The organism is uncultured Granulicatella sp., assembly GCF_963515095.1.
In the GTDB taxonomy this organism is placed as follows: domain Bacteria; phylum Bacillota; class Bacilli; order Lactobacillales; family Aerococcaceae; genus Granulicatella.
Genome location: NZ_CAUPXD010000012.1, coordinates 1 through 44,138, shown reverse-complemented (window position 1 = coordinate 44,138; position 44,138 = coordinate 1). Strand labels below are relative to the sequence as shown.

Sequence of the window (44,138 nt, the reverse complement as noted above, 5' to 3'; positions counted from 1 at the left end):
TTTCTCTTGAATCATCTTTTTCATAAACAACTTTTGGTTCAATATCTTCAGTAACTACTTTGTCTTTAGCACCATTAGGTTGTGTAACTTCATCAGTAGAAACTTCAGTGATGTTACCATTCTCAGGATTTACAGTATAAACTGTAGTAGTTTTAACTACGTTATCACCTTGTTTTTTATAAGTAACTTTATCTTTTGCAGCTACTTTAACAACAGTGTTAGTCGCTGGAGTAATAACAGGTTCTTGTGGATGTTCTTCTACTGCTCCTGTATTTTCATTTACAGTATATGTTGTTGTTGTAACCTTGCTACCTTTTTGACCAGGAGTAGTGATATTCTCTGAATCTTTTTCTCTTGAATCATCTTTTTCATAAACAACTTTTGGTTCAATATCTTCAGTAACGACCTTATCTTTAGCACCATCTTCAGAAATAGTTTCTTTTGCTGAAGCTTCAGTTACATTTCCATTAGTCGGATCAACTACGTAAGTAGTTGTAGTTTTAACTACTTTATTACCTTCTTTACCGTAAAGAACTTTTGGTTTTGTACCAACTTCATAGACATTCTGAGTCATTGGTGTAGATGTTTCTGAAGTAATCGGATCTGAAAGATTTCCAGTCGTCTCATTAACAGTGTATGTTGTAGTTATTGTACGTAAACCATCTTGACCTTGAGTTATCAGATTGCTATAACCGCGATCTTTTTCTTCATTAGCAACATATTTATTAGTTGCTCGAATAGGTTCTGTGGTAACTTTCTTATTGCCTACTTTAATCACTTTTGGTTGCATTTCAGTTGTAACTCTTTCAGACTCAACAGGATCTGTTAATTCACCTGTATACGGAGCTACAGTATAAGTAGTTGTGATAGTTTTCACACCTTCTTGACCAGCCACTTCTTGTCTAGACTCAAAAGGAATTGTCTCATCAGCACGATAAATTGTCGCTATAGGTATTCTTTCAGTTCTTGTCGTAGTATTATTCACTGGTTGCCATAATGGTTGTAAAGTAATCGTTTCACCTGGTTGAACAGCATCGCGCGTCAATAGGTTTGTTCCGTCTTTTGACCACCCTAGGAATTTATGATTTTGTTTTGGTTGACTCGGTCTTGATAATGTTGGTAATGCGGTATCACTTGGAGTCACCTTAACTGGAGTAAAGTTCTCACCTTGGAATGTCAAAGTTGCATTTGATACTTCACGTACCCACGTTCCAGCAGTTGCAGTTGAGTTACCAGCGTATGCATCCGCCCAATCTGAAACCGTATATAAGCGTTCTTTATCCTCAACCTTGTGCCATTTATCGGTATATTGGTTGCCGTAGGAGTGAGTTGTCTGTATCGTTCTAATCCCATCAGCTTTAAATTTATCTCCGAGTTTAAGTTCTTTAAGTTTGCCTGTACCATCGAACATAAGATCCATTCTTGTTACTTTACTTGTGTCAAAATTCGTCACATCTAAGTTAGTTAATTTAGACATACTTCTGAACATAGAATCCATTCTTGTTACTTTACTTGTGTTAAAATTCGTCACATCTAAGTTAGTTAAGTTAGACATACCAGCGAACATAACACCCATATTCGTTACTTTACTTGTGTCAAAATGAGTCACATCTAAGTTAGTTAATTTAGACAAACCACTGAACATAGCACCCATATTCTCTACTTTACTTGTGTCAAAATGCGTCACATCTAAGTTAGTTAAGTTAGACATACCATAGAACATAGCACCCATATTCTCTACTTTACTTGTGTCAAAATGCGTCACATCTAAGTTAGTTAAGTTAGACATACCATAAAACATAAAACTCAGAATCGTTACATTACTTGTGTTAAAATTCGTCACATCTAAGTTAGTTAAGTTAGACATACCATAGAACATAGAACCCATATTTGTTGCATTACTTGTGTCAAAATTCGTCACATCTAAGTTAGTTAATTTAGACAAACCATAGAACATATAACTCATATTCTTTACTTTACTTGTGTCAAAATTCATAGTATCAAAAGTTAACGGGTTGAATTTTTTATCTGTGTATTTAATATTATCATAACTATGTCTAGAAAATATAAACCTACTATTTTCAGGCGCATAAACCTTACCCGCAAAACCAACATGCTTAATTTGTTCACCATAATTATCTTTCCAAGTAGATTCACCAGAATTATTCGTCAACGTATTCTTACCAACTTCTGGCTTAAACAATAGATACCCGTTTCCATATAATTCCCAAGGCACACCGTCTTCACCATGAGCAATCACGTTACCTTCTGGTTGAGGTACTTCCGGTGAACGAACTTCTCTCTTTCTACGTCTAGAACGTGTTACAGAAGTAGACTCTCTAAAAGAACTAGGCGTGGCTTCATTGGTTGCAGTTTTTGGCTTACTAGTTGCATCTTCAACATCTGCTGATATTCCATTAGGTGTTGAAGGTGTTGATTCAGTCGTTCCTTCGCCCATTCTAAAACCAGTTCCTTCTTGCATCTTTTTATCATTACGGGTGTCTTGGTTTTTCTTTGGTTCTACAGTTTCTTTCGCTTTCATTGATTTTAAGATAAAAGTTAGTAATTTAATTTCTTTAACTTTTGCGTCTACTTCTTTTTGAGTAGCTGTTTTTGAAGCTTGTAAGTCATTTGCTTCCTCGATTAATTTTTCAGCTTGTTCAATTTGTGCTTTATGTTTTTCGTTTGCACGAATACGATTCACTTCTGATTGTAACGCACTCACTTTTTCTTGTAATTCAGCCGTTTGTACGTTTAATTCTACTGGAGCTTCTACATTCGCTTTCTTTTCAGCAACTAGAGCTTCTTGAGGTTTTGGAGTTTCAACAACTTCAGTTTTAGATATTGAAATAACTTCAGTTTTTGGAGTTGCTGTTGTTCCATTATTTGTTGTAGGTACAACTTCTGGTTGCACTGTAGTATCGGTAACTTCCGATACTTTTTTCTCCTTATCTTCAGTTCCATTTTCTTGAGTTGTTACAACTGTTGTACCACTTACTACTTCACTTGCTTCAACATGATGTCCCAAAAAGAAGCCTGCTCCGATTAGCACACTTGCTGCTCCAACTTTTAACTTCTTTATGGAATATTTTTCAAATTTATGTCCAGCTTTTTTCTGGTTTACATATTCATTATTTTTTCCTACCATTTTTCACCTCAAAATAAAATAATTTTAACAAACCTAATTCTACCCCCCCCCCGAAAATTTCTGTCAAGTATTTTCACTCGAAATCATTTACACTGTGACCTTTTTTAGAGGAAATAGCGATATCATGAATTTTGAAAATAAAAATCTGTTTCAGAAACCAAAAAATTATCTCATAAAGTAAATTTCTTTTTCATTTTTAGGTGTAATGATTCAAAGATAGTCTCAGTTTCTGAAAAAGGGCAGACTATCCCCCCCTTAAATTTTCGCAATTTTTTAAAAAGTTATACAACTATAAATGCTACAATAAGAATGCACAATTTCGGGAATTTAAAAATGTACAAAATAGATTCACCAACAGGATTTGTCGATGAGGCAAAATAAAGAGCCCTCCGAATCATTCAGAAAGCTCTTTTCGCATTTCAATTTATAGATAAGTTTCTTTTTCAATGACTTCCACTAAAAAGTCACTTCTCCTTACGACAACTCTCGCTTAAGAGGTTGACTTTCAAAGTTCTTCACGTATGGTGCAATATTTTGGACATATTCTAACACGCCCATATACTCTCCTTGAGCATTTCGTACCGCATGATACGTAACATGAATCATTTTATCTTCTTTTTTAAACCACATTTCTTCTTTTTCTTTTTGACCAGAACGTAATTGTTCAAATAATTGTGTCACAATAGCATGACTTTTTGGTGGATGACAATTAATAACATCTCGACCAATCGCACTCTTTGTGCGTTGGAAGATTTTTTCTTCTCCGTTGCCTTCGTTGTAATATTTAACAATATTATCCTTATCCACAAATGATAATTCCATTGGAAGTAAGTTTAATAATAAGTCTAATTGTTCTAAGGATAAGGATCCAGTTGATAATGGAATATCTCCTGTTTCTTGAATTTCTTCTTTAGATTGAATTGGAGATGGTTTCTTTTCTACTTTCCATTCTGCTTCAGGAGTGACAATGCAATAGCCGTATTGTGGGGTATCTTGCGCCATCTTCTCCCAATCATCTACATGAAAAGCTTGTGCAATCATTGGAATTAAAATATTTTCCTCTTTAAAAATCATTTCTAGCAATTCTTCTTTAGCTACTAGAAACTGTTCCATGACATCATCCGTTTGGTTATGAAATGCTTGTTTGAAATTTTTATAAATTTCTCTAATTTCATCATGAACTCCCCACATCACTTTCGGAGGAGCTGTAATTCCTTTTGATTCCATAATCGGAAATAGGGCATATTCTTTTCTTAAATAATGATTTTCAAACTGATCGAGTAAGCCGATTTGTCGTTTTAGTCCTTTTAACAGTTCTTCATCTTTTGAAGATAGATAAACCTGTAACAATCGTTCAATACGGTCAATCGCTCCTCTAAGTGCTAAATTTTCTTTTTTCAAAACCATTACTGGATGCCCTTCTTTTTCAAAATCAGGCATTCCTTCTCCAGCTTCTACTTTTGCACTTATTAACGAAGCATGAATCTTACAAAGACGCATAATTTCTTCATAAGTAATTCCTTCTTGCATTAAGTTCCGTTCCATCACTTGAATTTCATAAGGAGAAACAGAATCAAAATGTTTGTTAAATTCTTCCTGAATAATTTCTTCTTTTTCCCCTTGATGTAATCGGAGCATTAATTCTTTTAATTTTTCTTGCCGTTCTAATGGTGACATTGCATCATTACCCATTGCTCTACCTGCTTTCTTTTACAATATATCCATTCAATTCTAATTGACGAATAATTGAATCCAGTGGGATTTTAACAATTTTAGATCCTTTTTTTAAGCTTGTAATTCTTCCAACTGTTTGAACCATCTGCGGCTGAGATAAAGGTGTAAATCCTAACTCAATGAGTAAATCTTTTACCTCAGGATGGTTTTGTAATGTTGTATATACTGAATCGTCTAAATATATCGTATTCATCGAATCTCTCCCATCTTATAATCGTTGCAACCCTAATAACCCAACTAATAAACAAATTACAATATAAATCCATACAACCATTGTTGTAAACACAACACCATAGGTTCCTTTTGGAGTTCTGTTCGCTTTGATATATGAACTGATTTCTTTACGGTAAAGGAATAAGAAAATCACCGATACACAACTAGTAATGATTAACAGCATATTTGTTACAGTATCTGCTAATTCTGCTCCTAAAAGTGCAGGTAAACCATTTTCTACTAATAAACTAAATCCAAAATTATTTAGTATATGGAAAAATACTGCCCATAAAAAACTATATTCCAGAGCAATATACGCAAACAATATCCCAACAAAGAAAGCAAAAACTCCTTGAATTAAATTCATATGGAATAACCCAAAAGCCATTGCTGAAATAAGAATACTAAAAATTTTCCCATAATGTTTTAAACGATAAACAACTCCACCACGAATCAATAATTCTTCAACAAATGGACCCACAAACGCTGCATAAATCACTAACATAAAGGAATCATCAGCACTTGTGGCTGATTCAATCGCACCTTTAGTACTTAAACCAATTTGATTTAAGAAAAATTCGAATAATTGAGCGCTTTGAGTAAAAATAAATTGGCAGCCAAACAGTATAATCGCAAACACTGCAAAATATTCCAATGTCATCTTCTTTTGACGATAAAAAATCGTTTCTTTCATATTGATCTGTTGTTTTTTATAAAAAATAGTAATGCCAACAATCACTGCAACAATATAACCAAAGTCAGATAAATTCTGCAGATAAGTCTCTGTTACCATTGGTAAAAAGTCTGGTCTCACAGTTTTCACCATTTTAATTAGTTCACTACTAAGGACAAATAGAGAAAGAATTCCCATAAAAATAGCTGTATACACTAATAAATGTTTAAACAGTTGTTTCATTAACTGTTTTAAAGGTGACTCCGTTTTTTTCACTACAATTTCTTCCTGAACTTCGACTACTTCAATTGATTCATTTTCCATTTACTGCTCCCCTTTTATCATATTTTTTTTGGACACTTCTTAATCGCAACATTAATAAGAAACAGTTTGACATTAAACCTGCAATTAATGCAATCCAATAAGCATACGGTCCTAAATCGGTCATCCAATCTAAAATAATACCAACCGGAAGACCAATGACCCAAAATCCTAATAAGCATAAAATAAATGGCATTTTTGCATCTTTATAACCACGTAATATCCCTTGAATCGGAGCCGCAACGGCATCAAACATTTGGAATAATAAACTATAGGATAAAAACACCATTGTTAATTGAATAAAACTTTCTGAACTTCCATATAATCCAGCAATCATTGGGCGGTTAAAATATAACCACACTAATGTTAGAAAAGCAATGATAACAGAAGTAGAAATCCCTAATCGAATATATTCTTTTGCGGACTTTTGATTTTTTTGTCCAATCTCATACGAAACAATAATCGTCAATGCATTAGAAATACTCATTGGGAAGGCATACGCCAAATATGAAAAATTCATAGCAGCTTGGTGTGACGCAATGACTTGTGATCCGAATTTAGCCATTAATAAACCAACCAGTGCAAAAATCGCTACTTCCCCAAAAACATTAAATCCAATGGGTAACCCTAATGCAAACGGCTCTTTCCACAATGGTAAATGCGGTCTTTCAAAACTTAATACATGATAAGGTTTCAATTTTGGATGTTTTTTAAGAACAACAATCGCCACGATTAATAACACCCAATAAGCCATCGCCGTTCCAAGACCTGCCCCTGGACCACCTAATTCGGGTAGTCCAAATTTTCCATAAATTAATGAATAATTAAAGAACATATTTAATGGAACAAGTAAAATCATTAGAAACATGGAAACTCTTGTTAACCCTAATGCATCAATGAAGGATCGAATGACACTAAAGAGTAAAAATGGAATAAATCCAATCGATAAGAGTAGTAAATATTCTCTAGCAATCGTGGATACTTCTGTTTCTAAATGCATTTGATTTAATGCGGGATTTAATCCAATTAAGCCAATACAAAATAAAAGAATCGCTAATAAAATTCCAATATACATAAATTGGAATACAATTTTTTGAATGCCATTTTTATCGTTCTTTCCAAGTAATTGCCCTACAATTGGAATCAGTGCTGCTACAATCCCATTTAGCAATGTAAAAAATGGATTATATAAACTTCCTGCAATGGAAACTCCTGCTAAGTGCATTTCATGATATTGTCCTGTCATAACCGTATCAATAAATTGCGCTGAAAAATTCGCTAATTGATATATTAGGACTGGAATTAAAATTTTAAATAATAATTTCAAACGTTCACTTGTATGATTTGTTTCGTACATAGTCACTCTCCTATTACAAAATCTAGTAATTGTTCTACAGAATCTAATACTAATACAGATTGTTCTTTCATTTTATGGACATCACTCCCGCTCGTTAAAACAGCAATTCCTCCACCACAATGTTTGGCATATGCCATATCTAAATAGGAATCACCTACATAAAAGATTTCATTCAATGGTACTCCTAATTGCTGACTCGCACCAATAAGTGAATCTGCGACCGGTTTAGCAGCATAATCATCAGGTGTTGCAACAAAATCAAATAAATGCCAAACTTTTAATATTTCAAAAATCGTTTTTGTTGGAATATAACTATCGTTTGTCACAACTCCTACTTTAATTCCCTTATGTTTTAATTCAGAAATTAAAAAAGCTACATCGCCAATTGGAACAATCATATCTGGATGTGCTAATAAATAATTTCTAAAATCTTGCAATACTTCATCATATAAAGCCATTTTATCAATTGAAAAATATTTTTCAATCTCGTCTAACATATCTTCAACTGTTCCTGAAGCAATCACACTATTTGGAACAATTTCACCTCGAACAATGCCTAATAACTCTAGCATTTGCTCAATCGTTATGGGTGAATCTTCTTTGATATGCTGTTTTAAAATTTTGCGGATGACCATTTCTGTTGGCTCGACCCACAGATTGTCTATATTAGTTAAAGTGCCATCCTTATCAAAAAGAATGGCCTTTACTTCGAGATTTCCTTTATTCGTTTGTAATTTCATTTGAATTCCTACTCTACATTTTGTAATTCAACACCGATAATATTATCCATCGCTTCAATTTGCTTTAAAATCACGGATAAATCAGTCGTTGATTCGGAAATATCTAACATTAATTGAACAATCGCTACACTATGGATTGCTAATCCTTGGAATATCGTTAATACATTCATATTATAACTGGCAAATAAATCTAATGTTTTAGACAATGTTCCTTTTTCATTTTTCATATGAATATTCAACGAAGCTTTTCTTCCATAAGTCACTGACGAAAATCCTTGAACTTTTCGATAATACTTATAATACACACTACGTGAAATTCCTACTAATTTTACTGCTTCTGTAACGTCCTTTGCTTGGTTAGTTGCTAATAATTCTTTTGCTTTTAGTACTTTAGAAAACACAGGAGGCACAGCATCTGCTGACACTAAAAAATGTTTTTGGTTTTCCATAACTTTCACCTCGGTCTTATTGTATACGATACGAGGACAAAATACTATAATTTTTTATATAAAATCATAAGGAGTTAACCCTTCCATCCCAATCATTGGATCAATTTCACAAGAATCGATTAATGCCATTGTTAAAATAAAGGATTTCTTATCTGCCACAACAACTTTTTCTGAAGTTACAGAGTACGTTTCGATTTCTTCTGCGACGGTACTCTTTTCAATAACCCTTTGTTGTTTAGGTTGTAGATCCGTAATCAATTCTGTCGTATTTTCTAACGATTCTACTGTATGAATCTCATGACTCTCTTCCTCAATCGTAAAACTTTCAAAACTATTTCCTACTAATAAATCTTTTAAGCACGTTTGACGACTTGCACTTTGGCGATTTGCTGCTTCTTGGAATGCTTCGTATTGCCCACACATAATTAAGAATTTCTTACTTCTTGTCACTGCGGTATACAGCAAATTCCGTTGCAACATCCGTTGATATTGACCTACCATTGGTAAAATCACCATTTGGAATTCACTACCTTGTGCTTTATGAATCGAACAACAATAAGCATGCGTCAATTGAATAAAGTCATTGCGTTTATATTCTACTTCTACATGATCAAAAGAGACATAGATTTTATCGACTTGATCTTCATTTTCTTTGGCAAATATAATCGCAGTAATTTCTCCAATATCCCCATTATAAATATTTTCTTCAGCAACATTAACTAACTGCAATACTTTATCCCCTACACGGAACACTCGGTCAAATGATTCAATTTCACGAACAGAATTTCCGATTTTTGGATTTAAAATATTTTGCATCATTTTATTAATTTCATGAATACCAGCTTCTCCTTTATACATTGGGGCAAGCACTTGAATATCTTTTTTCTGATAACCTTTTTTAATAGCTTTCACCACAATTTGTTCAATCACATCTAAAACCTGAGTCGAACGGCATGGAATAAAGGTACGGTCTGGTTGATTTTGAGTAAAGTCCATTGGTAAATGCCCATCTTTAATGGAGTGCGCTAATGTTACTATACTTGAAGAATCTTTTTGTCGGTGAATATGCGTTAATTCAATCGAAGGAATTTTATTCGATAATAGAAAATCCGTTAACACTTGTCCCGGTCCTACAGAAGGCAATTGATTTTTATCTCCTACAAATAAAATCTTCGTTTTAGCAGGAGTCGCACGAAGCAAGCGATTCATTAGCCAAGTATCGACCATCGACATCTCATCAATAATTAAAAAGTCGCAACTTAACGAACGAGAATCATCGGAATCCTCACTTTCTAATTCAGAATTTTCTTCTGCAGAAATTCCTAACATCCGATGAATGGTTGAAGCAGAAATTCCCGTTAACTCATTCATACGCTTCGCTGCTCTTCCAGTTGGAGCCGCCAGTTGAATGGCATCAGAATCAAAAGTTATCTCTTCTAAATAGCGATACATTTCTACAACACCATTAATAATCGTTGTTTTCCCTGTACCTGGTCCTCCAGTTAAAATAAACAAGGATTCTTGCATAATTTTAATGAGTGCTTGTTTTTGAGACTCATCATAAATGATACCAAATTTCTTTTGAACATGCTGAATGGCCTCTTCTATCTGTTCCTCAGTATACTGAGATTTTTTTGACAATTCCATACGATGATGAATTGCATTCACAATACCAATTTCCGCATAATATAAAGAAGCTAATGATAAATGATTTTCTTCAGAAATAATAATCCCTTCACGAATTAATTCATTTAATGCATTCACGATTTGATCTGGTTCAATTAAAAATGAACGAGTTTGTTCTAATAATTTTTGAGCTGCAAGGACAACTTCTTTATCGATTAAATACGTATGCCCTTCTTGATAAGACAAATCCCTTACCACTACATAAACAGCACCTTTTATACGATATAAACTATCTGCTGCAATCTCTAATTGTTGCGCAATGGCATCAATTCGTCTAAAGCCAAGTCCTTCAATGGACTGTAATAACACATATGGATCTTCTTTAATAATATCCATCGTTTTCTCTTTATAGAGCATCATAATTTTCTGCGCAAATACTGGAGTAAATCCCATATTCGTCAATTCAAATAAAATACGTTCTGTACCTTGATTTTCGATAATAATACTACGAATACTCTCACATTTTTTAGCTGATAATCCTGGTACATTTTTTAAGCAATCCTCGTCTTGAATGATTTGCTCAATCGCATTTTCACCTAAACAGTCCACAATCTTCTCAGCTGTTTTTTCTCCAATACCAGGAAATCGTCCACTAGAAAAATAAGCAATAAGTCCTTTTTTTCCAGTAGGTTGATGTTGTTGATAACTCAAGACGGAAAACTGTTGCCCATATTTTGGATGCGAAACGACTTTTCCATTAAAACGATAAGGGGAATGATCATGAATCGTGCCAATAATTCCCGTCACAACTATCTCATCTGAGTCTAGTTGCATACTACTTTCTTGTACTCGAATTAATAATACTTTGTAAAAATTTTGCGGATTTTCAAAAAATGTCGCTAAAACTTCTCCTACAATGTATTCTTCACTCATGACTTCCCTCTTTTCTATCTATTTTAAACGTATTGACGTTCGTTTCCTTCCATATAAGCTTTATCAATAATGCCTCCACCTAAGCAGATGTCTCCATCATAAAATACAACTGCTTGTCCAGGTGTAATCGCACGTACTGGCTCTTCAAAGTATACCATAGCTTTTGTCTTGTCGTTTTCTTGGAATACGACACGCACTTTTGTATCTTGTTGACGATATCTGAATTTGGCAGTACATTCAAATTCATTTGGTTTTTCTTCATCTGTATTAAATTGCAAATCTGTCGCAAATAATGAGTCAGAATAAAGATTAGGATGATGGAATCCTTGTCCAACATAAAGTGTATTGGTGCTTAAATCTTTTCCTACAACAAACCATGGATCATTGGTTTTACCACCACCACCGATTCCTAATCCTTGACGTTGACCAATCGTATAATACATTAAACCAGCATGGTCTCCTTTAACCTCGCCATCTAATGTTACCATTTTACCAGGTTTAGCTGGTAAATAATGAGACAAGAATTCATTGAAGTTTCTCTCTCCAATAAAACATACACCTGTTGAATCTTTTTTCTTAGCAGTTGCTAAATCGAATTCTTCTGCAATTTTACGGACTTCTTTTTTCTCTAAATGCCCAATTGGGAACATTGCTTTTGATAATTGCTGTTGATTTAATTGACTTAAGAAATACGTTTGATCTTTATTATTATCCACTCCACGTAATAAACGAACTACTCCATTCTCGTCTTTTTCCACACGAGCATAATGTCCCATTGCTACATAGTCTGCTCCTAATTGAAGGGCATAATCTAAGAAAGCTTGGAATTTTACTTCTTTATTACACATTACATCCGGATTAGGAGTTCTTCCTAATCGATATTCTTTTAAGAAATATTCAAATACACGATCCCAATATTCCTTTTCAAAATTAACAGAATAATATGGAATTCCAATTTGTTCAGCTACTGCTGCCACATCTTTATAATCTTCTGTTGCTGTACATACACCATTTTCATCTGTATCATCCCAGTTTTTCATGAAGATACCAATCACATCGTATCCAGCTTGTTTTAATAAAAGAGCAGTTACTGAAGAATCAACTCCACCACTCATTCCGACTATTACACGGATATTTTCCTTATTCATTCATTCACCATCATTTCTAATTTTTCTCTGTTTTAACGATTTGAAGGTCGCTGTATCATTTTTATAACACTTTCTAAAAATTTTTTCAAAAAATTTTTCTCAAAATCTTCTTAAAGGCGATAACGATAGGAATTATAGCCTTACATACATTTGACAAATAAATTTATTTTCACTACAATTATTATTGGTAAAAGGGGGGCATAAGTGTATGATAATATCTTTACGAGCAGCGCGGGTTAATCGTAATTTGACACTCTTAGAAGCCGCCAAATACCTAAAAATTAATAAAGATACTTTAACGAAGTATGAAAAAGATTCTACGAATCTTCCATATTCTTTAAGTAAACGCATGCAGGAACTCTATGAGATCCCAGGCGAAAATCTTTATTTTGGCGATACTTTAAGCTTCGTGGCGCAGTTTAAGCCACTCCCTCACGAAGAAGATCAACACTAGTGATCGGAATACCTTCCCGTGCTATGTATAGAAACGAGACAGAGTAAACTCTGCCTCGTTTTTTATATTTCTTCTAATACACCACGTTCTACTAAACCTTCAAGAATAAATTCTAATTTCTCAATCGCATATGCATTTTTTTCATTTCCATATAATTGAACAGTTTGTAGTCCATCTTTTGTTGTTGTTGAAATTTTTAATAATTTCATTGCTTTATCAACGGAAACTTTTAATTTTAATCCACGATGTCCGACTACTAAGTCATCTAAACTGCGAATTAATTGAAAATTACCAGATTTTGTTTCGACAAATCCGTTATCTCTTAATGTATATCCTTTTACCGTTGGAGATACTTGATAAACATGATTTGAGTTTTTTAATGTTGCTGTTTGAGTAAATGCCATATGAACACTTCCTTTCATCACTTTCTTCTAGTTTAGCATACTATGGACGTTTAATCGAGGATATTGAGGAAATAAATGCATCAATATCTTCCGTAGTCGTTTCTCCTCCAAAGGACAAACGAACAGATTCTACAACTCTATTTTTATTCTGAGGATACATGAGTGATAATACAGGACTAGGCTCTAAACTTCCAGCAGAACAAGCAGAACCCGCTGAAACAGCTACTTGATGTAGATCACACATGATTAATGTTTGACTGGCAGGAATACCTTTTAACCATACATTACAAATATGAGGGCTCTTTTTTGATGTATCCCCATTGATTTCAAAAGGAATGTTACGAGTTATTAATTGTTCTTGTAAATACTCTGATAATTTAATATATCTATTCTTCTTCTCATTTCTAGTTTGAATCGCTAGTGCAAGAGCTTTTTGAAAACCAACAATATATGGAACATTTTCAGTTCCTGCTCTCCACCCTTGTTCTTGGCCTCCACCTTTAATCAGTGCATGAATCGGTGCAGATTTTTTCTTATATAAAAATCCAATTCCTTTTGGCGCATGAATTTTATGCCCTGAAGCAGATAAATAATCAATATGAGAAGTCGCTACATCCATTTCTTCTTGGGCAAATGCCTGAACTGCATCTGTATGGAAATAAGCAGGATGTTCCACTAATAACTCACCAATTTCATGAATCGGTTGATACGCTCCAGTTTCGTTATTAACGGTCATAATCGATACTAAACGTGTCTTCTCCGTTAAAGCTTCTTCCACTTGTTTAACAGAAATACAACCTGACTCATCAGGAACTAACGCAATAATCGTGAATCCTAATTTTTCAGCATATGCTGCAGCTTTTTTAACCGATGGATGCTCGATTCCTGAAATAATGATTTCTCCTTTTTCTTTTGCAAAATGCTGGCAAATGGATTCAAACACTAAATTATTCGCTTCTGAACCTGAACCTGTAAAAATAATGGAATCATTCGTAGCAGCATGTAATTCTTGTAATATATCTTTTTTAGCAGCTTGAATCTTTTGTTTTTGAGTACGACCAATTTGGTAAACACTAGAAGGATTGCCAAAATATGCCATTTCTTCAAAAATTGCCTTTTTTACTTCCTCTACAACCGGTGTAGTGGCAGCATAATCTAAATAATGCAACGATATCGTCCTTTCTTTTGGATAAAATTTTACATCTATCATTTTCTACTCTTACTAGTATAGTATATTTTTCAAAATAAGGTAAATATTTTTGACTCACGTCAGTATTTAAACTATGCTAGAATAGAACAGATAGAAAGTGAGGAGAATTATGAAAAATCAACCATTAGCATACCGAATGAGACCCACTTGCTTAGAAGAAGTTGTTGGACAACAACATTTAGTAGCACCTGGAAAAATTATTGCTCGAATGATTGCCGCTAAACAACTCTCTTCGATGATTTTATATGGCCCTCCTGGAATTGGAAAAACAAGTATTGCCAGTGCCATTGCAGGAACAACAAAGTATGCCTTTCGAACATTAAATGCCGCCACTGATACAAAAAAAGAATTACAAATTGTCATTGAAGAAGCAAAGATGAGCGGAACAGTCATTTTATTACTGGATGAAATTCATCGCTTAGATAAACCAAAACAAGATTTCCTTCTTCCACATTTAGAAAATGGACGTGTCATTTTAATAGGAGCCACCACAGAAAATCCCTATATTGCCATTAACCCAGCCATTCGCAGTCGAACACAAATTTTCGAACTCATCCCACTGACACCAGAAGAAATTCATCAAGCGCTCAAACGTGCATTAACAGATGAAACAAAAGGATTAGGAAACTATGATGTGGAAATCACAGACGGAGCGATACATACATTGACGCATTTTTCAAATGGAGATGTTAGAAGTTCACTAAATGCTTTAGAATTAGCAGTGAAATCTACTCTGGAAAATGAAGATGGAAAAATTATTATTACAGAAGAAATCGCAGGAAACTGTCTACAAAGAAAAGTCTTCGCACATGATAAAAACGGAGATCAACATTATGATGTCATCTCCGCTTTTCAAAAATCGATTCGAGGAAGTGACGTAGATGCAGCACTTCACTATATGGCAAGGCTCATTGAAGCAGGCGAACTCATTACCTTAATTAGACGATTATTAGTCATTGCTTATGAAGATATCGGATTAGCAAACCCAGCAGGAGCCAGTCGAGCCGTATTAGCTGTACAAGCTGCCGAAAAACTAGGTTTACCCGAAGCAAGAATCCCACTTGCCAATGCAGTGATTGAATTAGCCCTTTCCCCTAAATCAAACACAGCAATTCTCTCCATTGATGCAGCACTCTCAGATGTTAGACAAGGGAAATCAGGAAACATCCCTTCCCACTTACAAGATGCACACTATCAAGGAGCTCAAAAATTAGGACGAGGAACGAATTACCAATACCCACATAACTATCCAAATCACTGGGTAAAACAACAATACTTACCAGATACACTCAAACATACACAATACTTCCACCCAGACCCAACTTCGAAATTCGAAGAAGCGTTGAAGGAACAGTATAAGAAGTTTCAATAATACGGAAATATCCCCCGATAAGAAATTCTTGCGGGGGATGTTTTCATAAGTCGAAACATACTTGGATTCATATAAAATCAAATCTTCTTTATTTAATAAATAGTTCATATATCTCCCTTTGAAATTAATTTATCGGTATATACTCTAAAACAATATCACAAAGATTACCCTTTTCATCATACCCAAAATATACAGGATACTGTCCATCTCCAAAACCAGACTGAATCATAGGAATTGATAAATCTGTATTAGGAATTTTAAAGTTTATCCAGTCTCCATCTTCTCTTTGAAATTTTGGATTTTTCATGGCATTTTCTTTAAATTCCTTTGCAAAAAAATCATTATAAATATTTTTTTCAGTATTTTCTTTATACCACTTCTCTACAAAATCACAATATTTATCTCTTGTTTCTACATCAACTATAGTTGCCAATCCTGCATCAACCATAAATCCAAAAATACTTTCATTATCTACACCTTCTAGGTTTTCATCACCTTTTAAAGCTTCGTAATAAATCACAGGCTTATTTTCATTAAATTTTACTCTTGTAAGTACATAACGATAGTGTTCTTCTTCGATTTCTGCTACCAAAGTTTCAATGCTATACTTTCCTCTTGGCACTTTGGTTAAGTAAGGTTTTTCTTCTCTACTCAGCCAAACCAAAGGATCTCTTACCAAAAGTTCTCCCGTAGGAAATATGATTTCTCCCATTTCTAAAACAAATAATTTTTTTCCATGAATTTCATTTTTTTCAAAAACTTCTGCATAGTTCATAGGGGCAACTAATAAATGTTTTACTGTTTCATATTTTTTAATCCATTCTTTTGTTGTATTCATATATACTCCTTTAAAAATTTATCATTCTACGCTATTCCTAATCTTTCACCACGTATTTTAAAAATAGTATCGACATCCATATCAAACATCTTGCTTTTGAAATTTATTTCTTCAAAATAATAGCTCACTTTTTCTTTGTCGAATTCATTTTCTAATTGTTTCCATAAATCTTTAGTTAATACCACAAATGCCAAAGTATCATTCCCAAGACTTTCAATACAAAAACGAATTTCATACTTGGGTTGAATAAACTCATTTATAGATTTAATGGTTGTATCTCTATCCATTTTTTCCTTATAGGGTATCATAAATGACTTATCTTTATGTTTTAAATAAATATCTTCTCCATAAGGTTTCCCATTATCTTTTAATACTATTTCTATCTTATCTTCTAGTTTTTCATTTACATAAGAGATGATATCTTCATCATATTCTCTATGATCGACCCATATAAGAGTATCGGATTCTAAAAGTTCTTCAAAATTGTTCGTATCTTCTAAAAAAGATTTTAATCTTATAAATGTATTATCCATAAATTTTCTCCTTATTTACTTTCAAAATAAGATTGTAGAATATAAATTCATAGTTACTTTTCTATATTAATTATACCATTTTGCATATACCCTTATAAAGCGAAATAATTCACGAATAAAAAACAAGTTGATGTAAAAACACCAACTTGCACTTTTAGAATTACTTAAAAGTCAGATAAAAATTCGAGAGTGTAGACTCTCTTGGGCTATTCTCCTGAAGTAAGTTTCATAATATTATAGTTTCATGCAAAGTGTAGCAATATAGTCATTTCCATAACGGGTTAATCTATTTCTTTTATCACATGATTCATAAAAATCGATCATAGCAAGACCATTTTTAAGTTGTCCTCTAATCTGACTTTCTAATGTATGGCTAAATTCATATCCATATTCTGGATTTATAGTTATCTTGCCTTCTTGTTCAAGTTCTTTTGAATTAAAAGGAAGTGGAAACTTCAAAAGTAATTCCTCATCGGGTTGATCCCAAACAATATCAGCATCATACATATATATCCAAGGATTCATAAATCCGACCATTAATAGTCCGCCCTTTTTCAATACTCGAGAGGCTTCTTTATACATGTTCTCTAGATCTTCGATATATACATTAGAAACCGGATTGAAAATAATATCAAAAGTTTCATCATCAAATGGAAATGGTTTTGTCATATCTCCTTGAACTGTACTGATTTTTAAGCCTTCTCTTTTAGCAACCATCTCATCTCTTTCTAATTGTGATGTCGAAAAATCCATTATTGTTACATCATAGCCTTTTAGAGCAAAAACTGGACCCTGCTGTCCACCACCACAAGCTAAGCCTAATAGCTTTTTTCCATTGGCTTTTTCAAACCATTCTTCCGGAACTTTTTTCCCGACCGTTAATGCAACAGAAATTGGATTATTTCTAAGTTCTTCTAATTGTTCATGTGTCAATGGAGCAGTATAGTCATTGTTTACATTATTCCATCTATTTTCATTAAACTTTATATAATTGTTCATCTTATAATTTCCTCGTAATTTATACTATTTTGATTTAAGTTGGATATGTTGCCATTATATTTTTAACAGCTCTACAATTTTTAGAGCTTCATTTTGAGCCTCATAATCGATCCTATCATTTCAATTAAACAACGTTACAATCACACCACTATCAGAAAATGTTTATTTGATTTTCTTCGTTTCTTGTTTTTCTTTTGACTGACTTAAATACCAAAATGAAATATACGTTATCAGTGCAATGAAAATATTATGGAACAACCCTAATTGCATTTGATTGAAAACAAAATAATATATCGTAAAAACTAACGCAATCACAATATTACTTTTAATAATTTTTTTCAGACCAAACTGTTCTTTTCCAATCAGTATAATGAATAAATGACCTAATAGTATCATTATAATTGACAGTATTATAGAAAACTCTGTTGACCTTAACAAAAGCGTATTCCCTAAGAAGAGTAGAATAAATCCGTAAAACCATTTTTTATTGTGTACCATAATACTCATCTCCTTTACATTTTATATTGTAAACGTTTTTATTTTTTTGTCAATTTTGACTTAAAATGTAAGTCTAGGAACCGTACCTGTTTTTATTTAATTTCATTTTCAGTTGGCTACAAATTGTATCCAACTCATTATCTTTTTTCATCCTCCTCCAATATTTTCTATGCTCCTCACTTTCAAAAAGGATTTGTTTATTTAAGTTAATTGGACTTTTGTCTAAAATTACTTATTGACAAAATGTAAACAACTCACTAAAAAAGGAATACAACTCCCCAATAGTAAGATCAGTGACAAAACATACTGTCATCCTCTCCTACATCGAAAAGTCATATTCCTATTTTCTTACGCTTCAATTACTCGAATACTGTCATCTAACTTCGCCCAGTGATTTGTTGGGCCGTGTCCATTTCCTACATAGATTGGTTGAGCAATTGCTCCTTGAATAAATTTGCGAGCTGTAATGATACTCTCTTTCAAAGGTTGTCCTTTTGCTAATTCAGCTGTAATACAAGCGGAGAATGTATCACCTGTTCCATGGGTAGAAGCTGTTTGAATTCGTTTAGCTTCTGTCCAAAATGATGTTCCGTCTTCTAATAAGACAAAGTCTTTTACAATATCCAGTGTTCCATGTCCACCTTTAATAATGACATTTTTTACGCCAAGATTTTGTATAATAGCTGCAGATTGCATCATATCTTTTTCTGTTAAGATTTTCTTGCCAATTAATTCTTCCGCTTCTGGTAAATTTGGTGTACAAACTGTGGCAATTGGTAATAATTCTTTTTTAATCGTTTCAATCGCTTCTGGTTGTAATAATGGATGTCCTCCTTTAGCAATCATAACTGGATCCACAATTAATGGACCAAAATTTACTTTTTTATAATTTTCTACTACAGTGCGAACAACTCGACTATCTGCTAACATTCCTGTTTTTGCTGCACGAATATGAAAATCACTTGCTAATGATTGAAACTGCGCATCAATAAATGCACTAGGTACTTCATGAACTGCTTGTACTCCTAAAGTATTTTGCGCTGTTAAAGCTACAAAAATACTCATTCCAAAAACTTGTCGAGCTTGAAACGTTTTTAAATCTGCTTGAGCTCCTGCTCCGCCTCCTGAATCAGATCCAGCAATGGTCACTACTTGAATGGTTTCATTACTCATTTGCTTCACCTCCTAAAATTTCCGTTACTTTCTTTCTTAAACAGTAACATTTTTGTTTGATATCTTTAGCTTTCATTATCTCACTGACAATAGCAACACCTGCAATCCCTGTTCCTTTTAGCGGTTCCATATTGTCTTCTTTAATACCCCCAATGGCTACGATAGGAATCGATACGGTTGTAGCAATTTCCCTTAGAGTTTCAATAGAGGTTGGTTGAGTAATGACTTTTGTCGTCGTTGGATAGATAGCTCCTACACCTAAATAATCTGCTCCATGTTGTTCTGCTTCTACTGCACGTTCAACTGTTTTAGCTGTAACTCCTAGAATTTTGTCTTTTCCAATGAGTTTACGAACTACTTCAACAGGTAACTCATCTGCTCCAATATGCACACCACTAGCATCAACGGCTAAACAAATATCCACTCGATCATCAATTATAAGAGGAATGTGATACTTGTCTGTTATATCCTTAACTTTTGTTGCTAATTCATAATATTCTCTTGTAGTACATTCTTTTTCTCTTAATTGCACAAGAGTCACACCCGACCTACAAGCTTCTTCTACTTTTTTCAAAAAGTCTTCCTCTTTCCAATCATAACGTGCCGTTACTAAATAAAGGGCTAGTGTTTTATCTAATTTCTTCATTTGTCCAGTCCTCCATTTTTAACATTTCTTGCCAATTTTCTTGGTACAATTTTGATAGTTGATTACAAGTTTCTATACGAAAACTTTCCATCCCTTGCTGGAGTACCTTGCTTGCTTTTTCTCCACATACATTAAAGTAACTAATCGCACCAATCGTCGCTTCTAGTGGTTCAATTCCACTTCCTAAAACGCCTGTAATGAGAGCTCCTACTACATCTCCAGTACCAGTAAATAATTCTAAAGAATCTACTCCATTTTTTAGGCAAATACAGTTTGAATCAGTAATGACTAAGTCTTGTTCACCTGTTGCTAGAAAAACAGTTTGAGGATAAATTTTAGCCAATTTTCTTAATTCCTGAGCCAATTCTTGTAATTCCATCAAACTTTGGTCTTCCTTAGCACTATCGACTCCTTTGGCACTACTCTTTAGTCCAGCTAATCGTCTCATTTCTGAAATGTTCCCCTTCACGACGGTAACACCAATGTCTAATAAACTTTGTACTAAAGCAAGACGATTGGATAATCCCACTATTCCAACAGCATCTACAACAAGAAGTTTTTGATAAGCATTCGCCAGTTTTGCTGCTTTGATGATGCAAACTTCTTTTTGCTCTGTTAAATGTCCAATATTTAGTAATACGGCAGATGAAACTTGGATAACCGATTCAATCTCTCGTTTATCTTCAGCCATAATTGGTTTTGCCCCAACATATAATAATGCATTCGCCACTAATTCCTTTGTAATCCCATTCGTAATGCAATGAATCAGAGGTCGCTTTAATGGGAAAATTTTTTCTAAAACTTTTTGCATAATGGACATTCCTTAGTTGGTGCAAATAATTTTTGAATACGTTGGATCGTTGATACATTTTTTAATTTTGCCCAAACTAACCAAGCAATAGCTGAACCGATAATCGCTCCACCACAAAAACGTGGTGTATAAACAAACCAGAATAAACCTGTTGTTGTACCAGTAAACCAAACCATTACAGGATAAGATAATAGAGAACCAATTAAACCTGTTCCAATAAATTCACCAATCATAGCTCCATAGATATTTTTAGTCATTCTTGCTCCAATCCCTGCTAATAAAGCTCCAAATACTGCACCAGTTAATGCTAAAGGTGGAATTGCTAATAAAGTCATACGAAGAATCGCTGTTAAAAATGCCATCGCCACTCCATATACTGGTCCCATCAACATTGCCGCCATGACATTAATCGTACTAGACATTGGTGCCATACCTTCAATTCGCATTAATGGGGATAAAACCACATCTAACGCTACCATCATTGCTAAAAACATAATTTTTTTATTTCTACTCATTTTTCTAACCTTCCTAACCTTCTAATTTCCATGTTTCGTGTGTATAAGCCATTTCCCAAAATAGATACTCAAATTGGCAACTACGATAAAATGCTTCTATCATTTCTTCTTTTGTTTCATCTGTTGCTTCTTGATATAATCGTTCGATAACACCACATTCATATTGAACAGCTTCTTTACTGTCTTCTCCCGCATAGGTCATAATCCATCGTTGATACATTTCATGAGGGGAACCTTGTTTGATTAATTGTTCTCCAATGGCTTGATATAACCACGGACAAGGTAACATTCCTGCACAAGCTACAACGACATTTTTTTCTGCTAGTTGTCGATATAAATGTGATACATAATTATAAGCAGTTGGAGCAATCGGTGTATTTTTGATTTCTTCTTCATCAATGCCTAATTCTTGAAAAAATTCTTCTCGGATTAATTGTTCCCCTTCTGCTAAATGTTGCGAATTTCTACGCATTAATTCTTTCACTTCTCCATCATCTGAAGCATCAGAAATAATTTGATATAATTTACTAAAATGTTCTAAATAATAACGATCTTGTAATAAATAATAACGAAATATTGAATCCCCCAATGTCCCATCTTGTAATCCCGTTACAAATGGATGTTCAAAACTTCCTTGCCAATAACGTTTAGAAACTTCCATGGCTTTTTCTGTAAATGTCATTTTCCTACCTCCATAACCATCCAATACTATTTCCTACTACAAATAATAAAATCATCCATCCCAAAGCTTTACCATCATTTTTCCAAATAATCGATGGTGTTCGTTTTCCTTTTTCATCAAATCCATGACTTATCATCGCTTGTTCATATTGCTCTTGTAAGTGATAAGCTGTAAAAATGACTTTGATATAATATAAGCTTGACCAAAAATGTAAGGGACGACCTCTTAATTGACTCGCTTCCTTCATTTGAACAACTTCCCTACGAATATATGGAAAAGCATGAATAATGACTAATAAGCCATAGACAAAATGAGGAGGCAGTCCTTTTTGTTCCAGAACTAATAATAATTCTTCCAAATCCACACTAAATGCCAATAAAAATCCTAATAGAGCAAATGCAAATGTTCTTGTAAACATCACGGAAGCAAGCTCTAGATGAATTCCTTGAACACGAATCGACCAATAACTACCAATCGCTGGAAATAATGGAACAATCATTGTAGCACCAATAACACCCCACTGCTTCTTCCAAAGCAGATACAAGAATCCAACAACTAATACAAAACTATTCAAGACATTTGAAGGAACAAACGATAATTCAATCGTTATTATGATTAGAAAAAGAGAAAAAGCTAAACTTTTAGACTGTTTTTCCATGTTGCATGCCCCCTTTTTGTAATGTCTGCTCACTGATTTGAATATAATGTTGACTCACACCTTCTAATGGGGCTAATCGATGAGAAACGACTAATAATTGTTGATCATATGTTTGTTGATTCCACTTCATCCATTCTCCTATCAATTGGCAACTTCTTTTATCTAATCCGGTAAAAGGTTCATCCAATAATAAAAAAGAAATATCCAAACTTAGCATACAGATGAGCTGAATCAATTTTTGTTCTCCTCCACTTAAATACATAAGACTTGTATCCAGTTTTGAACCTAATGGTGTTTCTGAAAGGATTCGTTCTTGCCATTCTTGAGCATGAGCAAATTTATTCATTCCAAAATTCAATTCATCCCTTGGCATTAAAGTAACAAATTGATGCATCGCTTCTTGAACAGTTAATGTTAACAATTTGGAACGATTTCTCTTTGTTATTTTTTGCCCTTCATACAAAAAATTTCCTTTTACTTTTGACAATTGAACCATTGCTCTTAGTAAAGTTGATTTTCCGACACCATTATCTCCTGTTAATGTCGTAATCCCTTTTTCTAAAGAAAAGTCTGGAATCGACCATAAGCCTTCTTTTATAACATTTTGAAAGGTGAAAAACTTCTCTGATGATGCGCCTTCTTGTTCTAATGGAATAACCGAATGATTCGACAATGTACTAATCGGAACCGTCTGCAAACAACCTTGCTGAATATGTAATACACGGCTAACATATTCGCTGTAACCATTCGTATCATGATCACTAATAATGACTAATTTTCCTTTTTGAGAAAGTTCAAATAATAAATTCATTAAGGAGCGTCTACTTTTCTCGTCAACACTTGCAAATGGCTCATCTAATAATAAAATTGGAACATCCATTGCTAATAAGACTGCAATCGCAGAACGTTGTTGCTCCCCTCCAGATAATTGAACAAAAGGACGATCTAATAAATGTTGCGTTACTGTGTCGGTCGTAACATGATGGATTCTTTCTTGAATTTGTTCATAATTAAACCCTAAATTTTCAAGAGTAAATGTTAATTCGCTCCTTAAATTTTTCATCGTAAATTGACAATATGCTTTTTGGAATACAGTTCCCGCAATCGTTGCTCTTTCTATAGGTGTTATGGAAGAAATATCTTTTCCTAACAAGTAACACTGACCTTCAAAAGTCATCGGTTTAATGCCCGATAAAAATTGAAATAGAGTTGACTTTCCACTCCCCGTATCTCCTGTTAATAAAATGAATTCACCCATTTCCAGTTTGCAATGGAGATGTTGAAGAATGTTAGTTTTCCCTTGCCAAACGCTCACATCTTCTAAAGTGATACCATTCATTGATTAATTTCCTCTTGTAGCTTTTACTTTTTCCAATAAGTTCATGACAATTTTTACAAATACTACACCAAAAACAAAAACAGAAATAAAACGAACAACAATTAATGCAACTAAAAATCCTAAAGAATAAGCGCCATATCCTAATTTGAAATACTCATAAATAAAGCTAAAGACAACTGTACCAATCGCACCTAATGTAAGAGAGAAAGTATCATATCTCTTATAACCCGTTGCAAAAAATCCTGCTTCAGTACCTAAACCTTGAACAAAACCAGAAACTAAAACTCCAACTCCAAAATGAGAACCCATTAACATTTCTGCTAAAGCAGCTAACATTTCTCCAAGAGTCGAACTTCCTTTCTTCTTCAACAGTACTCCAATCATCGGAGCCGCCATCGTCCATAATCCAAATAATATTTCATTTGCAAAAGGTTGATACCCTCCAGGCGTTAATGCCACTTCTAATGCGACATACAAAAATCCTGCTCCCATAAATACGCCCCCAAAAAGAAACGCTAATAATGCCATTAAAATGACATCTTTCAAACTCCATTTTTCCATAAAAAAACTCCCTTCGTTTTCAAAACAAAAGGAGGCTCATTCACTAACATCATTAACAAAGCAATAGAAACTAAATCTTTGTGTTCCGACATAAATACATCATAAAAATAATATCTTTATAGATCGATCAAACAAATCATTAGAAAACATTACTATTGTAACATTCCACATTTCCCTTCGCTGGTACTATCCAGATCAGGTTCAATGGGTATAATCTCAGCCAATTGGCACCCCAAATGTTTTGGTTTTATTAAATTTTCTTTTATCATATCATATTTGAAATCATTTTCAACTTATCTGCTTAAAAAAATATTTGCGCTTCAATTATAAGTAAACGCTATCAACATAAGTATTGATTTTTTATATAATGAGTGCTACTATAGTGACATAGAAATCTGAGATGTGCGCGGTATTTACTAAGTGTTGACCGAACAATTAATGACTTTTTAGGGATTCAGATTGTTGTTATGGATAACAAGCCATTGCACGTGGAAGTTATGAAGTAACTCATAGAAGCCCACCTGCTTAGAATGCGGGTTCAAAACTATCAAATACATCAAACGGCATCACCGGAAATCTATCAATAAAGTTTTTACTTTGGACCACTCTTTGAGTGGTTTTTTCTTTTATAAACGGATTTTATCTTTATGAAACCCCTTTTAAAACTTTTTCATAGTGGTATAATAAAGATATAAAGATGAAGGAGTGATTGTTATGTTCCATGAATATTCAAAAATTTTAGTTCCGGTAGATGGATCAAATGAAGCTAGATTAGCTTTTGAAAAAGCAATTGAAGTCGCTAAAAGAAATCGTGCTCAAGTTTTAATTGCACATATTATTGATACACGAGTCCTTCAAACTCCTACTGGTTTCGAAGGAAACTTTAATGAAGAAATTCAAAGACAAACAGAAAACTTATTCCAAGAATATCGTCAATATGCGCAAGAACATGATTTTAATGACATCGATTTTGTTTTAGAATATGGTTCTCCAAAAGTTTATATTTCAAAAAATATTCCAAAGGATTATCAAATTGATTTAATTATGATGGGCGCAACAGGACTCAACGCAGTAGAACGATTATTTATCGGTTCAGTATCAGAATACGTCATCAGAAACGCCAGATGCGACGTCTTAGTAGTCCGCACAGACCTAGAAAACCAACGACAATAATAATGTAGAAAAAGAGAACAAAAAAGACTTTTCGTAGTAGCACGATACCACAGGGCTGCTACCATCCAAGCAATAAGTTTTAAACGCACCTTACATTACTGACACTTACTAAGTATAGAAAAAGAAACCTGGAAAGACTTCCCGTAGTAGCACGAGTAATAGAAGCCAAATTGGCTTCTATTACTGGAAAAATCGAGACCAAGGCTCGATTTTTAGCCATGAGATTCGCATCGCGAAGCTGCTGGCGTCCATTGCTACTACAATAAAAGTCTTTCCAGGTTTCTTTTTCTATTACTCTCCACTAACGGTTTTTGGAATCCAACAGGATTGTCACTGGTCCGTCATTTAGTAACTCTACTTTCATATCCGCACCAAACTGCCCCGTCTCAACAGGAATCCCAGTATCTCTTAACAAACCATTAAACTGCTCAAACATCTCAAGCGCAACAGCTCCAGGAGCTGCCTTTGAAAACGAAGGACGATTCCCCTTCTTCGTATCCGCATATAAAGTAAACTGCGAAACCGATAAAATCTCACCGTCAATATCCTGAATACTACGATTCAACTTCCCCTCTTCATCCTCAAAAATTCTCATCTGAACAATCTTACGAACAAGATATTCCATATCCTCCATTGCATCATCATGCGTTACACCCACTAATAAAAGAAAACCACGCTGAATCTTTCCAATGACTTTCTCCTCAACTGTAACACTCGCATGAGAAACACGCTGTAAAACAACTCTCATAACTCTTTCCTCTTTCTCGCATCCGATTAAGAAATTACACGACGAACACTATAAACATCAGGAATTTGATTAATTTTCTTAACAATAAATTCTAATTGTTCCGTATTATGAATTCCAATATTGACCGTAATTGTAGCCATCTTATTAGAATCCACTTTACCATTCACAGAATTTAAAGACTTCGTAATACTATTGATGACATTTAATACCTCATTCAATAAACCATTACGATTGTATCCTTCAACCACTAATTCTGTATCATATTGTTGCTTAGAATTACCCGTATCTTCCCAATCCACATCAATAAGACGAGTTTGTTGATCTTGTTGAACTTTCACATTCGGACAGTCCTTACGATGGACAGAAATGCCACGCCCCTTTGTAATATATCCAACAATTTCATCCCCCGGTACTGGATTACAACAACGACTTAAGCGAATTAATAAGTTATTAACCCCTTCAATAATGACGCCATTTTCATGCTTAATACTCATTTTTTGAGTATCTTTCCGTTGAATTTTTTCAGTCGTTTGTTCAAAAGCTTCTTCTTGCATTTTTTGCTTTTCAATTTCTCGACGAGCTTTATCTGTTAATCGATTGGCAACCGTTTGAACAGAAACTTCTCCAAATCCAATTCCAGCAAATAAATCATCTTCATTTGCAAAATTAAATCGGCTCGAAATTTCTTTTAATTGCGTCTTCGTTAAAAATTCCTTCGGTGAAAATTCTAAATCAGCAATTTGTTTTTCTAATAAATCACGTCCACGAATAATACTTTCTTCACGATTTTGTAATTTAAAGAATCGACGAATTTTATTTTTTGCACGAGTTGTAAAGACTAAATTAATCCAGTCTCTTGATGGACCAAATGAATTAGCAGAAGTTAAAACTTCTACAATGTCTCCCGTTTTTAGCTGATAATTTAACGGTACAATTTTATTATTAACTTTTGCGCCGACTGTTTTATTTCCAACTTCCGTATGAATATTGTAGGCAAAATCTAACGGCCCTGAACCTAATGGTAACTCAGAAACATCTCCTTTTGGAGTAAAGACATACACTTTATCACCAAAAATATCTTCCTTAACACTATTCATAAAGTCATTCGCATCTTTTGAATCATCTTGTAATTCAATTAAATCTTTAAACCAATCTAATTGTTTTTGAAGTGGATCAGCCGATACTTTTTGAGTATTTCCTTCTTTATACGCCCAGTGAGCAGCAACACCGTATTCTGCAACAGCATGCATTTCAAATGTACGAATTTGAATTTCTACTGGTTTACCACCTGGTCCAATAACTGTCGTATGAATGGATTGATACATATTTGCCTTCGGCATTGCAATATAATCTTTGAAACGACGAGGCATTGGTTTCCATTTTGTATGGATTGCCCCAACAACTGCGTAACAATCACGAATACTATTGACTAAAACACGAATTGCTAATAAATCATAGATTTCATTAAAATCTTTCTTTTTATCTTTCATTTTTCGATAAATTGAATAAATGTGTTTTGGTCTACCATATATTTCAGCTTCGATTTCTAATTCTTTTGTGGCTTCTTCGATATTCACCACTGTTTCATGGATATATGCTTCACGTTCATCACGTTTTGAATCCATTAATTGAACAATACGATAATATTGTTGTGGGTTTAAATATCTTAATGATGTATCTTCTAATTCCCACTTAATTTTATTCATCCCTAGTCGATGTGCTAAAGGTGCATAAATCTCTAATGTTTCATTCGCAATCATGCGTTGTTTTTCTGGTTTATGGAATTTTAGAGTTCTTAAATTATGTAAACGGTCTGCTAGTTTCACCATAATAACCCTTAAATCATTCGCCATCGCTAATAACATTTTACGATGATTTTCCGCTTGTTGTTCTTCATGAGATTTATATTTAATTTTTCCTAGTTTTGTAACACCATCTACTAAAAATGCAACATCTTTGCCAAATACATATTCAATGTCTTCAATCGTAAATCCTGTATCTTCAACAACATCGTGCAAAAATCCAGTTGCAATTGTATCTGGATCTAATCGCAATTCTGCTAAAATTCCAGCTACTTGAATTGGGTGAACAATATATGCTTCTCCAGATTTTCTTACTTGATCTTTATGAGCGAAGGTTGCATATTCAAGGGCTTTTTCAATGAACTGAATACTCTTTTCATTCATATATTCACGACAGAGTGAAATCACATCTTCAGCCGTATAATTTTTATTTTTTGACATATACGTTTTTCCCCTTAATTCATTACAGTAACCGTATTAAACTATTATTTGTTACTGCTTTCTTAACTTTAGATAATACTTATCCTATCTCTTTCTTAGCCTTCCGTCAACTATTTCTAACCTTTTAAAAGCTCGAAATGATACGACACTGCAGCAAGTGCATACATGGGTGCTGTTTCAGCTCTTAAAATTCTTGGACCTAAGGCACAGGAATGTACCTCCTGGCTATTTAAATACTCAATTTCTTGCAGGTCAAATCCACCTTCTGGACCAAAATAAAAAGCAATCGAATCTCCTTTTTGTAACGAAGTCAACGTTTGAACAAATACTGCCGTTTCTCCTTCTTTAGCAACTTCTTCAAATGCAACTAATGCTTTTGTCGATTGTTTTGCTAAAACTACACTTTCCTTTAAAGTCATTAAATCTAACACTTTTGGAACATGTAATCTGTGGGACTGTTCTGCAGCTTCTTGAGCAATTTTTTGTAATCTTTCAATTTTCTTTTGAGATTTATCCTTTGTCCATTTCACCATATTTCGTTTCATTTCTACCGGTACAATCGTATGAACGCCTAGTTCTGTTGCTTTTTGGACAATTGTTTCTAATTTATCTCCTTTAGAAAGTCCTATAAAAATCGTAACATCAATCGGTAATTCCACCTGTTGTTCTTTATGTTCTTCAATGACTAACTCCAATGGCGATACTTGTGTCAATTTTGCGATATACAATTGTTCTTTTTCATCTACAATTTCACAACATTCTCCAACATTCATCCGCATCACTTTTATCATATGATGTTCTTGCTCTTTAGGAACGGATATCATTTCTCCAACTGATTGAATGACTTGATTCATAAAATAACGTTGCATCAATTTTCACCTAGTCTTTCCCTTTTATCATGACAAATGTATTCCATTCACCCATTGTAAGTTGTTGTTTTAAAGTAAAGCCTGCATTTTCATAAGCAGAACGTACTTCCTCTGCTTTTGACTGAATAATTCCCGATAAAATCAACACACCATTTTCATTTAAATTATGATAGGCATCAACTGGCATCATTAATAAAATCTCTGCTAAAATATTTGCTACAATTAAATCAGAAGGTTGTTGAATACCTTGTAATAAATTATTTTCATAAACAGGAATTTCTCCAACTTCTGGATTTAATGAGATATTTTCTTTTGAAACTCTTGTTGCCATTTCATCAATATCAAAAGCTGTAACCGTACTTGCTCCTAATAATTTAGCTGCAATACTTAATACACCTGAACCTGTCCCAACATCTAATACACTCTCTCCACCACGAATATATTGCTCTAATGCTGCTAGTGATAATTGAGTCGTTGGATGCGTTCCTGTTCCAAATGCCAAACCTGGATCTAAACGAATCAATCGCTCATCTTCTTGTTGTTTTTGATATTCTAACCAACTTGGCACAACTGTTAAATATCTAGTCACACGCACTGGGAAATAATATTTTTTCCACGCTTCTGCCCAGTCTGCTTCTCCTACTGTTTGTAATGTAACAATTCCCTTACCAATAGTTAATCCGAAAGATTTTAGTTCTTGAACTCTATTCGTAACTGTTTCTGTCATTTCATCATTCCATTGATTTGGTTGGAAATAAGCTTTGACAAATACTTCATCTGTTTCATATAAGGCATTTCTTTCTACTGAAAGCCATTCTAATTGTTCTTGATTTAATTGATCATAATCGAGAGGATCTTCAATCGAAACTCCTTTTGCTCCGATTTCCATAAAAATTTCACTAACTGCCTCTACACTTTCTGTATGAGTTACTACTGTAACTTCTAACCAATCCATTTATTGACTCTCCTTTAATCATTTATCATTGTTCACAAGACATTATAACAAAGAAAATAAAAATTGCCTAAAAATTTAATGTAACATATTTGTAATTTTTCGTATTTTTTAGTATGATATTGAAGATAGAAAAACAAATGATTTTTCACTGCTTGCAAAAGACAATTATGCATCGAGTAGCAAGCATACTAAAACTGAATGATATATGAATGATCGATATTAAGGAGTTATGAAACCATGGCAAGACATTTATCAACAAAAGATATTTTGAACAAACAATTTAAACGCTCATTTAGAGGATTTGACATTGAAGAAGTAGACGCATTTTTAGATCAAATTATTCGTGATTATGATACATTTCAAAAAGAAATTAGTTATTTACAAAGTGAAAATGAACGTCTATTAAATAAAGTAGATGAATTATCCAAACAATCAAGTGTCACAAAAGGTACTCGCTCAGCAAGCATCCCTTCTGCTGGAGTGACAAATTTTGATATTTTAAAACGTTTAGCGAATTTAGAAAAACATGTATTTGATGAAAAATTAGAAGAAGATGACGACGATGATTTAGACAAAACTCGTGTTATTACCCCAATTAAAGATTAATAATACTTGTAAACTTTGAGTAATCGCGGTAGTGATTTCACTACTGAGGAAAGTCCATGCTCGCACAGACTGAGATGTCTGTAGTGTTCGTGCTTAGCGAAACAATAAGCTAAGGCAACAACTTGTTGACGGCAGAAAAAATGGCTAAGGATTTCTATGCCAAAGTATTCTTGAAAGTGCCACAGTGACGAAGCATTTCTGGAAACGGAAATGGTGGAACGCGGTAAACCCCTCGAGCGAGCAACCCAAACATATGGTAGGGGCACTCTTTATTAGGAAATGAACGAAAAAAGAGGCACATTTGTGTAGACAGATGATTACTGAAATCAATTAGAACCTGCTAATTGATGGAACAGAACATGGCTTATAGAAGTTTGCATTCAGGTTATTTACCGGGGTCTCCCGGTATTTTTTTTGAAAAACAAAACTTTCATGGAAAGGAAATGATTATGACAACTTATAAATTAGTCGCCACTGCTGCAGCTGGCATAGAAGCACTTGTTGGAAAAGAATTAAGAACTCTTGGCTATGATTGCCAAGTAGAAAATGGAAAAGCTTATTTTACAGGAAATGATTATGATATTGCAAAAACGAATATTTATTTACGTACCGCAGATCGTATTAAAATTGTTTTTGGTCAATTTACCGCTAAAACTTTTGATGCTTTATTTGAACAAACAAAAGCACTCCCTTGGGAACAAATTTTACCAGTTGATGCAGAATTCCCCGTATCAGGAAAATCTGTTAAATCAACGTTACATAGTGTTCCTAACTGCCAATCTATTGTAAAAAAAGCAATTGTTAATCGTTTAAGTGCAGCATATGCACGTAGAACACATTTACCAGAAACTGGAGCACTCTATCCTATCGAAGTTTCTATTCTAAAAGATGTCGTATCATTAACGATTGATACAAGTGGAACAAGTTTATTTAAACGTGGCTACCGTACTGAAAAAGGTGGTGCACCATTAAAAGAAAATATGGCTGCTGCTCTTGTAATGTTAACAAATTGGTTCCCGGATAAACCATTTTACGATCCATGTTGCGGTTCAGGTACCATTCCAATCGAAGCTGCTTTAATTGGATTAAACATTGCACCTGGATTAAATCGTTCATTTGCAGCTGAAAAATGGACATTCTTTGATCCAAAAGCATTTGACACTGTCCGTCAAGAAGCAAGAAAAGAAATTCGTACAGATGTAACATTAGACATTCTTGGAGCTGATATTGATGGTTCTATGATTGAGATTGCAAAACAAAATGCAATTAAAGCTGGCGTTAGCGAGCATATTGAATTTAAACAAATGCAATTGAAAGATTTCCGTACGAAAAAAGAAAATGGTGTATTAGTTGCTAATCCACCATATGGTGATCGTTTATTATCTGAAGAACAAGCTCAAAATATTTACCGTCAAATGGGACAAACGTATGAACCATTAGAAACATGGAGTAAGTATATTTTAACGAGTGATTTAAGTTTTGAAGAGCATTACGGAAAACAAGCCACTAAGAAACGTAAACTATACAATGGTGCAATTCGTACCGACTACTTCCAATTCTGGGGCGTTCGTAAACGTAAACCGGTTAGTGAATAAATAAAAAAAGAAAACTTTTCAATGTAGTAGTACTATAAGCCACACGACTGTGGCTTATAGTACAGGAAACTTTGAGACCTAGGCTCAAAGTTTAGCCATGAGACCGCAGGTCTGCTGGCGTCCTAACTACATAGAAAAGTTTTTCTTTTTTATTTTAATTCCTCTACTACATGAAACGTAACGTGGTCTGCTACTACATTACATTGTACAGTATTTCCTGGTAAAATACTTGAACGAATTAATTCTTTTGCTAATGGTGTTTCAATTTCACGTTGAATATAACGAGCAATTGGTCTAGCACCATAAACTGGATTATAAGCATTTTCAGAAATCCAATCTTTCAATTCATCCGTGAACTCTAATTGAATCTCTTGCTCTTGTAAACGAAGATTCAAATCTTTCAACATCTTATCAATGATGCCATGAATATGAGTTTTTGATAATGGTGTAAAGAAAATTGTTTCATCAATACGGTTTAAAAATTCAGGTTTAAATGTAGCCTTCAAGATACTTTCCACTGCTTGTCTCGTTTCAGCATCAATTGTCTCCCCTTCAATTTCTAATAAGAATTGAGAACCGATATTACTTGTCATAATAAAGACCGTATTTTTAAAGTCAACAACTCTACCTTTTGAATCTGTTAGACGACCATCATCTAATACTTGTAATAAAATATTAAAGACATCTGGATGTGCTTTTTCGATTTCATCTAATAAAACAATCGTATATGGATTACGACGAACTGCTTCTGTTAATTGACCGCCTTCTTCATAACCAACATATCCTGGAGGTGCTCCGACTAATCGACTCACAGAGAATTTCTCCATATATTCACTCATATCAATTCTAACCATATGGTCTTGACTGTCAAATAAGTTTTCTGCCAATGTTTTCGCTAATTCTGTTTTACCAACACCAGTTGGTCCTAAGAATAAGAAGCTACCAATTGGTCGATTTGGATTTTGTAATCCTGCACGAGAACGTAAGACTGCATCTGCCACTTTTTGAACAGCTTCATCTTGCCCAACCACACGTTCATGTAAAGTATCTTCTAATTGAAGAAGTTTTTCTCTTTCTCCTTCTACTAATTTAGTTACTGGAATGCCTGTTAATCGACCAACAACACGAGCGATTTCTTCATCTGTTACAGCTTCTTGCACTAATCGATTGTCTTCTTGAGCATGAAGTTTTGCTTGAGCTTCTAGTTCTTGAATTTCTTTTTCTAATTTAGGAATACGACCATGACGAAGTTCAGCAGCTTTTTCTAAATTATATTCAGCTTCAGCTTCTTCTAATTCATGTTTTAAGCGATCAATTTCTTCACGTTTATCACGAATTTTATTCACTTCTTCTTTTTCAATTTCCCATTTCATTTTCAAGCTATTTGCTTCTTCACGTAATGTTGCTAATTCTTCTTGAAGAATTGATAATCGTTTTTTACTTGCTTCATCTTTTTCCATTTTTAATGCTTGTTCTTCAATTTCTAACTGCATTAAACGACGAATGACAGCATCTAATTGTGTTGGCATTGAATTCATTTCTACACGAATCGTTGCACATGCCTCATCGACTAAATCAATCGCTTTATCTGGTAAATATCGATCTGTAATATAACGATTTGATAAAGTTGCTGCTGCTACTAAAGCATTGTCATGAATATTAACACTATGGTGAATTTCAAAACGTTCTTTTAATCCACGTAAAATAGAAATGGTATCTTCTACAGTTGGTTCATGAACTAATACTTTTTGGAAACGTCTTTCTAAAGCTTTATCTTTTTCCATATTTTCACGGTATTCATCTAATGTTGTTGCTCCAATACAGTGTAATTCTCCACGAGCTAACATTGGTTTTAGTAAGTTACCGGCATCCATTGAGCCTTCTGTTTTACCAGCTCCAACAATGGTATGAATTTCATCGATAAATAAAATAATTTGCCCTTCTGATTTTGTTACTTCTGATAAAACTGCTTTTAGACGTTCTTCAAATTCACCACGGAATTTTGCCCCCGCAATTAAAGCTCCCATATCTAATGAGTAAATGACTTTATCTTTTAAATTTTCAGGAACATCTTTACGCACAATTCTTTGTGCAAGTCCTTCTACGATAGCTGTTTTACCTACCCCAGGTTCTCCAATTAATACAGGATTATTTTTTGTTTTTCTAGATAAAATACGAATCACGTCACGAATTTCTTCATCACGACCAATCACTGGATCTTGTTTTCCAGATTTTACTGCTTCATTTAAATTTTGCGCATATTGTTTTAATGCTTCATATTGATTTTCTTGATTTTGACTAGTCACACGACTTCCTCCTCTCAATTTTTCAATTCTTTCTTGTAATACTTGTTTTGTTACTTGATGTTTCAATAAAAATTCTTTAATTGGATGATTCGTTTCCATTAAAGCTAGTACAATCACTTCAGTTGCTAAATATTCATCTTGAAATTGTTGTCTAATTTCATCTGCTTTCGTTAGTAATTGGTACAAAGATTGACTTAAGCTTTGACCATATTGAACTTGGCTTCCTTCCACAACTGGTAGTTGATCAATCTTTTCATCCACAAATTTTTCTAATTCTGAAATTGGAACATGGACATCTTCGTATAGATTTCTCACAAAATGATTTGGAGTTAAAAACACTTTCCACAAATGTGAGACATCGATTTCTTGATGTTTTCTATTTTGCGCAATTTCTTGTGCCTGAGCAAGTGATTGTTGCATCATTGTTGTCATTTTTTCAATATTCATCTTGCTTCCCCCATTCTTTTTCTTCCATTTCTTTATCAAATTTCTTTGATGTTTATAGTATACACCTTTAGTCAATAAAGGTCAAACATTTTCTTTGACTTTTTTTGACTTTCTGACAAAAAAATAAAAGACTATTATTTTGCGTCCTATGCCGCAATGAATAGTCTTATTATTTATACGTCCCCTAATTATCACACTCAAAAATAAATAAATTTTTATAGTAGCTGAAACAACATGAGACTCGCTTTTGCGAGGCTACTGCCGTCCTAGCTACAATAAATTTCTATTTTTTATCGTTCATCCATTAGCACACTTCAAAAAGAGAAAAGACTAGTTCATAGTAGCTGAAACAACATAAGCCAAACAATGGCTTATGTTGTAGGAAAATTCGAGACCAAGGCTCGAATTTTAGGCATGAGACTCGCTTTTGCGAGGCTGCTGCCGTCCTTAGCTACAATGAACTAGTCTTTTCGATGTCCTATCACTTCAAATCGATACGCATTACTCTTCTTACGCAATAATATCCTGGAGTTAACTCTTTCTCCTTATCCTCAATCCCCTCACCACGATGATACGAAGACAATGGCAATAAATTAATAATCGGTGCCTTGTGAGTCTCCTCTAACCAACCACCTTTCGTAAAAGAAGCATCATCAATAATTTCCGGACCAAATTCAGCATTTGCAATCGTTAAACCAAACATATTCTCTTTCCATAAAGGAGAAATATTTTTCTGGAATAACTGACGCTTTAACTGATTTCCCCATTTGAATAAACGACGACAACTTGCTCCACAACAATATTCCCATTCATCTTCACTTAATAAACTTAACCCATGACGCTCCACTTCTCTTTTCAGTTCAGAATAAGAAACCGTATCATCTACATAACAATCGAACACATCAGGATTAATTTGATTTTGCTGTATGAATAAAGGAGATTTTCTCACTGCAGTAGGATAATCTCTCAAAAAATGATAATCAAGCTCCTCAGGCATTAACAACGATTGAATCATTTCAAGAAGTTCATCAGTGGGATTATCCAGAGAAGTTAATTGACCCGAAATCACATGATATTGACCAATGTATTTCAATCCAACAAATTGAGGTCTCTTTTCTACTAATAAAGCTGGAATAGTTACTTCTCGAAGTGGCGAAGTTGAAGCATTAATTTTTTCATCAATATATTCAGTTGTTAAACGAACATGAGAAAAATCTTGATCCAAAAATCCCTCTTCTGTTAAAAGTGAACTTGTCAATTGTTGATTACAATAACGTTTTAAAGCATATCTTAATTCTTGACGTTCTTCACTACAATCAAGACCTGATAATCCTACTAATCCACTATCCCATCCCAAAATACATTTTTTCTGCCCTGGTACAAATATATATTCTCTACCGTCTATTTCTACTTCAAAAGTATCTGTTTTAAAGCCCCCAAAATGATAACTAACTGGCGTAACTTTTGTCACTTCTAGTATTGGATTTACAAACTGTCTTAAAATATTTTGTATGACTACTTCTTTCATTTCATTTGATAGTGTCTTCCATATTGGATTAAAAATTACATCTGAAAAATTATTAGTCATCCCTATCACCTCAATCTTATTCTAAAACCAATCTTAACACTTCACCATTTAAAAAATCAACATGATTTGTTATAATACATTGTACATTAAAGGAGATTACTATGCATTTAATTATTATCGCAAACCCATTTTCTGGTGGAGGAAATGGAAAAAAACAATTCGACTGTTTAGTCAATTATTGCCTAAAAAACAACATTACATTTTCAACTTATTTAACACAATATGCTGGAGAAATGATTGAAATGATTCCTCGTATCATTCAAAACTTATCTTCAGAACAGAAAATTATCATTATTGGTGGAGATGGTACGTTGAATGAAGCTATTTCTGCTCTTATTCAATTCAACCAAGAAATTCCTGTAGCTTACTTACCAGCAGGCACAGGAAATGATTTTGCAAGAGAAATGAAATTAACACATGATATTCCGACATTTATAAAACATCTTCAAAATGAAACAATTAAAAATCTCGAAATAATTTCATATCATGAAAAAATGAGTCACAAAAAAGGAATTGCGATTAATTCCCTTGGGTTTGGAATTGACGCTGCTATTTGCCAACTTAATACTTTCCAAGTAAAATCTCAGAAAAAACGATTTGGTTTAAATAAATTATCCTATTTAACACCTATCATAGATGCCTTTAAAAATCATCAAAAATTTCAAGCTTCGATTCAAATCGATGATGAACCTGTTCAAATTGCTGATAAAAATTTATTAGTAGGACTATTCAATCACTCTTATTTTGGTGGAGGTATTCAGTTTGTACCTACTGCAAAACAAAATTCGCATCATTTTGAAGTTGTCGTAGCTAGAGACGTTACAACTAAAGTCATTCTTAAAGCTTTCCCATTTATTTTATGGAATAAGCAACATTTTGAACGATTTCCGAATCACTTATTGAAACAGACTGCTACTAAGGCCTGTATCAAAATTAAACAGCCCATTCTCATGCAAACAGATGGTGAAGTAACTTCCTTTGAAACAGTTGATTTAGAAGCTAAATTAATGACCTACCCAATCTATTTAACCTAAAAAACTGGAGTCAATAACGGCTCCAGTTTTCTTTTTCTAATATCCTCTCACTTGCGCTACATATTGTTGAATGGCATCACATGCATATTGCCCAACACCTTTTCCATATTTATCTAAGTTCGTTCTAAACTCTTCATTTTTAGCATATCCAAAACCTATACTTGAAAAAACATCAATTGTACAATCAAATGCATACTGACACATATGTTCATGCAATTCTTTAGCTAGAGTTACATTTACTGAATCTGTTGCTGGAATTCCTTTCTCAATATTAGATGCATAAGCAAAGAATATTCGATTAAATCCTTCAGCTACAATATCTTCTTTTCCATTTTGCTTTTCTTCAGCTTCATTAATCACTTCTTCACCATATTTTTTTATAGCTTCATTTTTATATTTTTTATTATCTGAAACACTAAATCCTTTAAATTTTTCTTCTGATGACATCTTAATTTTCCTTTCTGTAGACAGAATTGTCTTTTCTAATGTATCAATCAATGTTAGAAGTTTTTCCTTTTCGTTTTGCATTAACATTAATTGTTTTTGTAAGTGTGGTAATAAGTCCTCTTCCTTTTGTTGCAAAAGTGACTGAATTTCTTTTAGAGAAAATCCTAAATATTTATAATAAAGAATCGTTTGTAGATAAGATAAGTCTCCCTCACTATAATATCGATAACCATTTTCATCTTTTTTGGGTGAAAGTAAACCTATATTGTCATAATGATGTAAAGTGCGCACCGATACACCACTAAGTTCACTCACTTGTTTAATGAAATACATCTTTATTCCTCCTAACAATTATAGTATAAGGTATGACGTAAGGTCATAGTCAAGATTTTTTTTTTCAAAAAAATACACCTCCAAAATGGAAGTGTATCATATTTATGCTTTTGGTTGATACGTAAATCCTTCACCAATAACATGTGTTACTTCAGTAATAATTGTAAATGCTTCTGGATCCACATCGTGAATGATTCTTTGTAATGTCATCACTTGAAGACGGTTAACTGCTACGAATAATACTTTTCTTTCTTCACGAGAATAAAAACCATGCCCATCTAAAATCGTTGTACCACGGCCAATTTTTTCTTGAATTTGCGCACCAATCTCTTCATATTTCTTAGAAATAATCATAAATGATTTCTTAGAGTTAAATCCTTCTAATACAAGATTAATCATTCGACTTGCTGTAAATAAATAAATTAATGTAATAACTACCTTTTCTAAATCAGAAATAATGGATAATGGACTGACAACAAAAATATCTAATAGTAATAATGAAACTGATACATTCCATCCTAAATATTTCTTCAGCATCATCGCAATAATATCCGTACCAGCAGTAGTACCATTTCCTAGCATCACAACTCCTAAAGCTGCACCAGCCACAACTCCACCACCAATAGCCGCTAATAATGAATTTTGTGGAACAAATTGATACGAGCCTCTTGTAATATCTAAAAATACCGACATTAAAATAACCGCATAAATGGTATAAAACATCGTTCTTCTCTCTAAAAATTGATAGCCAATTAATAGTAAAGCAATATTAATGACTAAGTTAGAAGTCCCCGGATTAATACCAAATATATAATATAGTAGCAAAGTAATTCCCGTTACACCACCACTCCCGAACTGATTCGGAATCACAACTGCATTAATCGTAAACGAAAAAATAAAGGAACCAATGGTAACCATTAGTATTGAAGTGAGCGTTTCTTGATTAATATATTTTTTCATAAAGACTTCTCCTTTCTCTTACTCTGGATCTCGGTGGAATCTTCCATAAAAGTTTTCTGTTGCAAATTGATTAATAATCACTCGAGGGTCTGCTTCTTTTAAGACAGAAATTGCATCGATTAATTCATAAGAAGATAAGACTGTATGTAATAAATACATTTTCTCGTGACTAAATCCACCAATAGCTTCTACACAAGAAATACCATGGCGAATATTTTTTAGATAAGCTTGCATGACTTCCTCACCATAACGTGTTGTAATTTGTAAAGTTACACGATGATAACGTTGATGGAAAGTACTGATTACTTTTGTAGAAATATATTGGAAAATAATCGAATATCCAGCATATCGCCAACCAAAAATAGCTCCGAAAACAATTAATAATAAGGTATTAAATACAAATACTTCTTGCCAAATTGTTTTTCCATTTCTATTCGAGAAGTACAATGCAACAAAATCAGTTCCTCCAGTTGAAGCATTTCCTTTTAAGGCAATTGAAATATAAATTCCATTCAATACTCCACCAAAAATAACATTTAATAATACATCATCAAAAATCGGTTCAAAATTTAATACTCGAATAAAGAAACTTCCAAAAAATACTTGTAAAATGGAATAAAATGTAAATCTTGGACTAATTCCACGATAACAAATAATGGCAACTGGAATATTTAAAGCTAACATCATTAGCGAAATTGAAATATCTAACCCAAATAATTCTGCAATTTGATGAATTAAAATGGATACCCCTAAAAATCCACTAGAAAGTAAGTTTGAAGGTTGAATGAATACTTTAAGTGTAAAAGCTTGTAAAAATCCAGATAAAATAATGGCAAATAAACTGACTAAATGACGTACCTTTGGATCTTTTCTATATTTACGATACCTAACGACATTAAACATACTCATAGGCGTTCCCCCACTTTAAAGTGATAACGAATATGATCAGGCGTTAACACTTTTAACTCAGAATCTTGATATAAATAAGGCCATTCAATTTCTTCTAAACGTTCGACAATAGATTCTATCACTTTAATTTCTGGTACAAAAAACATAATTTCTCTTACTCCATACATCGTATGGTTCGAATCAATTGCTTGCCACTCATTCACTGCAATAGAATAATAATGTTCGTTTAGTTGAAAATTAATACGCTCCGCTACATAATCGTAAGTCGTTTTAAACTGAAAATTCTTTGTTAAGAAATCAGAAGTTTTTTGAATATCTTCCACAATATAATGAACTTGGTTTAAACGAGTTTTAGCAGGTAACCCATGGATACCTGTATCTCCTAATTGAATAAATTCTTGAATCGGAATAGTTACTTCATTTCCTTCTAAATATTGCATTTCATGATTCACATCTTCTAATAGCAAATCTTTCTTTACACAATAAAATTTTAGACGATTTTGCTCTGGATCCATAATATAAAATCCTTCACTATACCCATCATCACAAGTTGCCATAATCATTTGTTCTTCTAATAGAAAGTGATTACTCAAATCACCCAATAATTGTTTTTTAGGAATTTCAAACCCTAAGTAATACGTTAAATTAGTCTTACGAGTGCCAGAATTTTCCGCAACCATAAGACGAATCATTGGAATACTTCCTTGAGGTAGTCCTAACAAAACTTCCGTTTCAAAGTCTTGTAAAATGGTTAACCCAAGAACTTGTGTATAAAACCTCTTCATACTATGAATATTTTCCACAAATAATGTTACTTGAGCAATATCCCACTCTTTTTTTGAACCAGAAGGCAATAAATTTTTTAAATAGTCAAATAAATTTTTCACTGCTCTTCATCCTTTATTATTTCTATTTTAAAATAAAATAATCCGAACATGATATCAGATTTGTAGTCATCAATAGTTCGGATTCAACATCAATTCATTTTAGTTTTCGAAAGCAACTGTTAATGGAGGTACAACTTGTTTTTTACGAGATACAACACCTGGTAAAATTAATAAGCCATTCTCATACTCTGTATTAAATGCTTTTGCAACAGTATCTAATGCTTCCCCTACTACTAATCCAGTAGAAACACTTGTTAAAATATTTGTTACAACTAATAAGAAAGTATCATATCCATGAGTTGCATTTGCTTCTTTCATGCTAAATTCTAATGCTTCTCTACGAGCTAATAATTCTTGTTCATCCACAACATTCACTTGAGCAATTCGCATATTGTAAGATCCCATTGGGAAAGATTTAGCATCTAAATCAATTAACTCTGCTTCAGATTTAGTAGATAAATTTGTACCTGCTTTTAGCATTTCTAGTCCATAAGAATTCACATCAATTTCAGCAATTCGAGCTAATTCAGTAGCTGCTTCAATATCTTGTTGCGTGCAAGTTGGTGATTTGAATAATAATGTATCAGAAACAATAGCTGAAACCATTAATCCAGCAATTTCTTTTGGAATTTCAATTCCATATTCTTTATACATTTTAAATAAAATTGTATTTGTACATCCAACTGGTTCACAACGATAGAATAGAGGATTTGCAGTTTGGAAATTAGCAATTCGGTGATGATCCACAACATATTGTACTTCAACTTTTTCAACATCAGAAGCACTTTGTTGAACTTCATTATGGTCTACTAATGCTACTCGATCTGTTTCTTCGCTAACTGAAGATACAACACGTGGAGCTGTTCGATTAAAATAATTTAATGCATATTGAGTTTCTTCATTAGGTTCTCCTAATGCAACTGCTTCTGCCTCTTCACCTAATTGTTTTAATAAATAAGCATACGAAATAGCTGATGTAATCGCATCTGTATCTGGATTTTGGTGTCCAAAAACTAATAATTTACTCATCTTTTATCCTCACTTTTATAAATTTTATACTGATAATTTTACCACACTATATTTAGAAAACCAATCTAAACTTCTAAATATCCTTTATATTCTTGTGTTCTTAAAATACGGTTCGCATTTGCAACACGTTCTTTCGTTGGTGGTTCAATATGTTCTAATTTGTATGGAATTCCTAAATTTTTCCATTTATAAACACCTAAACGGTGATATGGTAATACTTCAAATTTCAATACATTTTTTAATCCTGCTACAAAATCACTTAATCTTTGTAAATATTCATCATAATCTGAACGTTCAGGAACTAATACGTGACGAATCCAAACTGGTTGACCTTTGTCTGATAAATATTCTGCTAATTGTAAAATATTTTTATTAGTCCAAGCTGTTAATTTTTTATGTTGTTCATCATCAATATGTTTAATATCTAATAAAATTAAATCTGTATATTCTAATAATTCTTCGAATTTACTAAAGAACGGTTCGTCATACGTAAATGGCATTCCACAACTATCTAATGTAGTGTGAATTCCCATTGCTTTACAACGTTTAAAGAAATCAATTAAAAAATCAACTTGTAGTAGAGGTTCTCCTCCACTTACTGTTACACCACCTTTTTTCCCCCAAAAGGCACGATAACGTAAAGCTTCCTCTAACAATTCTTGACTTGTAATTTTTTGTCCTGCTCCAATATTCCAAGTATCTGGATTATGACAAAACTCACATCTCATTCGGCATCCTTGCATAAATGTTACAAATCTAACGCCAGGTCCATCAACTGAACCAAAACTTTCTGTAGAATGAATATATCCAACAACTGGCTCACTCATTCATTATCCCTCCAATTAATCTATCTATTTTAATCGTATTATACCACAATAATACAATAATAAAAAACTAATGAATTCTTTTTCACTTTCATTTGTCAAACACAAGTGATAATGTCTCAATTAAACACAAGTAAAAATGTCCCAAGT

41 protein-coding genes, 2 other RNA genes and 1 riboswitch are annotated in these 44,138 nt (G+C 33.4%); of the genes, 8 read left to right on the top strand and 35 right to left on the bottom strand.

Annotated elements, in window-relative coordinates; translation table 11 throughout:
* The 9 genes from RWL86_RS04365 to mnmA all read right to left on the bottom strand — a co-directional run.
* A partial coding sequence (locus RWL86_RS04365; RefSeq protein ID WP_314077351.1) for a BspA family leucine-rich repeat surface protein occupies positions 1-3,148 on the bottom strand: 3,148 nt, incomplete at its 3' end.
* 474 nt (positions 3,149-3,622) lie between these two features.
* On the bottom strand, positions 3,623-4,840 hold the full coding sequence (locus RWL86_RS04360) for a DUF438 domain-containing protein (protein WP_314077350.1): 1,218 nt from the start codon (positions 4,838-4,840) through the stop codon (positions 3,623-3,625).
* A gap of 4 nt (positions 4,841-4,844) precedes the next feature.
* Positions 4,845-5,075: a DUF1858 domain-containing protein gene (locus tag RWL86_RS04355; RefSeq protein WP_314077349.1), complete on the bottom strand. Its 231-nt coding sequence runs from the start codon at positions 5,073-5,075 to the stop codon at positions 4,845-4,847.
* Positions 5,076-5,090: 15 nt separating this feature from the next.
* Positions 5,091-6,092, bottom strand: a complete 1,002-nt coding sequence (locus RWL86_RS04350) for a CPBP family intramembrane glutamic endopeptidase (protein ID WP_314077348.1) — start codon at positions 6,090-6,092, stop codon at positions 5,091-5,093.
* Positions 6,082-7,446: an MATE family efflux transporter gene (locus tag RWL86_RS04345; protein ID WP_314077347.1), complete on the bottom strand. Its 1,365-nt coding sequence runs from the start codon at positions 7,444-7,446 to the stop codon at positions 6,082-6,084. The genes RWL86_RS04350 and RWL86_RS04345 overlap by 11 nt, the downstream gene beginning before the upstream one ends.
* A 2-nt stretch (positions 7,447-7,448) precedes the next feature.
* Positions 7,449-8,186 (bottom strand): HAD-IA family hydrolase, encoded by a 738-nt coding sequence (locus tag RWL86_RS04340; protein ID WP_314077346.1) that lies wholly within the window; start codon positions 8,184-8,186, stop codon positions 7,449-7,451.
* 8 nt (positions 8,187-8,194) lie between these two features.
* The gene (locus tag RWL86_RS04335) at positions 8,195-8,635 is read right to left on the bottom strand and encodes an ACT domain-containing protein (RefSeq protein ID WP_314077345.1); all 441 of its coding nucleotides are present in this window, start codon (positions 8,633-8,635) and stop codon (positions 8,195-8,197) included.
* Positions 8,636-8,689: 54 nt separating this feature from the next.
* Positions 8,690-11,194, bottom strand: a complete 2,505-nt coding sequence (locus RWL86_RS04330; RefSeq protein ID WP_314077344.1) for an ATP-dependent RecD-like DNA helicase — start codon at positions 11,192-11,194, stop codon at positions 8,690-8,692.
* Between the two features lie 23 nt (positions 11,195-11,217).
* Positions 11,218-12,342, bottom strand: coding sequence for a tRNA 2-thiouridine(34) synthase MnmA (gene mnmA, locus RWL86_RS04325; protein WP_314077343.1), 1,125 nt, complete (start codon positions 12,340-12,342; stop codon positions 11,218-11,220).
* Positions 12,343-12,550: 208 nt separating this feature from the next.
* Between mnmA and RWL86_RS04320 the strand changes: the two genes are divergently transcribed.
* Positions 12,551-12,796, top strand: a complete 246-nt coding sequence (locus tag RWL86_RS04320; protein WP_314077342.1) for a helix-turn-helix transcriptional regulator — start codon at positions 12,551-12,553, stop codon at positions 12,794-12,796.
* 62 nt (positions 12,797-12,858) lie between these two features.
* Here RWL86_RS04320 and RWL86_RS04315 read toward each other — a convergent pair whose 3' ends face one another.
* Together RWL86_RS04315 and RWL86_RS04310 are read right to left on the bottom strand one after the other, a co-directional pair.
* Complete coding sequence (locus RWL86_RS04315) at positions 12,859-13,200, bottom strand: cysteine desulfurase (RefSeq protein ID WP_314077341.1); 342 nt, start codon at positions 13,198-13,200, stop codon at positions 12,859-12,861.
* Between the two features lie 40 nt (positions 13,201-13,240).
* On the bottom strand, positions 13,241-14,410 hold the full coding sequence (locus RWL86_RS04310) for a cysteine desulfurase family protein (RefSeq protein ID WP_314077340.1): 1,170 nt from the start codon (positions 14,408-14,410) through the stop codon (positions 13,241-13,243).
* Positions 14,411-14,519: 109 nt separating this feature from the next.
* On the opposite strand from RWL86_RS04310, the gene RWL86_RS04305 reads away from it, so the two are divergent.
* A complete protein-coding gene (locus RWL86_RS04305; protein ID WP_314077339.1) occupies positions 14,520-15,782 on the top strand; it encodes a replication-associated recombination protein A in 1,263 nt (420 codons plus the stop codon).
* A gap of 124 nt (positions 15,783-15,906) precedes the next feature.
* Here the strand turns inward: RWL86_RS04305 and RWL86_RS04300 are convergent, their stop codons facing one another.
* The 12 genes from RWL86_RS04300 to RWL86_RS04245 form a co-directional block, all read right to left on the bottom strand.
* Entirely contained in the window at positions 15,907-16,620 is a 714-nt protein-coding gene (locus RWL86_RS04300) for a DUF4241 domain-containing protein (RefSeq protein ID WP_314077338.1), read from the bottom strand.
* Between the two features lie 26 nt (positions 16,621-16,646).
* Positions 16,647-17,153 carry a hypothetical protein gene (locus RWL86_RS04295; protein ID WP_053091578.1) on the bottom strand — a complete coding sequence of 169 codons (507 nt, stop codon included), beginning with the start codon at positions 17,151-17,153 and terminating at the stop codon, positions 16,647-16,649.
* Between the two features lie 234 nt (positions 17,154-17,387).
* Complete coding sequence (locus RWL86_RS04290; RefSeq protein WP_314077337.1) at positions 17,388-18,152, bottom strand: class I SAM-dependent methyltransferase; 765 nt, start codon at positions 18,150-18,152, stop codon at positions 17,388-17,390.
* A gap of 162 nt (positions 18,153-18,314) precedes the next feature.
* The gene (locus RWL86_RS04285; RefSeq protein WP_314077336.1) at positions 18,315-18,650 is read right to left on the bottom strand and encodes a hypothetical protein; all 336 of its coding nucleotides are present in this window, start codon (positions 18,648-18,650) and stop codon (positions 18,315-18,317) included.
* 348 nt (positions 18,651-18,998) lie between these two features.
* Positions 18,999-19,823: a bifunctional hydroxymethylpyrimidine kinase/phosphomethylpyrimidine kinase gene (thiD, locus tag RWL86_RS04280; RefSeq protein WP_314077335.1), complete on the bottom strand. Its 825-nt coding sequence runs from the start codon at positions 19,821-19,823 to the stop codon at positions 18,999-19,001.
* Positions 19,816-20,469 (bottom strand): thiamine phosphate synthase, encoded by a 654-nt coding sequence (gene thiE / locus RWL86_RS04275; RefSeq protein ID WP_314077334.1) that lies wholly within the window; start codon positions 20,467-20,469, stop codon positions 19,816-19,818. The genes thiD and thiE overlap by 8 nt, the downstream gene beginning before the upstream one ends.
* A complete protein-coding gene (locus tag RWL86_RS04270; RefSeq protein ID WP_314077333.1) occupies positions 20,453-21,280 on the bottom strand; it encodes a hydroxyethylthiazole kinase in 828 nt (275 codons plus the stop codon). Before RWL86_RS04270 ends, thiE begins: the two co-directional genes overlap by 17 nt.
* Positions 21,265-21,795: an energy coupling factor transporter S component ThiW gene (gene thiW, locus RWL86_RS04265; RefSeq protein WP_314077332.1), complete on the bottom strand. Its 531-nt coding sequence runs from the start codon at positions 21,793-21,795 to the stop codon at positions 21,265-21,267. Before thiW ends, RWL86_RS04270 begins: the two co-directional genes overlap by 16 nt.
* A gap of 13 nt (positions 21,796-21,808) precedes the next feature.
* Positions 21,809-22,477, bottom strand: coding sequence for a thiaminase II (tenA, locus tag RWL86_RS04260; protein ID WP_314077331.1), 669 nt, complete (start codon positions 22,475-22,477; stop codon positions 21,809-21,811).
* A 4-nt stretch (positions 22,478-22,481) separates the two neighbouring features.
* A complete protein-coding gene (locus RWL86_RS04255; protein ID WP_314077330.1) occupies positions 22,482-23,135 on the bottom strand; it encodes an energy-coupling factor transporter transmembrane component T in 654 nt (217 codons plus the stop codon).
* Positions 23,119-24,474, bottom strand: a complete 1,356-nt coding sequence (locus RWL86_RS04250; RefSeq protein WP_314077329.1) for an ABC transporter ATP-binding protein — start codon at positions 24,472-24,474, stop codon at positions 23,119-23,121. The genes RWL86_RS04255 and RWL86_RS04250 overlap by 17 nt, the downstream gene beginning before the upstream one ends.
* Positions 24,475-24,477: 3 nt before the next feature.
* Positions 24,478-25,035 carry an ECF transporter S component gene (locus tag RWL86_RS04245; protein WP_314077328.1) on the bottom strand — a complete coding sequence of 186 codons (558 nt, stop codon included), beginning with the start codon at positions 25,033-25,035 and terminating at the stop codon, positions 24,478-24,480.
* A gap of 155 nt (positions 25,036-25,190) precedes the next feature.
* Positions 25,191-25,280: riboswitch (TPP riboswitch) on the bottom strand.
* 144 nt (positions 25,281-25,424) lie between these two features.
* On the opposite strand from RWL86_RS04245, the gene ssrS reads away from it, so the two are divergent.
* Positions 25,425-25,615: non-coding RNA, 6S RNA (gene ssrS / locus RWL86_RS04240), on the top strand.
* A 134-nt stretch (positions 25,616-25,749) separates the two neighbouring features.
* On the top strand, positions 25,750-26,208 hold the full coding sequence (locus RWL86_RS04235) for a universal stress protein (protein ID WP_314077327.1): 459 nt from the start codon (positions 25,750-25,752) through the stop codon (positions 26,206-26,208).
* 301 nt (positions 26,209-26,509) lie between these two features.
* On the opposite strand, the gene dtd is transcribed toward RWL86_RS04235, so the two are convergent.
* From dtd to prmA, 4 genes are all read right to left on the bottom strand, one after another.
* Positions 26,510-26,956 (bottom strand): D-aminoacyl-tRNA deacylase, encoded by a 447-nt coding sequence (dtd, locus tag RWL86_RS04230; protein WP_314077326.1) that lies wholly within the window; start codon positions 26,954-26,956, stop codon positions 26,510-26,512.
* 26 nt (positions 26,957-26,982) lie between these two features.
* The gene (locus RWL86_RS04225) at positions 26,983-29,199 is read right to left on the bottom strand and encodes a bifunctional (p)ppGpp synthetase/guanosine-3',5'-bis(diphosphate) 3'-pyrophosphohydrolase (protein WP_314077325.1); all 2,217 of its coding nucleotides are present in this window, start codon (positions 29,197-29,199) and stop codon (positions 26,983-26,985) included.
* A gap of 116 nt (positions 29,200-29,315) precedes the next feature.
* The gene (locus RWL86_RS04220; protein ID WP_314077324.1) at positions 29,316-30,068 is read right to left on the bottom strand and encodes a 16S rRNA (uracil(1498)-N(3))-methyltransferase; all 753 of its coding nucleotides are present in this window, start codon (positions 30,066-30,068) and stop codon (positions 29,316-29,318) included.
* Between the two features lie 10 nt (positions 30,069-30,078).
* The gene (gene prmA, locus RWL86_RS04215; RefSeq protein ID WP_314077323.1) at positions 30,079-31,023 is read right to left on the bottom strand and encodes a 50S ribosomal protein L11 methyltransferase; all 945 of its coding nucleotides are present in this window, start codon (positions 31,021-31,023) and stop codon (positions 30,079-30,081) included.
* A gap of 237 nt (positions 31,024-31,260) precedes the next feature.
* On the opposite strand from prmA, the gene gpsB reads away from it, so the two are divergent.
* The 3 genes from gpsB (at position 31,261) to RWL86_RS04200 (ending at position 33,224) form a co-directional block, all read left to right on the top strand.
* Positions 31,261-31,629 carry a cell division regulator GpsB gene (gpsB, locus tag RWL86_RS04210; protein WP_314077322.1) on the top strand — a complete coding sequence of 123 codons (369 nt, stop codon included), beginning with the start codon at positions 31,261-31,263 and terminating at the stop codon, positions 31,627-31,629.
* A gap of 11 nt (positions 31,630-31,640) precedes the next feature.
* Positions 31,641-32,001, top strand: an RNA gene (rnpB, locus tag RWL86_RS04205) — RNase P RNA component class B.
* A 77-nt stretch (positions 32,002-32,078) separates the two neighbouring features.
* Entirely contained in the window at positions 32,079-33,224 is a 1,146-nt protein-coding gene (locus tag RWL86_RS04200; protein ID WP_314077321.1) for a class I SAM-dependent RNA methyltransferase, read from the top strand.
* A gap of 149 nt (positions 33,225-33,373) precedes the next feature.
* Here the strand turns inward: RWL86_RS04200 and clpB are convergent, their stop codons facing one another.
* Complete coding sequence (clpB, locus tag RWL86_RS04195; RefSeq protein WP_314077320.1) at positions 33,374-35,977, bottom strand: ATP-dependent chaperone ClpB; 2,604 nt, start codon at positions 35,975-35,977, stop codon at positions 33,374-33,376.
* 481 nt (positions 35,978-36,458) lie between these two features.
* On the bottom strand, positions 36,459-37,565 hold the full coding sequence (locus RWL86_RS04190; RefSeq protein WP_314077319.1) for a hypothetical protein: 1,107 nt from the start codon (positions 37,563-37,565) through the stop codon (positions 36,459-36,461).
* A 101-nt stretch (positions 37,566-37,666) separates the two neighbouring features.
* On the opposite strand from RWL86_RS04190, the gene RWL86_RS04185 reads away from it, so the two are divergent.
* Positions 37,667-38,599, top strand: a complete 933-nt coding sequence (locus RWL86_RS04185) for a YegS/Rv2252/BmrU family lipid kinase (protein ID WP_314077318.1) — start codon at positions 37,667-37,669, stop codon at positions 38,597-38,599.
* A gap of 36 nt (positions 38,600-38,635) precedes the next feature.
* Here the strand turns inward: RWL86_RS04185 and RWL86_RS04180 are convergent, their stop codons facing one another.
* From RWL86_RS04180 to pflA, 6 genes are all read right to left on the bottom strand, one after another.
* Positions 38,636-39,379 (bottom strand): MerR family transcriptional regulator, encoded by a 744-nt coding sequence (locus RWL86_RS04180; protein WP_314077317.1) that lies wholly within the window; start codon positions 39,377-39,379, stop codon positions 38,636-38,638.
* A gap of 102 nt (positions 39,380-39,481) precedes the next feature.
* On the bottom strand, positions 39,482-40,339 hold the full coding sequence (locus RWL86_RS04175) for a YitT family protein (RefSeq protein ID WP_314077316.1): 858 nt from the start codon (positions 40,337-40,339) through the stop codon (positions 39,482-39,484).
* Positions 40,340-40,357: 18 nt separating this feature from the next.
* The gene (locus RWL86_RS04170) at positions 40,358-41,248 is read right to left on the bottom strand and encodes a YitT family protein (protein WP_314077315.1); all 891 of its coding nucleotides are present in this window, start codon (positions 41,246-41,248) and stop codon (positions 40,358-40,360) included.
* Complete coding sequence (locus RWL86_RS04165) at positions 41,245-42,135, bottom strand: VOC family protein (RefSeq protein WP_314077314.1); 891 nt, start codon at positions 42,133-42,135, stop codon at positions 41,245-41,247. The genes RWL86_RS04170 and RWL86_RS04165 overlap by 4 nt, the downstream gene beginning before the upstream one ends.
* Before the next feature lie 99 nt (positions 42,136-42,234).
* Entirely contained in the window at positions 42,235-43,164 is a 930-nt protein-coding gene (locus tag RWL86_RS04160; RefSeq protein ID WP_314077313.1) for a manganese-dependent inorganic pyrophosphatase, read from the bottom strand.
* Between the two features lie 65 nt (positions 43,165-43,229).
* Positions 43,230-43,991, bottom strand: a complete 762-nt coding sequence (gene pflA, locus RWL86_RS04155; RefSeq protein WP_314077312.1) for a pyruvate formate-lyase-activating protein — start codon at positions 43,989-43,991, stop codon at positions 43,230-43,232.
* Positions 43,992-44,138 lie beyond the last annotated feature (147 nt).

Bases quoted from the DNA above. Each gene is read 5' to 3' on its own strand.
- RWL86_RS04225 (WP_314077325.1), bottom strand. From the start codon at position 29,199: ATGTCAAAAAATAAAAATTATACGGCTGAAGATGTGATTTCACTCTGT.
- RWL86_RS04180 (WP_314077317.1), bottom strand. From the start codon at position 39,379: ATGTATTTCATTAAACAAGTGAGTGAACTTAGTGGTGTATCGGTGCGC.
- RWL86_RS04300 (WP_314077338.1), bottom strand. From the start codon at position 16,620: ATGAATACAACAAAAGAATGGATTAAAAAATATGAAACAGTAAAACAT.
- RWL86_RS04245 (WP_314077328.1), bottom strand. From the start codon at position 25,035: ATGGAAAAATGGAGTTTGAAAGATGTCATTTTAATGGCATTATTAGCG.
- RWL86_RS04315 (WP_314077341.1), bottom strand. From the start codon at position 13,200: ATGGCATTTACTCAAACAGCAACATTAAAAAACTCAAATCATGTTTAT.
- RWL86_RS04270 (WP_314077333.1), bottom strand. From the start codon at position 21,280: ATGCAAAAAGTTTTAGAAAAAATTTTCCCATTAAAGCGACCTCTGATT.
- RWL86_RS04200 (WP_314077321.1), top strand. From the start codon at position 32,079: ATGACAACTTATAAATTAGTCGCCACTGCTGCAGCTGGCATAGAAGCA.
- RWL86_RS04330 (WP_314077344.1), bottom strand. From the start codon at position 11,194: ATGAGTGAAGAATACATTGTAGGAGAAGTTTTAGCGACATTTTTTGAA.
- RWL86_RS04220 (WP_314077324.1), bottom strand. From the start codon at position 30,068: ATGCAACGTTATTTTATGAATCAAGTCATTCAATCAGTTGGAGAAATG.
- thiD (WP_314077335.1), bottom strand. From the start codon at position 19,823: ATGAGTAATGAAACCATTCAAGTAGTGACCATTGCTGGATCTGATTCA.
- RWL86_RS04175 (WP_314077316.1), bottom strand. From the start codon at position 40,339: ATGAAAAAATATATTAATCAAGAAACGCTCACTTCAATACTAATGGTT.
- RWL86_RS04345 (WP_314077347.1), bottom strand. From the start codon at position 7,446: ATGTACGAAACAAATCATACAAGTGAACGTTTGAAATTATTATTTAAA.
- prmA (WP_314077323.1), bottom strand. From the start codon at position 31,023: ATGGATTGGTTAGAAGTTACAGTAGTAACTCATACAGAAAGTGTAGAG.
- RWL86_RS04360 (WP_314077350.1), bottom strand. From the start codon at position 4,840: ATGGGTAATGATGCAATGTCACCATTAGAACGGCAAGAAAAATTAAAA.
- RWL86_RS04235 (WP_314077327.1), top strand. From the start codon at position 25,750: ATGTTCCATGAATATTCAAAAATTTTAGTTCCGGTAGATGGATCAAAT.
- RWL86_RS04340 (WP_314077346.1), bottom strand. From the start codon at position 8,186: ATGAAATTACAAACGAATAAAGGAAATCTCGAAGTAAAGGCCATTCTT.
- RWL86_RS04350 (WP_314077348.1), bottom strand. From the start codon at position 6,092: ATGGAAAATGAATCAATTGAAGTAGTCGAAGTTCAGGAAGAAATTGTA.
- RWL86_RS04355 (WP_314077349.1), bottom strand. From the start codon at position 5,075: ATGAATACGATATATTTAGACGATTCAGTATATACAACATTACAAAAC.
- RWL86_RS04285 (WP_314077336.1), bottom strand. From the start codon at position 18,650: ATGGTACACAATAAAAAATGGTTTTACGGATTTATTCTACTCTTCTTA.
- RWL86_RS04255 (WP_314077330.1), bottom strand. From the start codon at position 23,135: ATGGAAAAACAGTCTAAAAGTTTAGCTTTTTCTCTTTTTCTAATCATA.
- RWL86_RS04185 (WP_314077318.1), top strand. From the start codon at position 37,667: ATGCATTTAATTATTATCGCAAACCCATTTTCTGGTGGAGGAAATGGA.
- RWL86_RS04310 (WP_314077340.1), bottom strand. From the start codon at position 14,410: ATGATAGATGTAAAATTTTATCCAAAAGAAAGGACGATATCGTTGCAT.
- mnmA (WP_314077343.1), bottom strand. From the start codon at position 12,342: ATGAATAAGGAAAATATCCGTGTAATAGTCGGAATGAGTGGTGGAGTT.
- thiW (WP_314077332.1), bottom strand. From the start codon at position 21,795: ATGAGTAGAAATAAAAAAATTATGTTTTTAGCAATGATGGTAGCGTTA.
- thiE (WP_314077334.1), bottom strand. From the start codon at position 20,469: ATGAAGAAATTAGATAAAACACTAGCCCTTTATTTAGTAACGGCACGT.
- RWL86_RS04160 (WP_314077313.1), bottom strand. From the start codon at position 43,164: ATGAGTAAATTATTAGTTTTTGGACACCAAAATCCAGATACAGATGCG.
- clpB (WP_314077320.1), bottom strand. From the start codon at position 35,977: ATGAATATTGAAAAAATGACAACAATGATGCAACAATCACTTGCTCAG.
- tenA (WP_314077331.1), bottom strand. From the start codon at position 22,477: ATGACATTTACAGAAAAAGCCATGGAAGTTTCTAAACGTTATTGGCAA.
- pflA (WP_314077312.1), bottom strand. From the start codon at position 43,991: ATGAGTGAGCCAGTTGTTGGATATATTCATTCTACAGAAAGTTTTGGT.
- RWL86_RS04290 (WP_314077337.1), bottom strand. From the start codon at position 18,152: ATGAACAATTATATAAAGTTTAATGAAAATAGATGGAATAATGTAAAC.
- RWL86_RS04320 (WP_314077342.1), top strand. From the start codon at position 12,551: ATGATAATATCTTTACGAGCAGCGCGGGTTAATCGTAATTTGACACTC.
- RWL86_RS04295 (WP_053091578.1), bottom strand. From the start codon at position 17,153: ATGGATAATACATTTATAAGATTAAAATCTTTTTTAGAAGATACGAAC.
- dtd (WP_314077326.1), bottom strand. From the start codon at position 26,956: ATGAGAGTTGTTTTACAGCGTGTTTCTCATGCGAGTGTTACAGTTGAG.
- RWL86_RS04335 (WP_314077345.1), bottom strand. From the start codon at position 8,635: ATGGAAAACCAAAAACATTTTTTAGTGTCAGCAGATGCTGTGCCTCCT.
- RWL86_RS04190 (WP_314077319.1), bottom strand. From the start codon at position 37,565: ATGACTAATAATTTTTCAGATGTAATTTTTAATCCAATATGGAAGACA.
- RWL86_RS04170 (WP_314077315.1), bottom strand. From the start codon at position 41,248: ATGAGTATGTTTAATGTCGTTAGGTATCGTAAATATAGAAAAGATCCA.
- RWL86_RS04305 (WP_314077339.1), top strand. From the start codon at position 14,520: ATGAAAAATCAACCATTAGCATACCGAATGAGACCCACTTGCTTAGAA.
- gpsB (WP_314077322.1), top strand. From the start codon at position 31,261: ATGGCAAGACATTTATCAACAAAAGATATTTTGAACAAACAATTTAAA.
- RWL86_RS04250 (WP_314077329.1), bottom strand. From the start codon at position 24,474: ATGAATGGTATCACTTTAGAAGATGTGAGCGTTTGGCAAGGGAAAACT.